Genomic DNA, 57671 nt, shown 5'->3' on the forward strand with positions numbered 1-57671 from the left:
CCTGCTGATCGTCGACGACATCCAGGCGGGCTGCGGCCGTACCGGCACCTTCTTCAGCTTCGAGGACGCCGGCATCGTGCCCGACCTGGTCTGCCTGTCCAAGTCGGTCAGCGGCTACGGGATGCCGATGGCGCTCACCCTGATCCGCCCCGACCTGGACCGGCTCGGCCCCGGCGAGCACAGCGGCACCTTCCGCGGCAACAACCTGGCCTTCGTCACCGCCGCCGCCTGCCTGGAGCACTGGGCCGACCCGGAGTTCACGGCCCGGCTCCGCGCACACGCCACGGTCCTGGACGGCCTCCTCACCGAACTGGCCGCCCGGCACCCGGAACTGGGCTGTGCGCCGCGCGGCCGGGGCCTGATCCGCGGGCTCGCCTTCACCGACGACACCACAGCCGACCGGGTGTCCCGGGCCGCGTTCGAGCGGGGGCTGCTGGTGGAGACCTCCGGCGCCCGCGGCCAGGTCCTGAAACTCATGCCGCCCCTCGTCACCGGTGAGGAGGATCTGCGCCACGGCGTCCGCATCCTCGCCGGCGCCCTCGAATCGGTCTCGGCACAGTCCCCCCAGGAGGAACGACAGTGACCGTTCTGCACGAGCACACCGGCGACCGCGTCGACGCCGGGCAGGAGTACGGCCACATCGATGAGGCCGTGCTGCGCCGGATCGCGGACTCCTGGCCGCGCCGCGCGACCATCCGCACCGACCTCGACCGCATCTCCGAGCCCGAGGAGTACGACGAGGCGCTCCCCGACTACCCGGTACGGCTGCTGCCGTTCGCCGAGCACCCGCTGTTCCTCGCGGCCGGCCCGGAGCAGCGGCAGCGGGTGCTGACGATGGCCTGGCTCGTCTACAACGAGCGGGTCATCGCCGCCGAGGAGCACGTCGCCAACCCCACCTTCGCCATGATCATGCACGGCACGTTCCCGGGCGCCGACGGCGTCCACCTGAAACGGGCCGTGCAGCAGACCCATGTCGACGAGGTCTGGCACACGTACATGCACATGGTCGCCATGCAGCGCACCCGCGAGGTCCGGGCGGTGACCTCCGAGCCGTCGTACCCGCACACGGTCACCTACCGCCGGCTGCTGGAGGCCGACGCGCGCGCGACCGAGCGGTGGGAGCGCGACCTGCTCAAACTCGTGTGGACGACCGTCTCCGAGATCAGCGTCAACGCCTACCTGGAGCTGCTCTCCCGCGACGAGACCGTCCAGCCGCTGCACGCCCTCGTCCCCCGGCTGCACGCCCGCGACGAGTCCGCGCACTCCTCGGTCATGGTGGAGGTCGCCAAGGCGCTGTACCTCCACCTCAACGAGGAGCAGCGCCGGGCGTTCACCGCGTACCTGCCGAAGGCGCTGCTCGCCTTCGTGGAGCAGGACTTCGAGGTGTGGCCCGGTGTCCTGCGGCACGCGGGCATCGAGCGGGCGGACGAGATCGTCGCCGACTGCCGCGCCCGGAGCGGCAACGGCCTGCTGGTCCGCGACTTCTCCGGCATCCGGCGGATCGTCCGCGAGATGGAGCTGGAGGACCTCGTGGACTTCGACTTCGGATCGGACTGACATGCGGCTCAGCGGTCTTCCCGCGGGCGGCGGCCGCCTCGCCGCGGCCGCCCTGGTCCAGTCCCTCGGCATCGGCCTCTTCATGGCGTCCTCCATGGCGTTCTTCACCCGCCAGGTCGGACTGTCCGCGAACCAGGTCGGCGCGGGCCTGGCCGGCGCGGGGGCCGTGGCGCTCGCCGTGTCCCTGTACGGCGGTGAACTCGCCGACCGGTACGGGGCGCGGCGCGTGCTGGCCGAGCTGTACGCGGCCCGCGCGGTGTGCTGCGTGGTCTACGCGTTCGTCACGTCGTTCTGGCAGTTCCTGGCCGTCACCCTGTTCGCGGTGTGCGTGGACCGGGCCGCCCCTCCGGTGCTGCAGGCGCTGGTCGCCGGGTCGGTCCCCGACCAGCGGGACCGGACCCGGGTGCTGGCGGTGGTCAACGTGGTGCGCAACGTCGGGCTCGGCGCCGGTGCCATGGCCGCGGGGGCCGCGCTGGTCAGCGACACGCTGCTGGCCTACCAGCTCACCCTGTCGGCCATCGGCCTCGCCTTCCTCGGCGGTGCCGCGCTGGTGCTGCGGGTGACGGAGGCGGAGCGTCCCGCGGTGCGCGCGAAGCCCGCCTGGGCGCTGCCCGACCGGGGCTATCTCGCGCTGACCGGGCTGAACTTCCTGCTGATGTTCTTCGACACCCTGCTGCTCGTGGCCATGCCGGTGTGGGTGCTGGAGCACACGAACGCGCCCCGCATCACGGTGTCCGTGCTGTTCACGCTGAACACCGCGCTCGTCGTCGTCCTGCAGATCCCGGTCAGCCGGTTCGCCGACGGACTGCGCCGCACCAGCCGGCTGATGGCCGGCGCCGGGGCGGTGCTCGCCGTGGCGGGCCTGTGCTTCGCGGCGGCGGGCGGCGCGGGCGGCTGGGTCGCGGTGGGCTGGCTGGGCGCGGCCGTCGTCGCGCTGTCGCTGGGTGAGGTCATGGCCAACTCGGCGGGCTGGGAGCTGTCCATCGCCCTCGCGCCGGCCGAGGTGCGCGGCCGCTACCTGGCGGTGTTCAACCTCGGCCTGTCCGCCGAGCGGGTCCTCGGCCCGATCGTGGTCACCGGGCTGCTGCTGAGCGCGGGCACGGCCGGCTGGATCGGCGCCGCGGCGGTCTTCCTGCTGGCGGGCGTGACCGGCGAACGGGTCGCACTCGGCACGGGCACACGGGAGGCGGCGGAACCGGTGGAGGCATGAGGGGTGCCTGCGGCGGCTCGGGCGGGTGGACAACCCGACGGGCATACGGCCCACAGGCGGGTGGACAACGCGACGGGCATACGGCCCACGGGCGGGTGGACAGCCCGACGGGCATACGGCCCACGGGCGGGTGGCCCGGCGGACGGGTGGCCCACGGGCGGGTGGCCCGGCGGACGGGTGGCCCACAGGCGGGTGGCCCGGCGGACGGGTGGCCCACAGGCGGGTGGCCCGGCGGACGGGTGGCCCACAGGCGGGTGGCCCGGCGGACGGGTGGCCGACGAGCGGGTGGCTCACGGACAGGTGGCCCGACGCAGGCAGGTGGTCCGGCAGGCCGGTGACCGACGACCGGGTGCCCCAGGGAAAGTGGCCGCCGGGCAGACGAACGGCCCGACGGACGGGTGGCCGGGCACGACCGCGATCGTGCCCGGGGTGTACTGACGAGAGGAAAGGGTTCCAACCATGCGGGTGGGTTTCGCCGGACTCGGGGCCATGGGCGGCGGGATGTGCCGCCGGCTGGCCGACCGCGGATTCGAGGTGACCGTCTACGACATCGACGCCGACGTCCTGCGCCGGGCGGCGGAGCATCCCGGCGTCACCGCGGCGGCGGACGTGCCGGGGCTGGCCGCACCGGTCGTCGTCACGATGCTGCCGGACGGCGCCGCCGTACGACGGGTGGCCGACGCCCTGCTGCCCGCCCTGGAGCCCGGCGCGCTGATCCTGGACACCGGTTCCTCGGCCCCGGCCGACACCCTCGAACTCGCGCGCGTCGCCGCGAAGTCGGGCACGGCGGTGGTGGACGCCCCGGTCTCCGGGAGCCCCGCCGCCGCCCGCTCCGGCGAGCTGACGCTGATGGCCGCCGGGGACGAGGAGGCCCTCGACCGCGCCGAACCCGTGCTGTCCGCCCTCGGCCGGATCCACCGGGTCGGCCCCTCGGGCGCCGGGCACGCGCTGAAGGCGCTGAACAACCTGCTGTCGGCGGTGAACCTGGCCGCCGTAGCCGAAGTCATGCTCGCGGGACGGGCGTTCGGCCTGGAGCCCGCGGTCATGCTGGAGGTGATCAACGCCTCCACCGGCCGCAACCACGCCTCCCGGACCAAGCTGCCCGACCACGTGCTGCCGGGCACCTTCGACTCGGGGTTCGCGCTGCGCCTGATGCTGAAGGACATCCGCATCGCCGCCGGACTGCAGGCGGAGGCGGGCGGTCCCGCCCCCTTCGGCACCGCCTGCCGGGAGCTGTGGGAGCGGGCGGAGGCGGACCTTCCGCAGGGGGCCGACAACGTCGAGGTCGTGCGCTGGCTGGAACAGGCCGCGGGACGGGAGCTGCGGGGATGACCGGCACCAGGCGCATCGCGATCATCGGCGGCACTCCGGCCGCCCTGCGCAAGGCCCGCGCGGCGGGCTTCGAGGTGGTCTGGGTCCACCATCCCCGGGAACTGCCCGTCGGCGGCCTCGCCGAGGTGTCCGAGGCGCTGCTGACGGACTACAGGGAGCCGGCCGCCGTAGCCGAACTCCTGCGCGCGGTCCACGCCCGGCGCCCCGTCGAGCGGGTCGTGTCGATGATCGAGGACGGTCTGGAGACGGCCGCCACGGCGACCGACGCGCTCGGCCTGCCCGGCACCGGCACCGCCGTCGTCGGGCTCCTCCAGGACAAGCTCGCCTTCCGGTCCCTGCTGAACGCACGGTCCGTGGACCCGACGGCCGCCCGGATCGGCCACGGCGAGGAGGACCTGCGCACGTTCGTGGAGACGTACGGCCCCACGGTAGTCAAGCCGCGCTACGGCTCCGGAAGCATCGGCGTCCGCGTGGTGCACGGACCGGACGAAGTACCCGAAGTGGCCTCCTGGGCGGCCGGGTTCGGGCTGCACACCTTCCTGATGGAGGAGTACCTGCGGGGCCCGGAGATCAGCGTGGAGGCGTTCTCCTACGCCGGGCGCCACGTCGTCCTCGCGCACACCGCCAAGGAGACGCTCGACTCGCTGGTCGAGATCGCGCACGTCCAGCCCGCCGCCCTGACCCCGGAACTCACCGCGGCCGTAGACGATCTCGTCGTCCGCATGCTCGACGCGGTCGGCCTGCGGGACGGCCCGTCCCACACGGAGGTCAAGCTGACCCCGGACGGCCCCCGGCTCGTGGAGTCGCACAACCGGCGCGGCGGAGACCGCATCGCCGACCTCGCGGGCGAGGTGTACGGCATCGACATCGACGCGCTGGCCTGGCTCTGGTACGCGGGCCGGACCGAGCCGGTGGCCCCCGGTGAACCCCGGTGCGGTGCCGCGGTGCGCTTCCTGACCGCCGAGCCGGGCGTCGTCGAGGCCGTGACCGGGGCCGACGCCGTGCGCGCCGACCCGCACGTGGTCGACCTGCAGATCTCGGTGGGCCCCGGCGACACGGTGCACCCCATCGCCTGGTCCTACGACCGCTCGGGCCTCGTCATCGTGCGGGGTGCGGACGCCGACGACGCCCGGGAGCGGGCCGCCAAGCTGGCCGACGCGGTCGTGATCCGCACCACCCCGCACGAGGGGCCGCCGCCCGCCCGGTCCATCGCGGCGGTGGCGCCGCGCCCGGACCGGCTGCTCGGGCCGTCGGAGGTGAGCGGCTGATGGGCAAGCTGTACGAGGTGCTGACACCCGCGCTGCGGGCCTTCCTCGCCGAGGCGCCGGTGTTCTTCGTGGCCACGGCACCGCTCGCCGCCGACGGCAGGGTCAACGTCTCACCCAAGGGCGGCATGGACACCCTGACCGTGCTCGACGACACCACGGTCGCCTACCTCGACCTCATCGGCTCGGGCGCGGAGACCATCGCCCACCTGAGGGAGAACCGGCGCATCACCCTGATGTTCTGCTCCTTCACCGCCCGCCCCAAGACGCTCCGGCTCTACGGCGAGGGCCGCTGCGTCTTCCCCGGCGCCCCCGAATGGGACGCGCTCATCGGCCGCTTCGGCCCGCACCCCATCCCCCGCTCGATCGTCGTGGTCTCCCTCGACCGCATCACCGACTCCTGCGGCTTCACGGTCCCGGAGATGACCCTGGTCCGCGAACGCGACCTCCAGGACAAGTGGGGTGAGCGCAAGACCCCGCCCCAACTGGAGTCGTACATGCGCGAGAAGAACTCCCACAGCATCGACGGCCTGCCGGCCCGCCCGCACCAGGAGTCGGCCCCGATCACCTGACGCGCGCCGTCTCCGTCAGCTTGTCCTCGCGGCTCCCGCCGAACGCCGGGTGCGCCACCGGGTGACCAGCCACAGGACGTTGACGCCGCCCAGGACGAGCAGGACGGCCGCCGAGTCGGCGTTGCGGGCCAGGCTGTGCCCGGGGCCCAGCCCCCGGGCCGCGCGGATCAGCAGGGTGAGGTCGGCGGGCAGGGTGACGGCGGCCATGAACGCCAGGCAGGCGGCCGTACCGGCGACGAGGACGACGCTGTAGAGGCGTACGGCGCGCCGCTCGTGCGGGGGGAGGCGGGTGCTGGGATCGGGGGTGCCGGGGTGGCGGAGCCGGACCGGTGGGGGGAACAGGCGCCGGAAGCGGTGGCGGGCGTAGGCGAGGCCGTCGCCGTACAGGTTGCGGCAGCCGGTGAGGTCCTGGAGGACGAAGTAGAGGTCGGTACGGGTGAACACCATGAGCTGGAACGGCAACGGCATCAGGGCCACCAGCAGGGCGGCGGCCAGCAGCCGGTGGACCGTCCTCCCCGGACCTGCGGTGGCGAGGAGCAGGAGGATGCAGGAGGCGACGGACAGGTTCAGGGCGATTCCGGCGAGGTAGGCCGTCAGGCGGTGGCGGCGGGGCGCCAGTTCGATGCCGCTGATGTCGGTCTGCATGACCAGGAACTGCAGCCGGGTGCCGAGCCGCATCCGCCCCGGCACTCCGGCGGCGCGCGCGGTGGCCAGGTGCGCCAGCTCGTGCGCCAGCAGCAGCGTCCACCCGGCGGCCGCTCCGGTCAGCAGGACCAGGCTGCCGTGCCGGCTCCACAGCAGGTCGCGGTAGCCGGGAAGCAGGTCGGGGTGGCGGACCAGGGCCACGAGGGCGGCAGCCAGCAGCAGGCCGACGAGCACGGCAAGCGCCGGGTGGAGGGTGAACCGCACATGGCGTGGCCGCAGCCACGGCAGTGACGCGGGTGGCGGGTCGCCGTCCGGTACCGGGTGGTCCCCGATCCGCGCAACGAAGCCCAGGGCGGCCAGGTCCCTGACGAAGTCCGGGATCTCGAAGTCCTCACCGGTCTCCGCGCGCAGCGTCTCCGCCGTGCGTTCCACGCTGAGTCCCTCGCCGAGCAGCGCGACCGCGCGCGCTCCGGCCGCCGGCAGGGCGACGAAGGTCCGGCTGGCCATGCGGCCCACGATCCACTCGTCGTCCCGGTCCCGCCGTACCGCCAGGTCGTGCAGCAGGACACGGGTCGACGGCCCGATCGGGGGCTCGTCCCGGGCGGCGGCATCCGTCACGGCGGGTCCCCCGGTCCTGCGCGGAGGCTCCTCACGGGCGGCGGCATCCGTCACGGGCAGTCCCCCGGTCCGACCCGGAGGCTCATCACGGGCGGCAGCATCCGTCACGGCGGGTCCCCCGGTCCGGCGCGGAGGCTCCTCACGGGCGGCGGCGTCCGTCACGGCGGGTCCTCCGGTCCTGCGCGGAGGCTCGTCCCGGGCGGCGGCATCCGTCACGGGCAGTCCCCCGGTCCGACCCGGAGGCTCCTCACAGGCGGCGGCATCCGTCACGGCGGGTCCCCCGGTCCTGCGCTCACCGCCGGTCGCGGTCCGCAGGCGGGGCAGTCGGGGCGCCGGGGCGAGCGCTGCAGGACCGGGTCGCCGGGCACCATGAGGTTGAGCCCGGACCGGTAGCCGGGCTCGACCGGCGGGATGCCGCACAGCAGGGTGAGCGCGGCGTGGGCCAGCAGGCTGCCGGACAGGCCCGCGGTGACGGCGTTGACCGGGTTCCACGGCATGCGGGGCGAGGCGGCGTCCTCGTCCTGGCCGGGGGCGAGCCGCAGGTCGCGGCGCTCGATCTCGGCGCTGCGCAGACACTCCCAGCACGCGCCCCGGCCGGGCGCGAACACCCCGACGCTCACGAGCGGGCCGCGGTAGCCGGCCTCGGCCCACGGCGTGCCGGAGACGAGGCAGACCTGGTTGGCCCATCTGCGGATAGCGGGGGGCCGGTCGGCGGCCAGCAGCAGCACGTCGTACGACGCTCCGCCGCCGGACCCGGCGGTCGTACCGCCCGCCAGCAGGTGTTCGAGGTCTTCCGGCCGGCGCACCTCGCGCCGCTCGCCGGTGACGGTGGTGTCCGAGTTGAGTGCGCGCAACGCGGCCAGCGCGGCGTCGACCTTGGGCGTACCCAGGTCGTCCTCGCGGAAGAGAGTCTGCCGGTTGAGGTTGGACAGTTCGACGACGTCCGGTTCGACGCAGTGCACCAGCCCCACTCCGGAGGCCACCAGGTCGCGTGCGGCGGCCCCGCCGGTGCCGCCGACGCCGACCAGCAGCACCCGGGCCCGGCGCAGCCGCAGTTGCGGCTCCCAGGGGCTCTCCCGCGGCCGGAGATCCATCCAGCGCAGCAGGGTCATGCCCCTGCTGTACCGCTCGCGTTCCCGCTCGGTCAGTTCCGCCGGCGGCTCGGCACCGGCGTCCTCCACGTATCCGGCGAGGGTCAGGTCGGTCATCGCCTGGACGATGTCGGGGGCGGGCAGCCGCAGTTCGGGGTGGCGGCGGGACACCTCGGCGACGACGTCCTCGGTGCCGCGGGTGCCGTCCATGGCCTCGACCAGCGTCCACACCCAGCCGTCGGGGTCGGTGACCTCGGCGCCGATGCCGTAGACGACGCTGCCGATCCTGAGGTGGCCGTCGACCGTCCGGTAGGCCCGGTGTTCCGGTTTGATCCGGGGCCGCCGCATCGCGTGCACCGTCATCCGCGCGTCAATCCCGTCAGTCCCAACTCCCCCGGAACACCACCGACATTGACAACACTGACCGGAGGCGCGAACTCTGGCAAGAGCACGTCGGCCGACGCACGTCACCATCCGCCACCGGAAGGACACGGCATGCCGAACAAGATCGAGATCCGCCCGCTGGACAAGAAGGAGACCACCGGCGACAGCGGTGGCAACGGCGGTTCCTGACCGGCCGCGACCGGTGGACCGCTATCCCACGGTCGCGGAGGTCACCGACGCGGCGCGGCGGCTGGTCTCCCGGTTCCCCGGAACCGGCCGCCTGCGCCGCATCGGAACGTCCCGCGCCGGCCGTCCGCTCCTGATGCTGTCCGTGGGACACGGGCCCCGCCACATCCTGGTGGTCGCCCGGCCGCACTCCGACGAGCCGGTGGGCGGCGCGACGGCACTCGCCCTGGCGTCATTCCTGGCACAAGGCGCCACAGGGCCTCGGCCCTCCCCTGGTTCCCTCCGGCGTCATCCCTCCTCCGCGACCGACCTGACCCGAGTCACCTGGGACATCGTCCTGTGCCTGGACCCGGACGGCGCCGCACTGAGCGAGGGGATAGAGGAGGCGACGGCCCTCCCCACCCTGGAGCGCTACTACGGCACCGCGTTCCGCCCGGTCGCGGCGGAGCAGCCGGAGTGGGCGCCGATCGAGGGGCGTCAACTTCCGGAAACCCAGGCCCTGTTCGACATCATCGAGGAATTCCACCCGATCCTCCAGTGCTCGCTGCACAGCGTCGACGCGGGCGGCACCTGGATCCAGTCGACCCGCCACCTCCCCGGACTCGCCGCCCCCTTCGAGACCTCCGCCGACCGCCTGGGCATCCCGGTCCAGCACGGCACCTACGACGCCCTGTACTGGGAGAACCCCAGCCCCGGCATCCACGTCCTGCCCCCACCGGCCGGCATCGCCCGGCTGGCGGCCGGCTCCGAGAACATCGCCCGGTCCACCTGGTGCGCGCCGCAGAGGTACGGCGGCAGCACCGTGATCGTCGAAGTACCCCTGTGGGCGACGGACCGGGCCGCCGACCCGTCCCCCCACCCTGACCCGGCCCCCGCGCTGCGCGGCCTGTCGGCCCGGGTCAGGGACACCGGAGCACAGGTGACGGCCGTCTTCGACAAGGCACGCGACTTCCTGCCACCGGCCCGGGACGACGCACGCGTCCGGGTACTGGAGTGGATGGCCGACGACCTCTACGACCTCGTCGCCGACTCCTGGCACCCCCTGACCCACCAACCCCCCGCCCCGCACAACGTGACAACGGCCCAGATCTCCGCCCTGGACGTCGTGGCCCGCCGCCAGCCCCTCCGCGCGGCAGGCCTCCTCCTACGACTCCTGCGCACAGCGACCGACCCCGCGGCCCCCACCCTCCACCACACCCTGAACGCCCTCTTCACCACCTGGTGCACCGACTTCCACGACTCCCTCCACCTCCACTGGGTCCCGGTGTCCCACCAGGTCCGGCACCAGACCCGTACGGTGCTGGCGGCGGCGGAGAGCGCACTGGCCGGGCACGAAACCGGGACGTCAACCACAACGCTCCCACCTGCGAGGAAGAGCGATCGCCCTTGACGATGCGATGGCCCGGGCCTGGCCCAGTCGCTACGGTTGGTCCATGACCGCACTGCCCGACTGGATGCGCCCGCCGCGCGAGGAAGGCTGGTTCGCGGAGGACCTGGACCGCCTCCCCGAGGCACCCCGCCACACCGAGCTGATCGACGGAGCGCTTGTCTTCATGATGTCGCCGCAGAGGTGGTGGCACGGCCACGTCGTCACCATGCTCACCGTAGCCCTGATGGAGCAGGCGCCCGGCGATGTCCGGGTCGGCCGCGAGATGACCGTGAAGCTCGACGAACGAAACCGGCCCGAACCGGATCTGCTGTTGACGACGGCCGACTACGACGGCGACCGCACGTGGTTCACACCGGACGAGGTGCGGCTCGTGATCGAGGTCGTCTCCCCGGAGTCCGCGCACCGGGACCGCACGATCAAGCTCCGCAAGTACGCGGAGGCAGGCATCCCGCATTACTGGTGCGTCGAGGACGAGAGCGGCGCCCCCGTCGTCCACGTCTACGAACTCGACGAACCGACCCGCGCCTACGCGCCCGCCGGCATCTTCCGAGACACCCTGAAGCGCCCTGTGCCGTTCGAGATCAACCTCGACCTCGACAAGCTCGTCCCACAGCGGAACGACTAGAACCAGCTGCCCGCGTGAGACGTGCGAACCGTAAAGGCCGCCAGACCCGCTTCGCCGCGGGGCAGGCGGCCTTTTGCCGGGCGGGTCAGACGTTGAAGCGGAACTCCACCACAAGGCTGTGACCTGCGGAAATGCGGGCGCATCCCAGCACCATCCCAGCACGGGATGCGCGACAACGTACAAGAAGACCGAAGATCGCCAACGCTACCCGGAAGCGCCCGCCCATGCCTGAAGTCTGCGGAACTTCTACGAGCGCCGCATCAGGCTCGTGCCACCGCACCGAACCCCGCAGAGCAGCACAGCGCTCGCGCTCACTCGCGGTCTCCCTGGACGCCAGCGGCCAGCTCCGACGCCTGGCCGCCGCCCAGAATGCACGTCCAGACCTCGGGGCCGGCGCGAGCATCCACAGCTCCCGCATACGCCCGGTTTGGCGGGGCATAGTCAAAAGCTTCCGCGCTGTCGCAGGTCAGCCTGCATTGCTCAGCGAGTGGAGCAGGCGCCTCCTAAGCGCTTGGCCGCAGGTTCGAGTCCTGCCGGGGGCGCCCCAGACATAGCTAGTCAGGGCGCTCTCGGATCGCTAGCGGAGAAACGGTGCGCGCGGTACTGCGCCGTTCGTTCAGAGCGTTGGATTCCGTGCTCCAGAGAGGGGCAACGTGGACCAGCTCGGCATTCAGCTGGCCGAAGTGAGACGCGCCAGGCCCCCCCTTCTCCAGCTCGTGCACCACCAGCTCCTCCATCACCTGTCGCTCCCTGGCGGAGGCGTACGCGAGGTCGTGCAGGGCAGCAGCACGCCTGGCGAAGTCCCGCCTCACCGCATCGGTCGGCCAGGGGATCTTGTAACGGGAAAAGTCCTTGCGCCTCATCGCGCGGGCCTGCTCGCCCTGCGTAACGGCCGTCAACTCCCGCCTCCGGTAACGCAGGGAGTGCAACAACCACATCCGATCAACCTCTGACTCCGTGTAAATCGCGAGCGTCCGCCGACCTGGCACTACCGGGGTAGTGGTGAGCACGGTCCGCACCTCCCCGGGACGGGGCGCGATCAAGAGGCTGCCGGACGGGCATACAACCTCCGCTTGCGCCACGGTGCGTGAAGTCACTGCACCCAGATGTACTGTCTTGCAGTTCAGTACTTCGCGGGGAGACACCCACGGCATAGCCGACTGCTCGCTGTCCGGCAGAGACTGTGCCGCACCAGCCGTAACCTGACACACTTCGCCCACTGCACGCTCGGTAGCGGGACCTTGCCCGCACGTCTGCAGCGCCTCCATGAAAAGCGCATCCGCTAGTTCCGTCGCACAAGACACAATCCGGGTGTTCAACGCATTCTTGCGCTCAGCAAGCGAGATCAGCGAAAGCAGCCTCTCCCGCACCGGCGCTGGAGGCACTGGCACGGGAAGTCGGTTGAGTGCTTGCAGAGGCAAGGTCATGTGCTCGGCGTTCGACGAGGACAGCGTGAGATAGCTCTGGCTCTGCGAGGTCTTCAGCCACCATCGAAGCCACAGATCCCATTGTTGGGCGCGGCCCTCTGGTGTCCAGCGGACGACCGCGAGCGACCTGGCGACATTCCATCCTGCGTGCTCCTCCCCTGCAACTGCTGCCTCCCCCACACGCCCCACGAGCACGACAAGGAGGTCCCCAGACCTCAGCGTGCTGCGTGGGTGGCGTCTGGCCACATCGGGAGGCACAAATGTGAACTCCTGGACGTGCACACCTCCCTCGACGATCTCTGTGGCGCGGATCATCGGGATTCCGCCGGATGCCTTCTGCTGTCGCGCAATTCCGTAGGCGGCGTACTCGACCCCAGGGAACTCACGCAACTCAACGACGGGCCACGGAGTGGGGACATCATCCGATTCTTTAGTCATGCCTGCTCTCCAGGGCATCACGGACTCGGTTCCTGGCTGCGGCACTACGATCCATGCACTCATACAGCTCGGCCTTACGGCTCCGGTCTCCGTCGCTTGTATGCAACTGCGCGGTGCCCCCGTTCCGTACATAGCGCGCGGGAGTCAGGTCGAAGCCCGCCTCAGCGATTTCCTCGTACCTCGCCGCACGGCACCATGGGACGGATTCAGGGTCCCCCTCGCCCTCACGGCGTCGAAGTCCCTGCCATTCGCCGAAGATCTGCAGCAGGCGTTCGGCCGAGTCCTTTGCGAAGTGGCGCCGCTGCCCCTCCTTCGCTGCTGGCAGTTTCCCTGCATCCGCGAACAAGACCTGATCGGAGTGCGGCCGCTCCCCTTTGGCCAGCAGCCACAGCGCCGTGCTCGCGCTGGCGTGCGGAAAGAGCCACGTCGGCAAGGCCACGACGCCCACGACCAGACCGTTCTCCAGCAGCCCACGGCGGATCAGTCCGTCGGTGCTGTTGCTGCTGTGCGCCGCGCCGGAAGACAGCAGAACGACGGCCCGTCCTTGTGGCGTGAGATCGGCAAGGATGTGCTGGACCCAGGCGAAGTTCGCGTTACCCGGACGTGGCACGCCCAGGATCCACCGCCAGTCTTCCTTCAGTTCACCGTGCCCCCAGTCCCGCTGGTTCACAGGAGGGTTGGCGACGATCACGTCGGCCGGTATCGGTGAAGTGCCGGCCCTGAGGGTGTCAGCTCCTTCCTTGCCGAGGTCGGCAAGGAATCCGTGCAGGGCGAGGTTGACGGCTGCGGCATAACGCGCCGTCCGGTTGATATCCGCACCGGACAAGCGCACTTCACCCCCCTGTGCCCGAGCCCGGTGTGCGGCGGCGCGCAGCAGTCGCCCGCTGCCGCACACCGGGTCCCGAACAATCTCGCCTCCTCGGGGAGCGGCCAGCCCCGCGAAGAGGTACGCCAGGTCGTTTGACGTGAAGTAGTCATCGCCACGCGCATAGCGTGTCGAGTACGTGTCGAGGAGCACGTCAAGGAGCCTCGGGTCCGGATCCAGCTGCCGCACCTCCGCGATCAGCTCACGGAGGGCCGGGTCGATGAGCTCGAAGGGACGGCTCACACCTTCGTCGCGATACGCAGGAAGACTGTGGGCGCGAGCAACGGGCGTACGCGGCCACACTGCGCCGAGCCTGGCCCCCGCTGACTCCGAACCCGGCCCCCACAACCGGTCCACCTCCGCCAGTGATCCATGGCGGGACCAGCAGTGAAGGTAGACCACTTGAAAGGCAAGCCGGTACGTCGTCGCAGCATCGGCGACGCTGCGTAGCTTCTCGACGGCCCGCAGCACTCGCCGGTACTTCAGCCGCCCCTCTTCGTTCGCCCATTCCTCCTGGGTCACGACGACCTCAGCCAGGAGACGACCGCCAGCCCGATAAGAACAGCGGCTCCGCAGGCGGCACCACCGTTCTGGATGGCCGTGACGACCTCTCCCGCGCCCACGAAATCGAGGATGCCGGCCACGAGCCCCACCACCACGGACGCCAGGACGACCACCACCAACAGCAGCGCTCGCTGCGACATGCCACAACTCCCTCGGTTCCACCAGCAGTTAGCAGTTCTGCGGTTCGTTCCGCGGACTTGAAAGTAGTGGCCTGACGCACCTCACGTCTCGCAGCACGGGAATTTGCTTTTGCCATAAGGCGGTCGGGCGCAGCCCCTGCCGACCCCACGAAGGACATCCGGTCGGGCAGACGACCGCCCCGGCAAGCAGACGCTTGCCGGGGCCGGAAGCAAGATGAGCGAGGGCTATGCGTCGGCGGCCGAGCCGTCCTGGGACCACTTGTCGGCAAAGTGTTCCATCTGGCGGATCACCAGGTCGATCGCTTCCTTGGACTGCTCCGGCGGGTAGCCGTGGCGGGCCAGGAGGCGCCTGATCGTGGCGCGGAGCCTGGCCCGGACCGGTTCGCGGGCGATCCAGTCCTTCTTGAGGTTCTTGCGGACCTGGACCACGAGGTCCCGGGCGATACCGGAGAGGACCTCGTCGCCCATGAGGTCGCGAGCGCTGCCGAGGTCGGCGACCGCGTCGTAGAAGGCGAGTTCGTCGTTCCCCAGCGGCGGGATGAACTTCTCACCTCGCCGGGCGTCTTCCGCGACCGTCTTGGCCAATTCCACCAGCTGGGCGATGATCTCGGCGCTGGTGAGCTGCTGACGCATGTAGCGGGTCATCAGGTCCTGGAGGCGGACCGAGAACGCGGTCTGGCGGACGATGTTGTGCCGGGTCTGCTCGCGCATCTTCTGCTCGACGAGACGGCGCAGGGCTTCGGCTGCCAGGTGCGGGGTTTCGCTGTTCTGCAGGCGGCCGACGAGGGCGTCGTTGAGGTGGGTGAGGTCGGCCTTGTCCAGTCCGGCCTCGGAGAAGAGGTCGGTGACGCCGCCGGTCTCGACGACGGAGGAGGTGAGCTGGGAGAGGTAGAGGGCGACGTCGCGGGCGACGGGCAGGCCCTGGGCCTCACGGTCCATGGCGTCGAGCTTCGCCATGTACGTACGGACCTCGACGAGGAACTGGATGTCGCGCTTCCAGTACGGCTGGTCGCCGAACCGGGAGGAGATGTCGGCGGAGGAGCCGGCCAAGGCGAAGAAGCGCTCCAGGCGGTAGCCGTGCTCGCGGAAGCGGCGACTGAGGGTCTGGTTCGGGTCGTCGAGCTGGTCGGGGTTGTTGCCCGGGGTAGCGGGGCTGCGGAGGTACTCGGCCGTGGTGTAGGCCGCCTTGATGAAAGCCTTCGGGTCGGGGCGGGAGAGGCGTTCGCGCCAGTTCCAGCCGAGGAGCATCTGATCGAGGATGTCGTACTCGTTGCGGAGTTCGTCCAGGGCGCGGTCGATGTCCTGGCCGAGGGTCCGGTCGGCCTGGTCGTCGGCGGAGTACTCGGCGATGGCCTTCTGGAGGTTCTCGGTGAGGGGGGCGTAGCCGACGAGGAGGCCGTCCTCCTTCTTGCGGAAGCGGCGGTTGACGCGGGCGAGGGCCTGCATCAGGCCGGCGCCGCGCAGCGGCCGGTCCAGGTACATGGTGTGGATGGACGGTGCGTCGAAGCCGGTCAGGAGCATGTTGTTGACGATGAGGAGCTGGAGTTCGTCCTCGGGGTCCTTGGCACGGTTGATGACGGCCTTGCGCTGGGAGTCGCGCAGGGCGTGAACGCGCAGTTCCTTGGAGTCCTTGCGGGAGTCCGAGGAGTAGACGATCTTCATGGCGCCGGTGGTCGCGTCGTCCGTGTGCCAGTCGGGGCGCAGGATCTTCAGGGCGTCGTAGACGCGGACGCAGATCTCGCGGGTGGCGCAGACGAGCATCGCCTTGCCGGGGGCTCCGCCGGGTGCGTCGTCGGCGTCCGCTACGAAGGGCAGCATCGCCGTGCGCCGCGCCTCCCAGTGTTCGACCAGGTCCTGGGTCAGGTCCCGTATCCGGGCCGGGGCGCCGTACATGGCGTTCATGGTGGCGACGGCCTGCTCCACGCGTGTGCGCTCGGTGTCGTCCAGGCCGTCGGTGATGCGGTCGGCCTCGGTGTCGATCGTGGTGGGGTCGACGTCGTGGTCGAGGACGAGCTGGACGACTCGGCTCTCGTGGTAGACCTTCACGGTCGCGCCGTCGTCGGCGGCCCGCTTGAGGTCATAGGTGTCGATGTAGTCGCCGAAGACCTCGCGGGTGTTGCGGTCGGCCTCGGAGATCGGGGTGCCGGTGAAGGCGAGGAGCGTGGCGTGCGGGAGCGCGTCGCGCAGATGGCGGGCGTAGCCGTCGAGGTGGTCGTAGTGACTGCGGTGGGCCTCGTCGACCACGACGACGATATTGCGCCGCTCGGAGAGGAGCGGGTGGTCGGTCCCGGATTCCTTCTCCTGCTTGGTCTTGCCGAACTTCTGCAGGGTGGTGAAGAGGATACCGCCGGTGCGCTTGGCAGCGAGCTCTTCGCGGAGTGCGGCGCGGTTGAGGAACTGGTGGGGCTGTTCCGGGAGGACCTCGCTCTCCTTGAACGTGTCGAAGAGCTGGTCGTCGAGGTCAGTGCGGTCGGTGACAACCACCACGGTGGGGTTGTGCAGGGCGGGGTCGCACATGACGAGGTTGGTGGTCAGCACCATCTCCTCGGACTTGCCCGAGCCCTGGGTGTGCCAGACCACGCCGGCCTTGCCGTCGGTCGCGGCGGCGCGGCGGACAGCGTCCGCGGCGCGGGTGACCGCGAAGTACTGGTGCGGCTTCGCGATCCGCTTCATGCGCTTGGCCGGCACGAAGTTGATGAAGGACCGGACGAGGGCGAGGAAGCGCGGCTGGGTGAACAGGCCGTGCAGGGCGAGGTCCTGGCCGGTCGGAATGTCGACGTCGGCGTGGACGGCGGCAGCGTCCACGGTGTCCACTCGGGCGCCGAATTCGTCGGTGTTCCACGGGGCGAAGTGCTCGTACGGGGTGAACGGGGTGCCGTACTTGGCGGTGATCCCGTCGGAGAGCAGCACGACCGCGTTGTAACGGAAGGCGGTCGGGAACTCCTCGACGTAGTGTCGGATCTGGGTATGCGCGGCGGCCAGAGTGGCGTTCGGGTCGCCGGCCCGCTTGAGCTCGATGACGGCGAGCGGAAGCCCATTGACGTACAGAACGAGGTCGAAGCGGCGGTTGCGCTCACCATTGATCACGGTCAGCTGGCGGACGGCGCGGTACGTGTTCGCGTCCGCGTGCTCCAGGTCGACGATCCGGACGGTCGGCGTGTGCTCGGCGCCGAGCGCGTCGGTGTACGTGACGGAGTGGACGCCGTCGGTCAGGTAGCCGTGCGCGGTCCGGTTCTCCTCGTACGTGTCCTGGGAGGTCGGGGTCGCGGCGGTCGCGAGGGCCTCACGGACGGCCTCCGGGGGGAGGGCGGGGTTGAGCCGCTCGATGGCCTCGCGGAGATCGGAGTACAGGATCAGGTCGTCCCACGAACGGCGGTGACCGGAACCGGGCGCGAGCTCATTGCCCTCGGCATTTGGCCAGTCGAGCTCCAGGAGCTCTTCGAGGGCGAGGAACTCCCAGTCGATTTCGAGGGGGCGGAAGTTGTCGGGGGCGGGGGTGTCGCCAATGTCGTCGTCGTTCCCGTGCGTGGTCATACGTGATCCTCGACAATCTTTTCGGCGTCCTTGACACGGATGCGGCCGGACATGAGTTGGGGGAGGAGAGTGCCGCGGAGGGTGGCGAGGCTCAGAGACTCTTGTTCAGCTACCAGCGCGCGCTCCCAGAGAGGGCTAATTACTCGATCCAGAGCCCCCAACGTCTTGGGGCCTGGAACCGGTACAGGCTCATCCAAGTGCCTGCGCTGAATGTGCCCCATCGTGGTTGCCTTGTCGGCAGCGATTGAACGGAACTCATCCAACTTCCGATGCACTAGCTGACTCACCAGCCAAATCGGATACCCATCCCTCGGAATACATTTGAAGATGTGCTGATTGATAATCGCTTCGGGTCGAAACCATCGCGCAGCAGTCAATGAACCAGACCACGCGAACAGCAAGTCGCCAGGGCGAGCCAAGTGCCGATCTGGAACGTCGATTTCGTTGTAAACCGTAGAGACCCCCGGACCGCTGTTGATTTCAGCAATCCGCACAACCATTCGCCCCGTCCCGGTGGCACCCTTCGTGAAAGCCCGTCCGTTGATGAACTCCGCCACAGCCGACAGGGGCTGATCACTAAATCCATCGACCGACTTCAGCAAAACCTCACCGAAGAGCGCCCGGGAGAGATCATCAGCAGTTGTGGCGATGCGCTCATTGACGGCGATCTTGTCGTCCAGCGCCCCCAGGACAGCAACCACACTCCGCTGCTCATCCAGGCTCGGAACTGGCACCTTGAATGATTTAACCGTTGCAACTGGCTGAACAAGCCCCGGAACTCCGACCGTGGAAACGTGTTGCAGGATTTCCTTCTGCCCCACCGGCGAAAGCAGCCAATAGTAATAGAACTCAGGAACGGCTTTAGCATGATCAAGCCGAGCCTTCACCTGGCTCGTAGACAACACATAGCGGTCATGTCGCGGATTTCGAGGGATCATCGAAACTTGACCGATCGTCCCACGGTGAGTAATCACCAGATCACCCGGCTTCAGATTTGCACCAGGAAGCGTGTCGGCTTTCTCCGAAGAGATGAACACGAAATCGTCGTCATGAAACGGACCTGCACCCAAGTTCACGCCGCGCACCAGCGGAATCCCGCTCGGTACGTAATCATTCCTTGTGTACGCAGAACCGTAGGGCTTTGAGAATGCGCTCTTTTCGGGGGCCGCGATTTCCTCGAACCTCACCGTGGGCCACTCAGCCATCGATCTTCTCCAGCTGCTCGCGCACGGACTTCGCCAGCTCGTCCGACTTGTCGAACAGCTCGTACAGCTCCCCGGTCAGCCGCGCGATCTTCTCCCCGACCGCCTCGACGTCTTCTTCCTCCGCCTCGACCGCCCCGACGTACCGCCCCGGCGTCAGCGCATACCCGCGCTCCTGGACCGTCTTCAAGTCCGCGCTCGCGCAGAACCCAGGCACGTCTGCATACGACTCCCCCGCATCCTTGGCGCTCGTCGTCCCACGCCACGCGTGGTAAGTTCCCGCGATCTTCGCAAGGTCAGTGTCCGTCAAAACGCGCTCAGTGCGGTCGACCATCTCGCCCATGTCCCGGGCATCGATGAACAGGATCTCGCCCCGGCGATCCGTAGCCGCAGCCTTCTGCCCCTTCACACCCCCCGGCGACTTGTCCTTCGCCAGGAACCACAAACAAGCCGGAATCGCCGTCGTCCGGAACAGCTGTGCCGGCAGCGCGACCATGCACGCCACCATGTCCCCATCCACCAGCGCCTGCCGGATCTCCCCTTCCCCGCTCTGCTGGCTGCTCATCGAGCCGTTAGCGAGGACGACACCGGCCGTTCCCCGCTCCCCCAGCTTGCTGATCATGTGCTGGAGCCAGGCGTAGTTGGCGTTGGACTTCGGTGGGACGCCGTACTTCCACCGCGCATCCGACTCGTTGCGCGCCCAGTCCTTGATGTTGAAGGGCGGGTTGGCCATGACGTAGTCGGCCTTGAGGTCCGGGTGCTTGTCGTCGGCGAAGGTGTCCCCCCAGCGGGCGGCAAGGTTGCCGTCGATGCCGTGGATGGCGAGGTTCATCTTGGCCAGGCGCCAGGTGCGTTCATTGAGTTCCTGGCCGTAGACGGAGATGTCGGCCTTGTGGCCGCGGCCACGGTGGGCCTCGATGAACTTGGCGGCCTGGACGAACATGCCGCCGGAGCCGCAGGCCGGGTCGTACACGCGGCCCTCGTACGGTTCCAGGACCTCCACCAGGAGGCGGACGACGCTGCTCGGGGTGTAGAACTCGCCGCCCCGCTTGCCTTCCGCGCGGGCGAAGTTGCCGAGGAAGTACTCGTAGACCTCGCCGAGGACGTCCTGGGCGGGCTTGTCGTCGTTGCCGCCGAAGCGGGCGTCGGTGATGAGGTCGACGAGTTCGGCCAGGCGCTTCTTGTCGACGTTGTCCTTGTTGAAGATCTTGGGGAGGACGCCGGTCAGCGACGGGTTGGCCTTCATGATGGCGTCCATCGCCTGGTCAAGGACCTCGCCGACGTTGCCGCTCTTGGCGTTGGCAGAGATCGAGGACCAGCGGGCGCTCTCGGGGACCCAGAAGACGTGGTGCCCGGTGTACTCGTCCTGGTCCTCCAGGAACTCATCCAGGCGGTCCTCGGCGATGCCTTCCTCCGCGAGTTCCTTGGCGAGCTGTTCGCGGCGCTCCTCGAAAGCGTCGGAGACGTACTTGAGGAAGATCAGGCCGAGGACGAACTCCTTGTACTGGTTGGCGTCCATGGAGCCGCGCAGCTTGTCGGCGGCCTTCCAAAGGATGGCCTGGATCTCCTTGGGCGTGGAGGCAGTGAACAGCTCCGCCTGGTCGGCGGGCTTCTTCTTCCGGGGCGGCATGGGCGCTCAGGTCTCCTTCAAGAGTCGGACGAGAGATCAGACGAGAGGGGGTTCGGTGAGGGTCAGGGTGCCGTCGACGAGGCCGGCGGCGGTCAGGGAGGTCAGGTCGTCGAGGGCCGCCGCGTGCTGTCGCAGCAGGGCCGTGCGGCGGGCGATGTCGGACAGGAGGGCGTCATAACGCTCGGCCTCGTCGTCGGGGAGGTCTGGGATGAGGAGGTCTTCTATACGGCGGGCGGAGCGGACCGCGCCGCTCACCCGCCGGTGTTCGGTGGCCGCCGAGCGCAGGAGCGCCGCCAGGACGCGAGGCCGTACGGGATGCTCAGCGTCGGACCGTGCGCGCAGGAGGCGGGCGGGGAAGGCCACCACCGACAGGCCCTCGTCGTCGACGTACGCGCCGAAGCTCGGGGTGGCGGTGACGACGATGTCGCCGGGTTCGGTGAAGTAGGCGTGCTCGTAGGTGTTGAGGAGTATGGCGCGGTCGATGCGGTGACTGTCGACCGGCGCACTGCCGGTGATCTCGGCCGGGGTAAGGACCGTGTAGTGGCCCGCGCCGCCGGTGAGGAGGTGTTCGGCGGCGATGCGGTGGCCGGGCAGTCGGCGCAGGCGGCGGTCCTTGAGCAGGCGGGCCACGGTGGTGCGGCGGGCCGGCTGGTCGTCGGGGCGCAGGACGGCGTTGGCGCGGATCATGGGCGCGCGGTCGAGTGCGCTACGGGTGGCGTCGATCAGCTGCTGGAGCCGGAGTTCGGTCTCGGAGATGCGGGCCGGGCGTTCGACGACGGTGCGGGTGTAGCGGTCGGCGGGCGGGCGGTGCTGCGGGGTGAACGCGGCACCGGGTGCACTGGTCAGCGCGGTGGCCCGGACGACGGCGGCGTTGCGCGGTTCGTGGCGGCTGTCCGCCCGCCAGCCGGCGTCGCGGAAGATGTCGATGTCCTCGGCCAGCGCGTCCAGGGTCTGCGGGGTGAGGTTGCGTGAGGAGAGGTCGGCGAGGAGGACTTGGCCGGTGCGCTTGTCTTCGGGGGTGCGGTGCAGGATCCAGATCGCGGTGCGGTGGGCCGGGCGGAAGGGGAGTACGCCTTCGGGGAGGCTGATCGCGGCCTTGAGGAGGTGCTGTTCCAGGAAGTCCCGGCGCAGACGGTCCGCTTCCCCGCGTACGGGCAGGGGCCGGACGAGCGCGTCGGCGGGTCCCAGGACGACGGCTGTGCGGTCCTCGGCGAGGAGGTCGGTGAGGTCCTGCAGGCTCTGCAGGACGGCGAGCGGGCTTCGGGTCTCGGCCGCCTCATAAGGGAGGTAGCAGGCGATGACGTGCGGGTTTCCCCAGTCTTCCGTGGCCAGTTCCTCGCCGTCGGCAAGGTCCATCTCGAATTCCTGGACGCCCTGTGCCATGAGGCGGCGGCGGGCGAGCCGGGCCAGGTCCGGCATCGGGTCCGCGGAGAGGAAGAAGGGTGAGTCCTCGGCATCGGACACGGATTCGCGCAGGGCGACCAGTAGATCGCCGCTGCGGGGATGCAGGACGGCGGCCGTTGCCCCTTCTTCGCGCTCGTTCAGTCGCGCGAGGCCGGTCAGGCGGGCCATCGTGCGGCTCACCAGCGGAATCGGTTCATCGGCGACGAGGTCGTCGCAGCCCAGGCGGCGGCGTGCGTCCATGACTCGTTCGAGCGCTTCGGCCGGGGTGTAGGCGGCCTCGGTGAGCTGGTCGGCGAGCACGGCGAGCAGGGGGCCCTGCCGTTCGGCGTCCGGCAGTTCGCGCAGCTCTCTTCGGAGGAAGGTGTCGTCGAAGTCGATCTCGGCGGCACGCTCCAGGATCGTCTGCCAGGGCAGGTTGGCGAGCGGTTCGTCGAGGAGCTGACGCAGGCAGAGCAGCGCCGTCACCGTGTCGACCAGCGCGCGAGCGGGCATCGCGCGCCGCCAGGCGGACAGGGTGTGCAGCACCAGCTCCGCCCGGATCTGGCCGGCGTCGGCCTTGCCGCGGCCGGTGGACAGAAGCCATTCGGCGACTTCACGGCCGTCGAACAGCGGGCTGGCCCCCTCGTAAGCGACGGGCTCGGGGAAATCCGCGTGCCGGCGGGCCCAGGTAGTGACGACGGGACGTTGGACCTGGGCCAAGGTCCCGATTTCGGCGTAACTGATCCGCCAGGAGATCTCCTCGGGCAGGATGGGAGCGGTCGCTTCACGTGTGCCAGCCATGCGGTCCCGCTCCCTTCGTGACGACTGCCTCGTGCTCTCGGTCGAGAACGTTTCTCCCAGGGCACCTCACACGCTACAGCCGGTCGAGCTCTCAGCTTCGCTAGCGGTTGATAACCAGGGTTATCAGATTCTCGATCAATTTCACCTCCAATCTTCTGGCACCTTCGTCACCATCACCCGGCACCACCCGCCGGGACGCCAGCCCCATACGAGTCCGACCGCACCGGCGTCCTCATCGCCGCACCTCTGCTCCCTTGCCGGGCACTCACCCCTGTCCACCTCGACACCACCCGGCCCGTAAGGCCGCTCGTGTTACCGAACGCACCGCAACCTCGCCCCAGGAGACCTCTGTGTCCAGCACCGCGTCGAAGCGCACCCTGTACCGCCTGACCCACGTCAAGGCGACCCCTGAGTCGATGCTCGAAGCCCTCGACGTCGGCGCCCTCGACACCCTGGACGCGGTCGTGCGCGACGTCAGCGATCACATGGGAGTTCCCGCCCTCGCGGTGTCCTTCGCCGTAGCGAAGGAGGAAGCCGCCTGGGGCAAGGATGTCCTCCGGCTCGCCGCCGAATCGGACCTGCTGCAGAGCGAGCAGCGCACCGGCGCACTGCTCGTGCTCGCCGTCGACGACGTGGTGTACGCGATCGGCTTCGACCAGGGCTACCGGCTTCTCCCCGCCCAGCTCAAGGACGCGCACTTCGGTCTGTCCTTCGGTATCCGCGCCATCAACCCGCGTCAGGTGCGGGACTTCACCGCCAGCGTCCTCGGCCAGGCGCGCATCGACAGTTCCCTGATCCATGCCGGCGCCTCCGTACCGGCACTCGGACTCCGGGACCACGGGCGGATCATCCGCCACCTCGGCGGCTACCTCGACGAAGTCGACCTCACCGCAGGGAGCGGCACCAGGAACGGGGCCATGACCGCGGAGGGCGGCATCGGTCTCCGTATCAAACTCGGCACCACCCCCGCCACACTGATCAAGGACATCCGCGCCATCGCCGCGATCTGCGAGCACGTCGTTCCCCACCCCGACCTGGCCTTCGTCGAGCACATCACCGCGGTCAAGGACCCTTCCCTCATCGACGCGCTCGACGCGGAACTGGACGCCACGCTCGGCCGTCCCGCAGACGGCCGGATCATCACCGCCGTCCCCTTCTCCCAGAGCACCGACCTGCCCCGGTCCACCGCCTGCACCATCAAGATCGGGTCCTGCCCGCCCCACCTCCGGGACGAGTTCAGTCTCGACTACGTCCTGGAGCGGGCCCGTGTGATCAAGGCAGGCGCCCGCGTCACGGCGCTCCGGCAGGGCACCGTCGAACTGTTTCGTGACACGCTCTCCGCACGGACCGCGCTCGCCCCGCGCACCGCCTCCCTGGAAGCCCTGTCCAAGGAAACCGCCATGAAGTGGATCGAGGCCACTTTCTCCCTCCGCTCCCGCACGTTCTGTCTGCTCGACGGTGAGTGGTACGAGCTCGGGGCGGGCTACCTGCGCAACGTCAACGAGACCGTGGCTCCCTTGTTCCCCGACGCGCCCTCCGTCGATCTCCCCCGCTGGCCGCTCGTCGAGAAGCTCAACAAGAAGGGTATGCGCGTGATGCGTCCCGTAGACGAAGGCGACTACAACAAGCTGGCCGCCCAGGCCCGTCGCGGCTGGGTCTGCCTGGACAAGAAGAATGTCCACAACCCTTTTCGGGCAAGCAACTCCGTCGAGATCTGCGACCTGTTCACCGAGGACGCCACTCTTGTCCTCGTGAAGCCCGCGCACTCCTCTAGCCCGCTGAGTCACCTGTTCAGCCAGGCGCGCGTCTCCGTTGAGCTCCTCTTCGAGAACGCGGCCGTACGCGCGGAGTTCGCCCGGTCCGTACACGTCAACAGCGATCCGGCCCGCAGCATCCCCGAGGACTTCACCCCGCGCCGCGTCGTCTTCGCGATCCTTCTGAAGGACGGAGCCAAGCTCACGCCGGACTCCCTCTTCCCGTTCTCCGCCATCACCCTGGCCCAGACCGCGAAGGCCCTCGCCGCTCGCGGCGTGACCGTCGAAGTCATCGGCGTCGAAAGCGAGTCGGCCCAGTCCGCCATGCGCGACGAGGCTGCGTAGCCGCCCGGGACTCTCGCCGTAAACACGCCCTCTATATCTCTCATCCGAACGAGGAGTCCTTTCAACAACCCAGAATTCCCGCAAGGGCAGCGGGCATCGTCTCCGGGGGCAGGGCACCCAGGGGACGGCGGGAGGCTACATGGAACAGGACCTCAACAAGCGGCAGCGGGCAGTGCTCGGCTGGGTGGGCCAGGGGTGTCCCGACGGAGTCTGGCCAGACAGCACGTACAAGACCAGCGGACAAGCCCTGCAGAACCGAGGCCTCATCAAAGTCACCAAACGCCGCGGGCATTGGAGCGCCCACCTCACCGAGAAGGGGCGGCAGCATCTCATCGAACGCGGCATCCGCCCCGTGGAGCAGAGCACCCGACCGCCGGAGCGCCCCACCCGAAAGGCGGCACCGCCGCGCCCCCGAGCCGTGCCGAAGGCCCTTGCGAACTACGCGGACCAGCTACTCGATGAACTGGCCGTTGCGAACGACAGCTGTCTCATCAAGCCCATCGAATCCGGCCCGCACGCGGTGAATTGGGCGTCACGGGTCAACGCCGCCCGCAAGTCCGGCAAGATCCCCCACACGCAGGAAATCCACGGATACCGCACCCACCGCGGCTACGAGATCAAGCTGGTCGACATCCCTGCCTGGCGCCTCACGGAACTCACCCCGCTCCCTGTGCCGGCCAGACTCACCAAACCCCATGCCGTCGTGGCCGCCCTCCAAAAGCAACCGCAGCCCACGGGCCTGACCAAACCCCTCCAGGGCCGAGCCCTGCGCATCGTCCAAACCCTCATCGCCGCCACCACAGCCCAAGGCCACAAGGCATCGCTCGGAACCACACAAGGCGCGCCCCCGCCCCATCGGCGCCGCAAGGCACCACCGCACTTCTCCATCACCGCCCACGGCGAAAGTGTCGGATTCCTCGTCCTCCAAGAACAGGACCGCAACAAACACGTCCCCACAGACAAGGAACTCGCCGACGCCAAGAAGCACTCATGGATGCGCATCCCCCGCTTCGACTACACCCCCTCCAGCCGCCTACGCTTCATACTCCGCGGCGGCAGCCCGCACCGTGCAAGCGAATGGGCAGATCTCCCCGACCGGCCTCTGGAAGAACAACTCGCCGAGATCGTGCAGGAGGTCGGACTCCGCGGCGAGGCCGCAGAACGCAAACGCCTTGCAGACCAGCAAGCCAGAGAGGTACAGCAAAAGCGCTGGGAAGCCGCCATGCAGGAAGCCCACGCCGCCTACGCCCATGCCTCCCGCGTCAAACAGCTCGGAGAACAGGCGGACACCTGGTACCAGGCCAGCCGCCTGACTGAATACGTCGCAGCAGTAGGCGTCCATGCCACATCACTTCCGCCCGGGCAGGAGCGGACCGAGGTCGAGGCGTGGCTCGCGTTCGCGGACGCGCACCTCCAAAACCTCACCGAATCGGTCTCAGCGCCGAAACTGCCCACGCCGCCGAAACCCAGCGGCGACGACCTCAAGCCCTTCCTCGGTCACTGGAGCCCCTACGGACCCCGCTCCTACTGAGCCGGACCAAGGGAAATCACACCACCACGAGCCGGACCCGCTCGCCGCACAGCTTGGCCATGTCGTCAATATCGGAAGTCAGCATGACCACGGGGCGGTGCTGTCGCAGCGCGGCCTCGGCGACGGCCGCATCGATCGCGTACTTGTGTCCGTGCAACCCGGCATTCATCAGCAACTTCGAGGCAGCCCTCGCCTCCTCGTCACCGACCGGGACGACCCGCAGCCCGGAAAGCACCCAGTTCAGGCGTGACTTGTTCGTACGGGCGTGGACGGCCTCGATGATGGTGAGCGCACTGATCACGACCTCCATGCCACGCGAGCGCGCCTCAGCGATCAGAGCCACCACCTGTTCTTCGTCAGCGAGCAGCTTCGAGAGTCCCTCGCTGTCGAGGACGAGCGTCCCCTCGTGACTCAGCCTGCGGCGGGCCACTCGGCCTCCTCGGCGAACACCTCGTCGAAGACCTGCCGCGCCCGCTGACGAGCTGGCTCGGAGACCGGCCCCTTGCGGCTCTCGTAGTCCGCCAGGTACTCGTCCAGGACCTGCCCGCGCAGCTCACGCTCGACCGCCTCGGCGATGAACGCGGAGAACTCCCGCTTGCCCACCCGAGCCCGGATCGCCCTCGCGGTCCCCTCCGGCAGCGACAAGCTCACCCGCGTCGCTGGCCCTTCCCCGATGCTGTACGTCGCCTCAGCCATGCCCCCGATTGTGTCAAACGAGTAGGAAAAGCGCCACGTCCGCACTACCTTCACTAGCTCGGTCAGCGCCCCGCTCACACAAATCCCAGCACGGGCACCCCCATCCCATCCCATCCCAACACGATCCCAGCACGGTACGGATGACCAGGGATGACGACAGGTGACGAGGGATCAGCTATCCCAGCACCATCCCAGCACGGGAAAGAACAAAGGGCCCGACTCCGAAGAGTCGGACCCCATCTGACCTGCACGTTTGCCAGATCAGCGACGTGGTGTTATGTCACCCGTCACACATTGAACCGGAACTCCACCACGTCCCCGTCCTGCATGACGTAGTCCTTGCCTTCCATGCGGGCCTTGCCCTTGGCTCGGGCTTCGGCGACCGAGCCGGTTTCGACGAGGTCGGGGAAGGAGATGACCTCGGCCTTGATGAAGCCCTTCTGGAAGTCGGTGTGGATGACACCGGCCGCCTCGGGGGCCGTGGCGCCCTTCTTGATGGTCCAGGCGCGGGATTCCTTGGGGCCGGCCGTGAGGTAGGTCTGCAGGCCGAGGGTGTTGAAGCCGACGCGGGCCAGGGTGGCGAGGCCCGGCTCGTGCTGGCCTACGGACTCCAGGAGTTCCAGGGCCTCCTCCTCGTCCAGCTCGGCGAGGTCGGCCTCCAGCTTGGCGTTGAGGAAGATCGCCTCGGCGGGGGCGACCAGGGCGCGCTGCTCGTTCTTGAAGTCCTCGTCGACCAGTTCGTCCTCGTCGACGTTGAAGACGTAGAGGAAGGGCTTGGTCGTCAGGAGGTGGAGGTCGTGGAGCAGCTCGTTGCGGTCGGTGCCCTGGACAATGCCGTGCGCGAAGAGCGTGTCGCCCTTCTCCAGGATCTCCTTGGCCTCCTCGACCGCCTTGACCTTGGGGGCGATGTCCTTCTTGATGCGCGACTCCTTCTGGAGGCGCGGGAGGACCTTCTCGATCGTCTGGAGGTCGGCGAGGATCAGCTCGGTGTTGATCGTCTCGATGTCGTCCTTCGGGGACACCTTGCCGTCGACGTGGACGACGTTCTCGTCCTTGAAGGCGCGGATGACCTGGCAGATCGCGTCGGACTCGCGGATGTTCGCCAGGAACTTGTTGCCCAGGCCCTCGCCCTCGGAGGCGCCGCGCACGATGCCGGCGATGTCCACAAAGTCGACCGTGGCCGGGAGGATGCGCTCCGACTTGAAGATCGACGCCAGCTTGGCGAGCCGGCCGTCGGGGACGCCGACCACGCCGACGTTCGGCTCGATCGTGGCGAACGGGTAGTTGGCCGCCAGCACGTCGTTCTTGGTCAGGGCGTTGAACAGGGTCGACTTGCCGACATTCGGCAGGCCGACGATTCCGATCGTGAGCGACACGTTGCGACTTCCCGTGGATGAGAGGGATGAGGGGGAGGGGAGGGGTGGAAGGGGATGAGACGGAGGGCCAGGAGCTGCGAGAGGCCAGGAGGTACTGGCCGATCCACCAGTTTACGGCGTCCGCCCGGGCTGCCTCCCGTCAGCGTCGAACCCTTGGCCGGGCTCCGGCCCCCGGCGTGTCTGATGGGCCATTCGGCGCATAAACAGACCTAAGTTGGTCCAGTGGAGCAACACGGAACGCGACCCCCGAACGACGGACGGCGACGCGGTGTACCGCCCGCGTCGCTGCCGCCCCAGGCCCGCCGGAGGCCGCCCGGCGAGCGCGCGCCCGCGCAGGCGGCCGCGGGCCCGGCGGCGCCCGACGGGTGGGGGCGTCCCCGGCTCACCGGGCTCGGCGGGGGGCTGTTCTGCGGCCTGGCGATGTTCCTCCTCGGCTGCCTGGACGAGCTGCTGTTCGGCGCCTCTCTGACGGTGTACGGCGTGCTGTTCCTGCCGGTGTGCGCGCTGACCGCGCTGTGGGTGCGCGCGGGTGACGTGCTGACCGCGCCCGTCGTCGTGCCGATCGCGTTCGTCGTCGGGCTGCTGCCGGTCACGGACGGCGGTGGAGGGGTGCTGGGCCGGGTGATGGGTCTGGTCACGGGGCTCGCCACCCAGGCCGGCTGGCTGTACGGGGGAACGCTCGCCGCCGGGGTGATCGTGCTGGTGCGCCGGGTGCGGTGGGTACGGCGGCGCCGGCGGCGCACCTGACGGGCCACCCCCCGGTCAGCGGTGCTGGTCCTGGGCCGCTCTCATCGCCGCCCCGACGATCCCCGCGTTGTTCTGCAACTGCGCCGGTACGACCTCGGCCCTGATGCCCTCGATGTAGTGCAGGAACTTGGCCGCCTTGCGGCTGACCCCGCCGCCGATGACGAACAGCTCGGGCGAGAACAGCATCTCCACATGGGCCAGGTACTTCTGGACGCGCCGCGCCCAGCGCTCCCAGCTGAGGTCGTGGTCCTCCTTGGCCTTGCTGGAGGCCCGCTTCTCCGCGTCGTGGCCGTGCAGCTGAAGGTGGCCCAGCTCGGTGTTGGGGACCAGCAGGCCGTCGGTGAAGACGGCGCTGCCGATGCCGGTGCCGAAGGTGAGCAGGACGACCGTGCCCCCTCTGTCCCGGCCGGCGCCGAACTGCATCTCGGCGACGCCCGCCGCGTCCGCGTCGTTGACGACCGTCACCGGCAGGCCGCCCAGCCGGCCCGAGAACAACGCGCGCGCGTCCGTGTCGATCCAGCTCTTGTCGACGTTGGCCGCCGTACGCACCGTGGCACCGCCGGTCACCACCCCGGGGAAGGTCAGTCCGACCGGGCCGGTCCAGCCGAAGTGGTCGACGACCTGCCGCACCCCGTCGGCCACACCGTCGGGCGTCGCCGGATGCGGGGTGAGCACCTTGTGGCGCTCCTGGGCCAGGTCGCCCTTGTCCAGGTCCACGGGGGCGCCCTTGATCCCGGATCCGCCGATGTCCACGCCGAAGATCTGCATGGCCCTACGTTACGACGGGCGACTGACAGTCACGCCCCGATCGGCGCGAGGGCCGGGTTCACGCCTCGGGGGTGCCCGAACCGCCGCGCTCGGCCGTCAGGGCCGCCGCCTCCTCGCGCAGGTCGCGGCGCAGCTCCTTGGGCAGCGAGAAGGTGATGGATTCCTCCGCCGCCTTCACGATCTCCACGTCCGCGTAGCCGCGCGCGGCGAGCCACTCCAGCACCTGTTCGACGAGGACGTCCGGGACGGAGGCGCCGGAGGTGACGCCGACCGTGCCGACGCCGTCCAGCCAGGCCTCGTCGATCTCGTCGGCGAAGTCGACCAGGTGGGCGGCGCGGGCGCCCGCGAGCTTGGCGACCTCCACCAGCCGCTTGGAGTTGGAGGAGTTGCGGGAGCCGACCACGATGACCAGGTCGGACTCGGTGCCCATCTGCTTCACGGCGAGCTGGCGGTTCTGCGTGGCGTAGCAGATGTCGTCGCTGGGCGGGGAGACGAGGCCGGGGAACTTCGTCTTCAGGGCGTCGACGGTCTCCATCGTCTCGTCCACGGAGAGGGTGGTCTGGGACAGCCAGACCACTTTGGAGGGGTCGCGGACCTCGACCTTGGCGACGTCCTCGGGGCCGTCGACGAGCTGGATGTGGTCGGGGGCCTCGCCGGAGGTGCCGATGACCTCCTCGTGGCCCTCGTGGCCGATGAGGAGGATGTCGTAGTCCTCCTTGGCGTACCGGACGGCTTCCTTGTGGACCTTGGTGACCAGCGGGCAGGTCGCGTCGATGGTGGCGAGCCGGCCGCGCTCGGCCTCCTCGTGGACGACGGGGGCGACACCGTGCGCGGAGAACATCACGATGTTGCCCGGCGGCACCTCCTCCGTCCGCTCGACGAAGATCGCGCCCTTCTTCTCCAGGGTCTGCACGACGTACTTGTTGTGGACGATCTCGTGCCGGACGTAGATCGGGGCCCCGTACTGTTCGAGGGCCTTCTCGACGGCGATCACGGCGCGGTCCACACCGGCGCAGTAGCCCCGGGGGGCGGCGAGCAGGACACGGCGGCCAGACGAAGCGGTCATGGGTCCCATCGTAACGACCTGGGGAGCGACAGGGGGCGGCGTCGCGACGCCGCCCCCTGTCGCTCCCCAGGTCGTAAGGGTGCGGGCCCCGGACCCCGGCCGGGTCGCGGCGGTGCGGCCGCGTTGTCACAGGCGGCCGTTACGCTCGGGCGCATGGCTGTGAACACCTCTCCGGAATCCCCGTTGCCCGTCGGTGACGTGTCGCGGCTGATCGGGGGCTGGATCGACCGGCTCGGCGCGGTGTGGGTCGAGGGGCAGATCACGCAGTTGTCGCGGCGGCCCGGCGCCGGGGTCGTCTTCCTGACGCTGCGCGATCCGTCGTACGACATCTCGGTCAGCGTGACCTGTTTCCGGCAGGTGTTCGACGAGGTGGCCGATGTCGTCGGCGAGGGCGCCCGGGTCGTCGTCCTGGCGAAGCCCGAGTGGTACGCCCCGCGCGGGCAGCTGTCGCTGCGGGCCGCCGAGATAAGGCCGGTCGGCGTGGGCGAGCTGCTGGCCAGGCTGGAGCAGCTGAAGAAGAAGCTCGGGGCGGAGGGCCTGTTCGCGGCGGACCGCAAGAAGCCGCTGCCGTTCCTGCCGCAGCTGATCGGGCTGGTCTGCGGGCGCGCCTCGGCCGCGGAGCGGGACGTGCTGGAGAACGCCCGGCACCGCTGGCCGGCGGTCCGCTTCGAGGTGCGCAACGTCGCGGTGCAGGGGGTGCACGCGGTGCCGCAGGTCGTGCAGGCCGTGAAGGAGCTCGACGCGGTCGACGACATCGACGTGATCATCGTGGCCCGGGGCGGCGGCAGCGTGGAGGACCTGCTGCCGTTCTCCGACGAGCAGCTGGTGCGCGCGGTGGCCCAGTGCCGTACGCCCGTGGTGTCGGCCATCGGGCACGAGCCGGACACCCCGCTGCTGGACTACGTGGCGGACCTGCGGGCCTCCACGCCGACGGACGCGGCGAAGAAGGTCGTGCCGGACGTGGGTGAGGAGTTCGAGCGGGTCCGGATGCTGCGAGACCGGGCGCGGCGCTGCGCCACGGCGCTGGTGGAGCGGGAGGAGCGCGGTCTGGCGCACGCGCTGGGGCGGCCCTGCATGGAGGACCCGCACCGGATGCTGGACGAGCGCGCGGACCACGTGGCCGCGGTGCTGGAGCGCGGCCGGCGCACCCTCGGCCACCTCCTGGACCGCGCGGACAGCGAGCTGACGCACACGCACGCGCGCGTGGTGGCCCTCTCCCCCGCGGCGACGCTCCGGCGGGGCTACGCGGTGCTGCAGAAACCGGACGGGCACGTGGTGCGCGGCCCGGACGAGGTGACGGCGGGCGAGGCGCTGCGGGCGCGGGTCGCCGACGGTGAATTCACGGTGAAGGTGGGCGAATGACCGGCAGGACCGAAGAGGCGCTCTCGTACGAGCAGGCGCGCGACGAGCTGATCGAGGTCGTACGGCGCCTGGAGGCGGGCGGTACGTCGCTGGAGGAGTCCCTCGCCCTGTGGGAGCGAGGGGAGGAGCTGGCCAAGGTGTGCCGGCGGTGGCTGGAGGGGGCGCGGGCCCGCTTGGACGCCGCGCTCGCGGAGGAGGAGGGGGAAGAGGGCGCCGATTGAGGGGGGTGCGGGTGACGCGCCCCAAAGGGGCGCGGGGAACTGCGCGACCAGCCCCCACCGCCCGAGGACGTACGACTGCCCGCTCCGGTCACTTCATCTGCAGGGCCGCCGCCATCGCCGTCAGCTGCGTGAAGGGGCCCGTGCCGGCGACGACCGTCGTGGAGCCCGGGGTGTTCTGGAGGACCAGCGCGTCGTATCGGCCGCCGGTGTAGCGGGTCCACGTGTGGTCGCCGATCTTCTCCGTCTTCTTCGTCGCGGAGGCGCCCTGGCTGGCCTCGTCGATGAAGTCGGCGGTCCTCTGGGTGGACTGCTCGATCTGGACGTAGTGTCCGCCGGGCGCCTGGAAGCCGAGGTGCCAGTGGTCGCCGTTCTCCCCCTGGTAGCGCACCGAGGTGGCCTTCCAGGTCTGCGGCAGACCCTCTGGCGCGGCCACCGGGTAGCTCGCGGCCCGGCGCACGGTGGCCAGCTCCACCTGGTAGTCGACCCGCTTCAGGTCGGGAGCGTGATCGTCGTACCGGATCCCGAAGTAGTACGCGACCATGGCCGCGACACCGATCAACGCCAGGGAGATGATCATGTCCCGGGCCTTCTTCTGCCTACCGTTCGAACCTGCCACGCCCCCTATCGTCGCAGGTGCCCGGAGCGCTCATCCGTGGGGCCCCCTGCTCATTTTGTCTGCCTGACGATAGAGTCTGGTCCACACCCTCATCCGGCCGTCGTCGTATCAGAAAGGTGCGCTCCGATGACCGAAAATCATCACTTGCCGTCCGAGCTCGATGTTCCGTCCGAGGCCCCCGACCGCAACCTCGCCCTGGAACTCGTCCGGGTCACCGAGGCCGCCGCCATGGCCGCGGGCCGCTGGGTCGGCCGCGGCGACAAGAACGGTGCCGACGGCGCCGCGGTGCGTGCCATGCGGACCCTCGTCTCCACCGTCTCGATGAACGGTGTCGTCGTCATCGGCGAGGGCGAGAAGGACGAGGCGCCGATGCTCTTCAACGGAGAGCGGGTGGGCGACGGCACCGGCCCCGAGGTCGACATCGCCGTCGACCCGATCGACGGCACCACCCTGACGGCCAAGGGCATGCCCAACGCCATCGCCGTCCTCGCCGCCGCCGAGCGCGGCGCCATGTTCGACCCGTCCGCCGTGTTCTACATGGACAAGCTGGTCACGGGCCCCGAGGCGGCAGACTTCGTCGACATCGACGCGCCGGTGGCCGTCAACATCAAGCGGATCGCGAAGGCCAAGAAGTCCGCGCCCGAGGACGTCACCGTCGTCATCCTCGACCGGCCGCGGCACCAGGGCCTGATCAAGGAGGTCCGGGAGGCCGGCGCGCGCATCAAGCTGATCTCGGACGGCGATGTCGCCGGGTCGATCTACGCGCTGCGCGAGGGCACCGGCGTCGACCTGCTGCTCGGCGTCGGCGGCACCCCCGAGGGCATCATCTCCGCCTGCGCGGTGAAGTGCCTCGGCGGCACCATCCAGGGCAAGCTGTGGCCCAAGGACGACGAGGAGCGGGCCCGGGCGATCGACGCGGGGCACGATCTGGACCGGGTGCTGACGACGGAGGACTTGGTGACCGGGGAGAACGTGTTCTTCGTGGCGACCGGGATCACCGACGGTGAGCTGCTGCGGGGTGTGCGGTATCGGTCGGAGACCGCGCTGACCGAGTCGATCGTGATGCGGTCGAAGTCGGGGACGGTGCGGCGGATCGATTCCGAGCATCGGCTGCGCAAGCTTCGGGCGTACAGTGCGATCGACTTTGACCGGGCCAAGTAGGTTCGCTGCGTTGCAGTGAGGGCGCCTGGTTCGGGGGCTGCGGGTTGTCTTGCGCGTGACGGTGCGTTGTGGTTGTTCGCGCAGTTCCCCGCGCCCCTTTGGGGCGCAGACGCCGGCCCGGCATGCAGAAAGGCGCCCTCCGTGCGGGGAGGGCGCCTCTTTGCTGGTGTGGTCAGCCGGCCATGCGGGTTGTCGTGGGCCTGTTCTGGAGTTCCAGTTCGCGGCGGCGGCGGCGGGCGAGGACCACGCGGCGTTCTGCTGCGGTGAGGCCGCCCCAGACGCCGTAGGGCTCGGGCTGGAGGAGGGCGTGTTCGCGGCACTCGACCATGACGGGGCAGCGGGCGCAGACCCGCTTGGCCGCTTCCTCGCGGGACAGCCGGGCCGCGGTGGGCTCCTTCGACGGGGCGAAGAAGAGGCCGGCCTCGTCGCGCCGGCACACCGCCTCGGTGTGCCAGGGGTCGTCTTGGTCCCGGTCGCGCGCGGGCACCCGCTGGGCCGGAACGGCAGCTACCTGCAGGGACGAATGCGGCGGTTGCAGCACGGTCTACTCCTGACGACGGCTTCGCGAGTGAGCGACGATGCAGCAAGGTCTACCCGCTGTGCGCGGGCCCATGCACTGCGTTTCCAACGGCGGTTGCGCGGCGGCTTGTTCACGCCCCTCGGCTGGTGGTGTGGGAGGAGGCGATCGTTCCGCCCGGGGCCTGATTCGCCGGAGTCAACGGTCGAGGTGTTTGCGCAGCTTTCTCTCGACGGTGCGCTGCGCCCGGTCGAGGATGTCCGAAACGACCTTGCCCCGCTTGGGCCGGGCCTCGATGTTCCCGAGTACGGCCCACCCCTCGACGTAGATGACGGGCGCGTCGGACTCGACCGAGTCGAGCGTGTCCACCTCGAAGTTGCCGAGGACGCCGCCGCCGGTGCCGCGCAGCGACACGTTCTCCGGGACCCGGATCTGGATGTCGCCGAAGACGGAGACGGCCTTGATGACGACCTGCTGGTACTCGAAGATCGCCTCGCTGAGGTCGATCTCGACGGAGCCGAAGACCGAGTACGCGTGCAGCCGGCGTCCGGCGCGCCAGCGGCCGCGGCGCATGGCGCTGCTGAAGACGGCCACCACATTGGCGTCGGCCTCGGCCGGGATCGCGCCGGGGGTCGGGCGGGAGGGCACCGGCGTGTAGGCGGGGGCGGGCGGGACCTGGTGGGCGGCGGGCAGGTCCCGGATGAAGACCTCCAGCTCACCGACCGTCTTCGCGTGCAGCACCCCCTCCACGCGCTCGGCGTGCTCGTCGGCGGTCAGCCGGCCCTCGGCCAGGGCTTCGCGCAGGATGTCGGCGATGCGGTCACGGTCGGCGTCCGAGGCGCGCAGTTCGGCGACGCGGGGCGCGGTGGGCGCCGCGGGCACGGTGTCCTCGGGGCGGGCGTGCTTCTGAAGGTCCACGACAGCAGCGTACCCAAACGCGATAGATCGCGACTAGGGGTGTGGACAAGCCGCGCGTGTCGGGGGTCCCGGCGCTGGAAGGGCCTCACACCGGCACTGAGCCTCACCTCACAGGTTCCCTGTCGGTGGCAGGTTCTACGCTGGTGGGGCCCGCCAATGACGGCGGGCCGCCGTCCGTAGAGTGAGGAATGGGCTGAGATGCCTGAGTTCGCGTACACCGATCTGCTCCCCCAGGGAGAGGACACCACCCCCTACCGGCTGGTGACGTCCGAGGGCGTCTCGACCGTCGAGGGGCCGGACGGGCGGACGTTCCTCAAGGTGGAGCCGGAGGCGCTGCGCAAGCTGGCCGAGGAGGCCGTCCACGACATCCAGCACTATCTGCGCCCGGCCCACCTCGCCCAGCTCCGCCGCATCGTCGACGACCCGGAGGCGAGCGCGAACGACAAGTTCGTCGCCCTGGACCTGCTGAAGAACGCGAACATCGCGGCGGCGGGCGTGCTGCCGATGTGCCAGGACACGGGCACCGCGATCGTCATGGGCAAGCGCGGCCAGAACGTCCTCACCGAGGGCGAGGACGCGGCGCACCTGTCGCACGGCATCTACGACGCGTACAAGAACCTGAACCTGCGCTACTCGCAGATGGCCCCTCTCACCATGTGGGAGGAGAAGAACACCGGCTCCAACCTGCCGGCCCAGATCGAGCTGTACGCGACGGACGGCGGCGCCTACAAGTTCCTGTTCATGGCCAAGGGCGGCGGCTCGGCCAACAAGAGCTTCCTCTACCAGGAGACGAAGGCCGTCCTGAACGAGGCCTCCATGATGAAGTTCCTGGAGGAGAAGATCCGTTCGCTGGGTACGGCCGCCTGCCCGCCGTACCACCTGGCGATCGTCGTCGGCGGCACGAGCGCGGAGTACGCGCTGAAGACCGCGAAGTACGCCTCCGCGCACTACCTGGACAACGCGCCCACCGAGGGCTCCGCGCTCGGCCACGGCTTCCGGGACACGGAGCTGGAGGAGAAGGTCTTCGAGCTGACGCAGAAGATCGGCATCGGCGCGCAGTTCGGCGGCAAGTACTTCTGCCACGACGTCCGGGTGATCCGGCTGCCGCGGCACGGCGCGTCCTGCCCGGTCGCCATCGCCGTCTCCTGCTCGGCGGACCGCCAGGCGGTCGCCAAGATCACGGCGGAGGGCGTGTTCCTGGAGCAGCTGGAGACCGACCCGGCGCGTTTCCTGCCGGAGACGACCGACGAGCAGCTTCAGGAGTCCGGCTCGGTGGTCAAGGTCGACCTCAACCAGCCGATGGACGAGATCCTCGCCGAGCTGAGCAAGTACCCGGTGAAGACGCGTCTGTCGCTGACCGGTCCGCTGGTCGTGGCCCGCGACATCGCGCACGCCAAGATCAAGGAGCGGCTGGACGCGGGTGAGGAGATGCCGCAGTACCTGAAGGACCACCCGGTGTACTACGCGGGTCCGGCGAAGACGCCCGAGGGGTACGCGTCGGGTTCCTTCGGGCCGACCACGGCCGGCCGGATGGACTCCTACGTCGAGCAGTTCCAGGCCGCCGGCGGGTCCAAGGTGATGCTGGCCAAGGGCAATCGCAGCCAGCAGGTCACCGACGCGTGCGGCACGCACGGCGGGTTCTACCTCGGCTCCATCGGTGGGCCGGCCGCCCGCCTCGCCCAGGACTGCATCAAGAAGGTCGAGGTCGTCGAGTACGAGGAGCTGGGGATGGAGGCCGTCTGGAAGATCGAGGTGGAGGACTTCCCGGCGTTCATCGTGGTCGACGACAAGGGCAACGACTTCTTCCAGAACCCGGCCCCCGAGCCCACGTTCACCCACATCCCGGTGCGGGGGCCCGGGCTGGCGTAGCGCGCCGGGTGCGGCGGGGAGGATTCCGCCCCCGCCGCCCCTACCCGTCCCGTCCTTCGGGGGCTCCGCCCCCGGCCCCCCGCTCCTCAAACGCCGGAGGGGCTGTATGGCAGCACGTCCGGCGTTTGAGGACGAGGCCGTTCAGGCCGAAGCGGGGGTCTGGGAGCGGCAGCCCCCAGGGACGGGGCGAGATCATCGGGCCGGAACATCCCGGCCACCCCGGGTGCTGTATCCGGTATGACCGAATACCGCATCGAGCACGATTCCATGGGTGAAGTCCGGGTTCCGGCGGGCGCCAAGTGGCGGGCGCAGACGCAGCGGGCCGTGGAGAACTTCCCCGTCTCCGGGCAGCGGATCGAGCGCGCGCACATCGAGGCGCTCGCCCGGATCAAGGGGGCCGCCGCCAAGGTCAACGCGGAACTCGGCGTGCTCGACAAGGACGTCGCGGAGGCGATCCAGCAGGCGGCCGGGGAGGTCGCCGAGGGCCGGTGGGACGAGCACTTCCCGGTGGACGTGTTCCAGACCGGCTCGGGGACGTCGTCCAACATGAACACCAACGAGGTGCTCGCCACCCTCGCGAGCGAGCGGCTCGGCCGGGACGTGCACCCGAACGACCACGTCAACGCGTCGCAGTCGTCCAACGACGTCTTCCCGTCCTCGATCCACATCGCCGCCACCGCCGCCGTCACACACGATCTGATCCCGGCGCTGGAGCACCTCGCCGGCTCGCTGGAGCGCAAGGCCAAGGAATTCGCCGACGTCGTGAAGTCGGGGCGGACGCATCTGATGGACGCGACGCCGGTGACGCTCGGCCAGGAGTTCGGCGGGTACGCCGCCCAGGTGCGCTACGGCGTGGAGCGGCTGCGCGCCTCGCTGCCCCGGCTGGCCGAGCTGCCGCTGGGCGGGACGGCGGTCGGCACCGGCATCAACACGCCGCCGGGGTTCGCCGCGGCGGTCATCGAGGAGGTCGCCCGGAGCACCGGGCTGCCGCTCACCGAGGCCCGAGACCACTTCGAGGCCCAGGGCGCGCGGGACGGCGTCGTCGAGACCAGCGGGCAGCTCAGGACCATCGCGGTCGGGCTGACGAAGATTGCCAACGATCTGCGGTGGATGTCCTCCGGGCCGCGCACCGGCCTCGCCGAGATCCGGCTGCCCGATCTGCAGCCCGGCTCGTCGATCATGCCGGGGAAGGTCAACCCGGTCGTCCCCGAGGCCGTGCTGATGGTCGCAGCGCAGGTCGTCGGCAACGACGCGACGATCGCCACGGCCGGGGCCGCCGGGAACTTCGAGCTGAACGTGATGCTGCCGGTCATCGCCAAGAACGTGCTGGAGTCGGTCCGGCTGCTCGCGAACGTCTCCCGGCTGCTGGCCGACCGCACGATCGACGGCATCACCGCCGACCGCGAACGCACCCGCGAGTACGCCGAGTCGTCCCCGTCCGTGGTGACCCCGCTGAACAAGTACATCGGCTACGAGGAGGCGGCGAAGGTCGCCAAGAGGTCGCTGGCCGAGCGGAAGACCATCCGGGAGGTCGTCCTGGAGGGCGGGTACGTGGAGCGCGGCGACCTCACCGTGGAGCAGCTGGACGAGGCGCTGGACGTCCTGCGGATGACCCGGCCGTGAGGCCCGGCCGTGAGGCCCGGCCGTGAGGCCCGGCCGTGAGGCCCGGCCGTGAGGCCCGGCCGTGAGGCCCGGCCGTGAGGGACGCCGGACCGGCGGGCCGAAGCGGCGGGGCAGGGCAGCGGGGCGGAGCGACGGGCCGAAGCGGCGGGGCGGAGCGATCATTTCCGGCCAGCCTCGGGGCCGTGACCCGGACCGCAGCGTCGTATGCCCACGGCACCTAATATCTGTCCATGGCAGACGACGGAGCGATGAGACGAGTGGACGCGCGCCCTGCGACCCGCTGGGCGCCCGGGAGCAGCATCCTGTGGCGGTACCGGGAGAACGCCGGGCCCCGCTTCCACATCGCGCGCCCCGTCACGGTCGTCCGGGACGACGAGAAGCTGCTCGCGGTGTGGCTGGCGCCCGGCACCGAGTGCGTCAAGCCCGTGCTCGCGGACGGCACACCCGTGCACGTCGAGCCGCTGCGGTCCCGCTACACCAAGCCGCGCACGGTGCAGCGGGACCGCTGGTTCGGCACCGGCGTGCTGAAGCTCGCCCGGCCCGGTCTGCCCTGGTCGGTGTGGCTGTTCTGGGATCCGGGCTGGCGGTTCAAGAACTGGTACGTCAACCTGGAGCAGCCGCTGGCCCGTTGGGCGGACGGCGTCGACTCCGAGGACTACTTCCTGGACATCTCCGTACACCCGGACCGCAGTTGGCACTGGCGGGACGAGGACGAGTTCGCGCAGGCGCAGCGGGACGGCCTGATGGACGCGGCGACCGCCGAGCGGGTGCGGGCGGCCGGGCAGGACGCCGTGGAGGTGATCCGCGCCTGGGGCCCGCCGTTCTCGGACGGCTGGCAGCACTGGCGCCCGGACCCGTCCTGGACGGTACCGTCACTGCCGGAGGACTGGGACCGTACGCCCGCGCATGTGTCCTCATGAGACCCTTGATGCGCCCCCGGTCCACAACCGTAGGATCGTCCTCCGCAAGAGCAGTCGGCCACAACTCCCGGAACAAGGGCCGGGACTGACCAGACGTCACCGAGGGGCGGCAAGACGTGAGCGAGGGGTACGAGGGCAACACCGCGGCGGACCGGGGACGGTCCGCCGGGGGCACAGGAACAACCTCTGACCACGCGGGAATTCCGTTCCTGGGGCACGTATTCCGGGTATCGGGATTCCTGCGGGACCAACTGCGCGCGCGGCGCGCAGCCCCGGACGGATGGATTCGACACGCGTGACGGAGCACTCCACCTCCTCCTACGAGCGCCCGCAGCCGGGCGTCGACCCCGCGGAGGCCCGCGGGGCGCTCCTGCGTTCCCCGAAGCCGCTCGGCGCGACCGCACTGCCGGCCCAGGCCAGGGCGGGTGAGACGCCCCCCGGGCCGCACCAGACCACGCCCTGCCGCCAGGGGAAGGAGCCCGAAGTCAACGGCCCCGAGCACGCCCAGCCCGACACCGCCGAGCCCGACACCCCCCGGCCGCGTCCGGCGCCGGAGGGCATACCGCCGCAGCCGGGCGCCGAGCAGGACCGGGCGCCGGGCGGGCCGGAGCGCCGTACCGGGCGGGGGCTGCCGCGCGGGCGGCCGATGCCGATGCGGCGGGACGGGGACCGGCTCAGGTTCGTGGGCGCCGCGACCCGGCGGATCGCCCGCGGGATCGACCTGGACGAGATCGTGATGGGTCTGTGCCGGGCGACCGTGCCGACCTTCTCGGACGCGATCCTGGTGTATCTGCGCGACCCGCTGCCCGTCGGCGACGAGCGGCCCACCGGTCCGGTGGTGCTGCGGCTGCGCCGCACCGACCGGATCCCGGAGGACCGGGACACCGAGGGCGGCTTCCTGCCGCCCCCGGCGCCCGAGTCGGAGTCCTCGGAGCTGGCGGCGCTGGCGGAGCTGTCGGCGGTGACCGCCGAGCTGTGCGAGGTACGGCCGGGCGGCGCCCTCAACGAGGTGCTGCGCGGGGTGCGGCCGGTGTTCGCGGACGTGCCCGCCGCCCGGGACGCGCTCCCCGAGCTGCTCGGCGAGGGCGGCGAGGCGGTCGTACCGGACGGGCAGCACGCCATCCTCGCGCCGCTGCGCGGCCGGCGCCGGGTGATCGGCGCGGCGCTGTTCCTGCGCCGCCCGGAGCGGCCCGCGTTCGAGGCGGACGACCTGCTGGTCGCCGCCCAGCTCGCCACGCACAGCGCGCTCGGCATCGACAAGGCGGTGCTGTACGGCCGCGAGGCGTACATCGCCGACGAGCTGCAGCGCACGATGCTGCCGGAGACCCTGCCCCGGCCGACCGGTGTGCGGCTCGCCTCGCGGTACCTGCCGGCGGCGGAGACGGCGCGGGTGGGCGGCGACTGGTACGACGCGATCCCGCTGCCCGGCAGCAGGGTCGCCCTGGTCGTCGGCGACGTCATGGGCCACTCCATGACCTCGGCGGCGATCATGGGCCAGCTGCGCACCACCGCGCAGACGCTGGCCGGGCTCGACCTGCCCCCGCAGGAGGTGCTGCACCACCTCGACGAGCAGGCGCAGCGCCTGGGCACCGACCGCATGGCGACCTGCTTGTACGCCGTCTACGACCCGGTCACGCACCGCATCACCATCGCCAACGCCGGCCATCCGCCGCCCGTGCTGCTGCACCTGGGCGGCCGGGCCGAGGTGCTGCGGGTGCCGCCGGGCGCGCCGATCGGCGTCGGCGGGGTCGATTTCGAGGCGGTCGAGCTGGACGCGCCCGCCGGCGCCACCCTGCTCCTCTACACCGACGGCCTGGTGGAGTCCCGCCTGCGGGACGTGTGGACCGGCATAGAGCAACTGCGGGAGAAGCTGGCCGCGACCGCGCAGCTGACCGGCCCGGACCATCCGCCGCCGCTGGAAGCCCTGTGCGACGAGGTGCTGGACATGCTCGGGCCGGGCGACCGGGACGACGACATCGCGCTGCTCGCCGCCCGCTTCGACGGGATCGCGCCGAGCGATGTGGCGTACTGGACGCTGGAACCGGAGGACGCGGCCCCCGGCCGGGCCCGCCGGCTGGCCCGGCGCGCCCTGGACCGCTGGGGCATGGAGGAGCTGTCGGACTCGGTGGAGCTACTGGTCAGCGAGGTCGTGACGAACGCCGTCCGCTACGCCTCCCGGCCGGTCACGCTCCGCCTGCTGCGCACCGATGTGCTGCGCTGCGAGGTCGGCGACGACGTGCCCCAGCTGCCCCGGCTGCGCCAGGCCCGCGCCACCGACGAGGGCGGGCGCGGCCTGTACCTGGTCAACAAGATGACCCGCCGCTGGGGCGCGACCCGGCTGAGCACCGGCAAGGTGGTGTGGTTCGAGCTGAACCGGGGCTGAGCGGCCTGGTTCCGCCTGTACGACGAAGAGGGGCGCCCGGTGTTCACCGGGCGCCCCTCACGCGTGTGCCGGACCGCTACTGCCCGCCGAGGCCGGGCGGTTCGGGGAGGCCCCCGGGGCCGCCGCCCGGATCACCGCCGCCGGTGTCGCCGCCGGGACCACTGGGGCCGCCGCCCGGGCTCTGGCTCGGCGACTGCGACGGCGACTGGCTCGGCGACTGCGACGGGGACTGGCTCGGCGACTGCGACGGCGACTGCGAGGGGGAATGGGACGCCGGCGGGTGGCTCGACGGCGTCTGCGACGGCGTGTGGGACGGGCTCTGGCTCATGCTCGGGCTGTTCGACGGCTCGACGGCCGCGCCCTGGTCGGTGTCCAGGTCGAACTTGGCCTTGTCGGTGACGCCGAAGGTGTAGGCGGCCCAGATCTTCGCGGGGTAGCCACCGCCGTTGATGCGGCCGCTGCCGGGGATGAGGCCGGTGGCGCCGGTCATGCTCACGTGCGCGAACGGCGATTTGTCCTGCTCGCCGAAGAGTCCCACCGAGGTGACCAGGTCGGGTGTGTAGCCGGTGAACCAGGCCGACTTGTTGCCGTCGGAGGTACCCGTCTTGCCCGCCACCTGCTGGCCCTTGCGCAGCGGGTTGTTCGCCACGGAGACCTTGGCCGTACCGTCGTCGACCACGCCGGTCAGCACGGAGGTCACCGTGTCGGCGGCCGTGGCGCTGATGACCTGGTTTCCGATCGGGTCGGGCATCTCGACCGAGTTGCCCTTCTTCTCCGCCGACTTGACGATGGTCGGGGTCACCTTCTTGCCGTGGTTGTCGAAGGTGGCGTAGATCCCGGCCATCTCCAGCGGGCTGGCGCCCATCGAGCCCAGCGTCTGGGCGGGCACGGGCTTCATGCCGGTGGTGTCCATGCCGAGTTGCTTGGCGGTGTCCATCACCTTCTGCATGCCCACGTCGGTGCCCATCTGGGCGAAGACGGAGTTCACCGAGTCGTCCATGCCCTTCTGGACGGTGATCGGCCCGTAGTCGACCTCGTCCTCGTTGGGCGGCGCGAAACCGACCTTCTGGCCGTGGTCGACGACCTGGTGGCGGCTGTCGCCGTCGTAGATCGTGTTCGCGTTGATGGGCTTGTCGTCCTGGGTGACGGCGTTCTGCTCCAGTGCGGCGGCGAGGATGACCGGCTTGAACGTCGAGGCGGGCTGGAAGTCCTTGCGCGTGGCGTTGCTCGTGTAGTGGTGGTAGTAGTCCTGACCGCCGTACAGGGCGACGATGTGCCCCGTCTTGGGATCCACCGACACGGCGCCGGGTTCGACGACACCGTCCACCTTGCGCTTCTTCTTGTCCAGCTTGCTGGTGAGCTGGCTCTTCATGGCCTTCTCCAGCGCGGCCTGCTTCTTCCGGTCGACGTTGAGGGTGATGGTCCAGCCGTTGTTCTCGACGGCGCTCTCGGCCTGCTGCTGGGTGAGCCCGTCCTGCTTCATCAGCTGCTGTTCGAGCTGCTGGTTGGCGAGCTTGACCAGGTAGCCCTTCTGCCCGCCGAGGCCCGGGGCGCCCTTGGGTTCCTTGGGTATGGGGAACTTCATGGCGTCGCGGTCGGCCTTGGGCAGCCAGCTCTCTTCCACCATGTTGTTCAGGACGTAGTTCCAGCGGGCTTTCACCAGCTTCTTACCGGCGGGCGAGGCGGCCTGCCAGTCGTACTCGCTGGGCGCCTGGAGCAGCGCGGCGAGGTAGGCGCCCTGTGCGACGGTGAGCTTGTCGGCGTCGACGCGGTAGTAGGCCTGGGCGGCGGCCTGGATGCCGTAGGCGCCGCGACCGTAGTAGCTGGTGTTGATGTAGCCGGCGAGGATGTCGTCCTTGGACGTCTCGCGGTCCACCTTCAACGAGATGACCAGTTCCTTCAGCTTGCGCGTGACGGTCTGGTCCTGGTTGAGGTAGTAGTTCTTGACGTACTGCTGGGTGATCGTGGAACCACCCTGCTTGCCCTTGCCGGAGAGGGTGTTGAGCAGGCCGCGCGCGGTGCCCCGCAGGTCGATTCCGTTGTCGTGGTAGAAGGTCTTGTTCTCGGCGGCGACGAAGGTCAGCTGGACCTTGCGCGGCACCTTGGACAGGTCCACGATCTCGCGGTTGGTGTCGCCCTGGCGGGCCAGGATCGTGCCGTCGCTGTACTTGTAGACGTTGCTCTGGCGCTGGGCGGCGGCGTTGCCCTTGGGCACGCTCACCATCATGTACAGGACGACGAAGGCGCCGATGCCGAGCAGGCAGAACCCGAGGAACGTGCCGAGGATCTTCTTCCAGGTGAAGAGCCGGCGTATTCGCCCCTTGGCCGGTTTCGCCCCTTTGCCGGCGGCCCTGCGGCCGGCCCGGGTGGGGGAGCCGGGAGGACCTGCCGGGGCGGAGGGGGTGCCCGCGGGGGCCGTGGATCCGGAGCGGTGGCGCTTCGGCGCCGCGCGGCGGCCACCGCGCTGTCGCGCTCGTCTGTCGTCCGCTCGTCCCATGAGTCCCTACGCTCCGCTTCCGTCTCAGTGGTCAGCTTCGGGTCAGCTCCGAAAACTAACACCCGTCTATATGACAAAGGACGCCCGATCCGCTCTTTTGCGGACGTGACAATCAGCACCCACTCCTAGGGAACCGACGGCTGACGGTGTTCGAGGGTTGCTCCGGCGGGGTAAAGTGTTATCACTTAGATAGATATTCGCTAAGGCCGGTCGACTCCGGCAGGCCCCTGGCGTCACGAGAACGGGGAGCCCCATGTCCGCACACGGCACCGACGCCGCAGCCACCGCCGACGTACCCGAGATGCCCGCCCCGCGGGTGCGGGAGTTCACCGCCCACAGCATCGGCGGCGGTCTCGCCCTGCTGCTCGGCCTGATCGGGATCGGCGCCGCCGTCGCCCTGCTCGCCGCGGCGGCGTCGACCGGCTCCGCCGGCGCGAAGGCCGGCCTGATCCCGGCCGGGATCCTGGTCTTCCTCGCGGCCGTCATCGCCATGCGCGGACTGAACACGGTCGCGCCGGGCGAGGCCCGGGTCGTCCAGCTCTTCGGCCGGTACCGGGGCACGATCCGGCAGGACGGCCTGCGCTGGGTGAACCCCTTCACCTCGCGCACCCGGATCTCCACCCGGGTCCGCAACCACGAGACGGCCGTCCTGAAGGTCAACGACGCCTACGGCAACCCGATCGAACTGGCCGCGGTCGTGGTCTGGAAGGTCCAGGACACCGCGCAGGCCGTGTTCGAGGTCGACGACTACGCCGAGTTCGTCGCCACGCAGACCGAGACCGCCGTGCGGCACATCGCCATCGAGTACCCCTACGACGCCCACGACGCGGAGGGCCTCTCGCTGCGCGGCAACGCCGAGGAGATCACCGAGAAGCTGGCCGTCGAACTGCAGGCCCGGGTCGAGGCGGCCGGGGTGCGGATCGTGGAGTCGCGCTTCACCCACCTCGCGTACGCTCCCGAGATCGCCTCGGCGATGCTCCAGCGGCAGCAGGCCGGCGCGGTCGTCGCCGCGCGGCGGGAGATCGTCGACGGTGCGGTCGGCATGGTGGAGGCGGCGCTCGCCCGGATCGCGGAGCAGGGGATCGTGGAGCTGGACGAGGAGCGGAAGGCGGCGATGGTGTCCAACCTGATGGTGGTGCTGTGCGGGGACCGGGCGCCGCAGCCGGTCCTCAACACCGGGAGCCTGTACCAGTGACGGATTCACCGGCCCCCTCCGAGGAGACCCCGAGGCGCCGGCCGCGGCAGCGCAAGCAGGTGCTGCTGCGGCTGGACCCGTCGGTGTACGACGCGCTCGCCCGCTGGGCCGGGGACGAGCTGCGGTCGGCCAACGCCCAGATCGAGTTCCTGCTGCGCCGGGCGCTGGCGGACGCGGGACGGCTGCCGAAGGACACCGGGCCCCTGCCCCGCCGCGGGCGCCCGCCTGTTTCGGAACCGTGACAATCGGCCCCCACCTGCGGGGCCGTACCCGCCGCCATGATCTAAGCACTGCGCGTATACATACCGCGTATACACCGTGTGTAGAGTGCTGTCATGTCCATCGGTCACACCCTCCTGGGGCTCCTGGAGTCCGGCCCGCGCCACGGCTACGACCTGAAGCGGGCCTTCGACGAGAAGTTCGGTCACGACCGGCCGCTGCACTACGGCCAGGTCTACTCGACCATGTCCCGCCTGCTGAAGAACGGCCTCGTCGAGGTCGACGGGATCGAGGCCGGCGGCGGCCCCGAGCGCAAGCGGTACGCCATCACCGACGCCGGGATCACCGACGTCGAGCGCTGGCTCGCGACACCCGAGAAGCCGGAGGAGTACCTCCAGTCGGCCCTCTACACCAAGGTCGTCCTCGCGCTCCTCACCCACCGCGACGCGGCCGACATCCTCGACTCCCAGCGGGCCGAACACCTGCGCAGCATGCGGATCCTGACCGACCGCAAGCGCCGGGGCGACCTCGCGGACCAGCTGATCTGCGACCACGCCCTGTTCCACCTGGAGGCCGACCTGCGCTGGCTGGAACTGACCGCCGCCCGGCTCGACAAGCTCCGTGAGGCGGTGGCCCGATGACTCCTCCTCCCGGCTCCCTGCTGGCCGCCGAGGACCTGCGCAAGGCCTACGGCCCGACGGTCGCCCTCGACGGCGCCGAGTTCTCGATCCACCCCGGCGAGGTCGTCGCCGTCATGGGCCCCTCCGGGTCCGGCAAGTCGACGCTGCTGCACTGCCTCGCCGGGATCGTGCCCCCCGACTCCGGCTCCATCACCTACGCCGGCCGCGAGCTGGCCACGATGGGCGACGCCGAGCGCAGTGCGCTGCGCCGCTCCGAGTTCGGGTTCGTGTTCCAGTTCGGGCAGCTCGTGCCGGAGCTGACCTGCGTGGAGAACGTGGCGCTGCCGCTCCGGCTGAACGGCACCTCCCGCAAGGAGGCCGAACGGACCGCGCTCGGCTGGATGGAGCGGCTGGAGGTCGACGACCTCGCGAAGAAGCGGCCCGGTGAGGTCTCCGGCGGCCAGGGGCAGCGGGTCGCCGTCGCCCGCGCGCTGGTCACCAGCCCGCGCGTGCTGTTCGCGGACGAGCCGACCGGCGCGCTGGACTCCCTCAACGGCGAGCGCGTGATGGAGCTGCTGACCGACGCGGCCCGCTCCACCAACGCCGCCGTCGTCCTCGTCACCCACGAGGCCCGGGTGGCCGCCTACTCCGACCGCGAGATCGTCGTACGGGACGGCAAGTCCCGGGACATGGAGCGGGCCGTATGAAGATCCGGCAGTGGTCCCGGGACCTGGGCATGGGGGCCAAGTTCGCCTTCACCGGCGGGCGCGAGGGCTGGGTACGGGTCCTGCTGACGGCCGTGGGCGTGGGTCTGGGCGTGGCTCTGCTGCTGCTGACGACCGCGATCCCCAACGCGCTGGCGGTACGGCACGATCGCGACCAGGCCCGGCTCGACTACACGTACGGCCGCAAGCACGTGGTGAAGTCCGACGACACCCTGGTGATCTCGGACGCGAACACCACGTACCACGGCAAGGACGTGCGGGGCCGGCTGGTGGAGCCCGAGGGGCCGCGCGCACCGCTCGCGCCGGGCCTGTCGGCGTATCCGGCGCCGGGCGAGATGGTGGTCTCCCCCGCGCTGAAGCGCCTGCTCGACTCCGGGGACGGCACGCTGCTGCGTGAGCGGCTGCCGTACCGCGTGGTCGGCACGATCGGGGAGCCGGGTCTCATCGGCTCGCACGAACTGGCGTACTACGCGGGCGCGAAGAACCTGGCGTCGCGCATCAACGGCTGGCAGACCGCCCGGATCACCGAGTTCGGCAACCCGCAGCCGTCCTCCGACCGGGCCGACCCGGTGCTGATCCTGCTCGTGCTGGTCGTGTTCGTGGTCCTCCTCATGCCGGTGGCCGTGTTCATCGCGGCGGCCGTACGGTTCGGCGGCGAGCGGCGCGACCGCAGGCTGGCCGCGCTGCGGCTGGTCGGCTCCGACAGCCGGATGACCCGGCGGATCGCGGCGGGCGAGGCGCTCGGCGGGTCGCTGGTCGGACTGGTCTTCGGGCTGGTCTTCTTCCTGCTCGGCCGGGAACTCGCGGGCTCCGTCGAGATCATGGACATCAGCGTGTTCCCCAGCTACCTCAACCCCACGCCCGCGCTGGCCGCGCTGGTCGCGGTCGCCGTGCCGGCGGCGGCGGTCCTGGTCACGCTGTTCGCGCTGCGCGGGGTCGTCATCGAGCCGCTGGGCGTGGTCCGTACGGCGAAGCAGGCGCGCCGCCGGCTGTGGTGGCGGCTGCTGCTGCCGCTGGGCGGCCTCGCGATGCTGTCCCCGATGATCGGCCAGGGCCGGGACAACGGGAACTTCAACGAGTACCTGGTGATCGGCGGCGTCCTGCTGCTGCTCATCGGGGTGACCGCGCTGCTGCCATGGATCGTGGAGGCGGTCGTCAACCGCCTGGGTCCGGGCGGGGTCGCCTGGCAACTCGCGGTACGGCGGCTGCAGTTGAGCAGTGGTACGGCCGCCCGCATGGTGAACGGGGTCGCGGTCGCGGTGGCCGGCGCGATCGCCCTCCAGATGGTGTTCGCGGGCGTCGAGAGCGATTACACCAAGGAGACCGGCAAGGACGTCACCCAGGCCCAGATGCAGGTCAACCTGGTGCGGGGTACGTCCATGGCCGCGGCGCAGGCGAAGCTGGCCGCCACCAAGGGCGTACGCAAGGCGACCGCTCTCGCGAGCTCGGACGCCGCCGCACTGAGCTGGCACAGCAAGAAGGGACCGGGCACCTCGGTGCCCCTGACCGTCGGCGACTGCACCGCGCTGCGCACCGTGGCCCACCTGCCCTCGTGCAAGGACGGGGACGTCTTCACGCTGAAGGGGGCCGACCAGTCGTACGTCTCGGACGCCGACGTGGCGAAGCTGGCCAAGCCGGGTCGCGCGCTCCACCTCTCCACGGACTACGGCGTCGGCGAGGGCCCGAACGTCGAGTGGACCGTGCCGCACGGGCTGAAGCAGGCCCGCGCGATCACCGCCCCGGACGGGATCGTGTTCGGCGGGTTCCTGCTGACCCCGTCCGCGCTGCCCCACAGCGCGGCGCCGTTCGTCAGCTCGACGGTGTACCTGTCGCTCGACACGTCCGTACCGGACGTGTACGAGTACGCCCGCAACACCGCGGCCGCGATCGACCCGTTGTCGGACGCCACGGTGTGGGCGGCCACCGAGCAGGCCCGCAAGTTCACCTCCATCCGTACCGGTCTGCTGGCCGGCGCCACCTGTGTGCTGGCACTGATCGGGGCGAGCCTGCTGGTCTCCCAGCTGGAGCAGTTGCGCGAGCGGAAGAAGCTGCTGTCGTCGCTGGTCGCCTTCGGCACCCGGCGCCGCACGCTGGGCCTGTCGGTGCTGTGGCAGACGGCGATCCCGATCGCGCTGGGCCTGCTGCTGGCCGGCGCCGTGGGTCTGACGCTGGGCCTGGTGCTGCTGAAGATGGTGGGGGCGACGGTGTCGGTGGACTGGCCGAGCGTGCTCACGATGAGCGGGATCGGCGCGGCCGTCGTCCTCACGGTCACCGCCCTCAGCCTGCCGCCCCTGTTCCGCCTGATGCGCCCGGACGGGCTGCGCACGGAGTAGCGGCACAAGGGGGCACGAGGGGTGGAGGGCTTTCCCGCGAGGGGACCACGCGAGAGTCGCGCGGGGACCGCTCGGGGGACCGCGCGGGGATCCGGCGGGAACCGCGCGGGCGCCCTTCACCCCTCCCGCTGTTCGACCACCCTCACCGGCATGGGCCGTAGTGCCTCCCGGAGGGCCGCCGCCAGTTCGTGGTACTCGGCGCCGCGGGCGGCGCCGGTGCGCATGGCGAGGGCGATGCGGCGGCTGGGCGCGGGATCGGCGAAGTAGCCGGTGAGCAGATGGCTGCTGCGGGTCGCCTCCACCTTCAGCGCGGTACGCGGCAGCAGGGTGCAGCCGAGGCCGCCGGCGACGAGCTGGATCAGCGTCGACAGCCCGGCGGCCGTGGTGGTGACCGGGACGTCCTTGCGACCGGCCTCGCGGCAGATGTCCAGGGCCTGGTCGCGCAGGCAGTGCCCTTCGTCCAGGAGCAGCAGGTTGAGTTCGCGCAGGGCCGCGCGCGGGATGCCCTCGCGGCCGCCGAGCCAGTGGTCGAGCGGGGTGACCAGCACGAAGTCCTCGTCGAACAGGGGGAGTTCGGTGACACCGGGCACGCCCAGCGGGACCGCCAGCAACAGCAGGTCCAGCCGGCCCGAGGACAGGCCGTCGACGAGATTCGCGGTCTGCTCCTCGTGCACCTGGAGGTCGAGGTCCGGGTACCGCTCGTGGACCAGCCGCAGCACGGTCGGCAGCAGGTAGGGCGCGACGGTCGGGATAACGCCGAGCCGGAGCACCCCGGTGAACGGGGCCCGCACCGCCTCGGCCTCCTCCATGAGCGCCCCGACCTCGTCCAGCACCGCCTTCGCCCGTACGGCCAGCCGCTCCCCGGCGGGCGAGAGCAGCACCTTGCGCGTCGTACGCTCGAGGAGGGTCACGCCCAGGGCGTCCTCCAGCGCCGAGACCGCCCCGGACAGCGCGGGCTGGCTCATCCCGATGGCGGCCGCCGCGTCCCGGAAGTGCAGGTACTCGGCGACGGCGGCGAAGGCGCGCAACTGAGAGAGGCTCGGCTGCCTCCGCCTTCCACTACCCGCAGTCACTGATAACTACCTCCGATCAACTCGACCGAGTGTAGCTATTTCACTAATCAATGCACCCTGTGCCAACATCGACTCCGTCCAACCCACAGGAAAAAGCCCCCAAAAGGGGCCATTCCTAGCTGCAAGGAGAGCGTGTGCTCACTGTCGGTGACAAGTTCCCCGAGTTCGAACTGACCGCCTGCGTCTCGCTGGAGAAGGGCAAGGAGTTCGAGGAGATCAACCACAAGACCTACGAGGGCAAGTGGAAGGTGATCTTCGCCTGGCCCAAGGACTTCACCTTCGTGTGCCCGACCGAGATCGCCGCCTTCGGCAAGCTGACCGAGGAGTTCGCGGACCGCGACGCCCAGGTCCTCGGCTTCTCCGGTGACTCCGAGTTCGTCCACCACGCCTGGCGCAAGGACCACGACGACCTGCGCGACCTGCCGTTCCCGATGATGGCGGACTCCAAGCACGAGCTGATGCGCGCCCTCGGCATCGAGGGCGAGGACGGCTTCGCCAAGCGTGCCGTCTTCGTCGTGGACCAGAACAACGAGATCCAGTTCTCCATGGTGACCGCCGGCTCCGTCGGCCGTAACCCCAAGGAGGTCCTGCGGGTCCTCGACGCACTGCAGACCGACGAGCTGTGCCCGTGCAACTGGAGCAAGGGCGACGAGACGCTCGACCCGGTCGCGCTGCTGGCCGGTGAGTGACCCATGTCGCTCGACTCGCTGAAGTCCCGCGTCCCCGACCACGCCAAGGACCTCAAGCTCAACCTCGGCTCGGTCATCGGCAACTCCGACCTGCCGGCCCAGCAGCTGTGGGGGACGGTGCTCGCCACCGCGATCGCCTCCCGCTCGGCCGACGTGCTGCGCGAACTGGCGCCGGAGGCGAAGGCGAACCTGACGCCCGAGGCGTACACGGCCGCCAAGTCCGCCGCCGCGGTGATGGCGATGAACAACGTCTTCTACCGCACCCGGCACCTGCTGTCCGACCACGAGTACGGCAACCTGCGGGCCGGCCTGCGGATGAACGTCATCGGCAACCCCGGTGTCGACAAGGTGGACTTCGAGCTGTGGTCGTTCGCCGTGTCCGCGATCAACGGCTGCGGGCTGTGCCTGGACTCGCACGAGCAGGTGCTGCGCAAGGCCGGCGTCGACCGTGAGGTGATCCAGGAGGCGTTCAAGATCGCGTCCGTGGTCCAGGCGGTCGGTGTCACCCTCGACGCGGAGGCGGTACTGGCCGACTGAGCCGCCGTAGCCGCCGCGGAGCCCCGCTCACCCCTGGTGGGCGGGGCTCTCGTCGTTCAAGGCGCCCTCGCCGGGATCCGCGTCGGCGGCGGTCCGCTCGCCCGGGACGGCCGCGCCCTCGGACCCCGCGGACGCCACGGCCGGTGGCGGCCCGTCAAGGCCCTGCGCCTCCGAGTACTTCTTCAGATAGCCGACCACCGTGTTCGTCACCGCCACCAGCGGTACGGCCACCACCGCGCCGCCGATGCCGGCCACCAGGCCGCCGGCGGCCACCGTGAGGACCACGGCCAGCGGGTGGACGCGGACCGCGCGGCCCAGGATGAACGGCTGCAGGATGTGGCCCTCGATCTGCTGCACGGCCAGCACCACCGCCAGGGTCATGACCGCCGTGAACACACCCTGCGTCACCAGCGCCACCACCACCGCCAGCGCCCCGGAGGCGACCGCGCCGACCAGCGGGATGAAGGAGAACAGGAAGATGAAGACGGCCAGCGGGACGGCCAGCGGCACGTCCAGGAAGTAGATGCCGAGGCCGATGAAGATCGCGTCGATCAGGGCGACGAGGACCGTGCCGCGGACGTACGCCGTCAGCGTGCGCCAGGCGCGCGGACCGGCACCGGCCATCGCCGGGCGGGCCGCCGCGGGCACCAGCTTCAGCGTCCACTGCCAGATGCGCCGGCCGTCGTAGAGCAGGAACACCGTCGAGAAGAACACCAGCAGGATGCCGGTCATCGTCTCGACGATGACCTGGACGCCCTCCAGGCCCGCGGAGGTGATCTGGTCGGTGTTGGCCCCGATCGCCTCGCGCAGGTTCTTCGCGATCTGGTTGATCTGCTTGTCGGTGACGTGGAACGGGCTCTTCAGCAGCCAGTTGCGCAGGTCGTCGATGCCGCTCTGGATCTGCGTGGAGAGCGTGTCGATGTTCTCCATCACCTGCCAGGTCACGAACCAGCCCATCAGGCCGATGACGACGAACCCGGAGATGGCGGTCAGCGCGGTCGCCAGGCCCTGCGGCACCCCGCGGCGCCTGAGCCGGGCCACCGTCGGCTGGAGCAGCGCGGTGACGAGCAGCGCGATGACGAAGGCGAAGACGACCAGCTGGACGGCGCTGATGATCCGCATCAGCACCCACACGGTCCCGGCGAGGACCAGCAGCCGCCAGCCGGCCTCGGCGGCGACCCGCACGCCCCAGGGGACGGCCTGCGCCGGGTCGGGCCGGGGCCCCACCGTCACCGTCGTCCGGTGGACGGGCGGGACCGGGTCGACGGCAGGATCCTCACCGACCGGTCCGGAGGTGGCCCGCTCCTCCTTCTCGGCCTGCGCGCGGCGCTCGTCCAGGCGCTCACTGATGTCGGTCAGCCCGGCACCGAGCCGGCCCAGCCACCCTGGCACTCGCGACATGGTCCGTCCTCTTCCCCCGCGCATCCTGGTCCGCCCCCGACCGTACAGTGCGAAAGCCCCTCCCACTTATGACGGGGAGGGGCTTCACAAGGTTGAGGCCCACTGCAGCGCCCCTGAAAGGGGCGCGGGGCGGTGTTCGATATGCGGCTCCGCCGCGTGGGCGCGCCAAGCCACGTACGACCTGCACGTGTCGAACGGCCGAAGCCAGCGGATGCTAATACCAGTGGTTGGCCTGCCAGAACGACCAAGCCTGGCAAGGGCTCCCGTACCGGCTGTTCATGTAGTTGAGGCCCCACTTGATCTGCGTGGCCGGATTCGTCTGCCAGTCGGCCCCCGCGGAGCTCATCTTGGAGCCGGGCAGCGCCTGGAACAGCCCGTACGCACCGGAAGACGCGTTCACCGCGTGGTAGTTCCAGCTGGACTCGTGGTCCACGATGTTGCTGAAGCACTGGAACTGGCCGCCCGCCACCATCTGACGGGCCATCGCCTGGATCTGCGCCACGGAGTAGCTGCTCTGGACCGGGAAGCTGGAGGAGTCGCGGCTGGCGCTGCGGCTGGCCGCCTTCTTCGCCTCGATGCGCTCCTTGGCTTCCTTCGCGGCCTTCTCGGCGGACGCCTTCTTGGCGACCGCGGTCTCGGCTGCCGCCTTGCGGGCCGCCTCCTCGGCGTCCTTCTTGGCGCTCGCGTCGGCCGCGATGGCCTGGGAGTCGGCCTGCTGCGTCAGGGACGCGGTCTGCACCTGCGCCTGCTGGCCGACGGGGATGTCTGCGAGGAGCGTGGCGTCGGTTGCCGTCGCCTCTGCGTCGTTGTTGTGCATGGTGCTGCCCGAGGCAACACCGACGACGCTTCCGACAGCGGTGACCGCGGTGGCCGAGGCCACTGCGAATCCCCGGACCGAGATCCGGCTCACACGGGTTCCTTCCAGCATCGCCCGCTTCGGTGACCCTGGCGGACGCAATCGTGCCCCTGACACTGGCCTCCCAACTGCGGGGTCACGGGAGGCGCGGGCCCGGTGGGCAACTCCCCTACGGGGAGCGCCGCGTGGTGCACGGGCGGCATACGGCGACGCTATGGAGTTGACGTGTTACCTCTGTGGTGCCGTACCGCTGGGGGTACAGGTGTGCCGTATGCGGGGCCTGACAGGAATGAGACTCTGCCGTAACCCGGCGCCGGGTGGCAATTCCGAGTTGCGTGTGAAAGGTCACACCCGGTTTGGCCCAGGAGGTTTTCGGAAACGGCCACACACGACAGCGCCGCCCGGCTAGGCTCTTCGCCTTCACCGGACGGCGCCAACTGGACGTATCACCCACGCCCTTGGATACGTCCTTAGATATGACCGTCTTCGAGCATTTCGGTCACAAGGGCCGCGATCTGGGACCTCTCGGACCGGGTCAGCGTGACATGCGCGAAGAGCGGGTGTCCCTTCAGTTTCTCGACGACGGCGACGACTCCGTCGTAGCGCCCGACGCGCAGGTTGTCCCGTTGTGCCACGTCATGGGTCAGAACGACCCGTGAGTTCGCCCCGATCCGGGACAGGACGGTCAGCAGCACGTTCCGCTCCAGCGACTGGGCCTCGTCGACGATGACGAACGCGTCGTGCAGGGAACGGCCGCGGATGTGGGTGAGCGGCAGGACCTCCAGCATGCCGCGCGACGTGACCTCCTCGATGACCTCGCGGGAGGTGACGGCCGACAGCGTGTCGAAGACGGCCTGCGCCCACGGGCTCATCTTCTCCGCCTCGCTGCCCGGCAGATAGCCCAGTTCCTGCCCGCCGACCGCGTACAGCGGCCGGAAGACCATCACCTTCTGGTGCTGACGGCGCTCCAGGACCGCCTCCAGGCCCGCGCACAGCGCCAGCGCCGACTTGCCGGTGCCGGCCCGGCCGCCCATCGACACGATCCCGACGTCCGGGTCGAGCAGCAGGTCGAGCGCGATGCGCTGCTCGGCGCTGCGGCCCTTGATGCCGAACGCCTCCCGGTCGCCGCGCACCAGACGGACGTTGCCGTCGGCGGTGACTCGGCCGAGCGCCTTGCCGCGCTCGGACTGGATGGTCAGGCCGGTGTGCACCGGGAGGCCGGCGGCCTCCGGCACATACACGTGCCCTTCCTCGAAGAGGACGTCCACCTGTTCGCCGGGCAGGGTCAGTTCGGACATCCCGGTCCAGCCGGAGGTGTCCGTGATGGCGAGTTCCGCGCGGTACTCCTCGGCGAGGAGGCCCACGGAGGACGCCTTGATCCTGAGCGGCAGGTCCTTCGAGACGACGGTGACGTCGTACCCCTCGGCCTGCAGGTTCCGGGCCACCGCGAGGATGCGGGAGTCGTTGTCCCCCAGGCGGTAGCCGGTGGGCAGCACGCTGGGGTCCGAGTGGTTGAGCTCGACACGGATGGTCCCGCCGAGTTCCCCGATGGGGATGGGGGCGTCGAGGCGACCGTGCTTCACCCGGTAGTCGTCCAGCAGGCGCAGGGCCTGGCGGGCGAAGTAGCCGAGTTCCGGATGGTGCCGCTTGGCCTCCAGCTCCGTGACCACCACGATGGGGAGCACGACCTCGTGCTCGTCGAAGCGGGTCAGGGCGTTCGGGTCGGCCAGCAGGACGCTGGTGTCGAGAACATAGGTGCGCCGGTCTGGCTTGTGGCGCTTTGTGCTGGTCACCACGGAAGGACGTACCCCCTCGGATGAGGTCGGGGAGCGACGAAGCGGAGCTGGACCGGTGAACGGCCTTCGCACGTGGCGGGCCGTGAACCGGCCCTCCCCGGCTGCTTCCGTGCAGTGACCGCACGGCAGGGCTCGTGCAAAGGGCCTCCCGGGCGGACGGCCCCGTGCCGCCCGCTGAGATACGACGCCCGTGGTTCGGGTGTCGACCTGACTGGCTTATGCCCTCGAACGCGCACGACCATGCAAATACGGCCAACAGCGAGCCGGTGAACTCCTCGTTACCGGGCGGGGAGGGTGCCTTGGGTGCCCGGGTGCCGGTCAGCCGCCGTAGCGGCGGTGGCGGGCGGCGTAGTCGCGCAGGGCGCGCAGGAAGTCGACCTTGCGGAAGGCCGGCCAGAAGACGTCGCAGAAGTAGTACTCGGAGTGGGCCGTCTGCCAGAGCATGAAACCGGACAGCCGCTGTTCACCGCTGGTGCGGATCACCAGGTCGGGGTCGGGCTGGGCACCGGTGTAGAGGTGACGGCCGATCATGTCGATGTCGACGGAGTCGGCGAGCTCCTCCATCGACACGCCCCGGTCGTGGGCGTCGGCGAGCATGGAGCGCACGGCGTCGGCGATCTCCTGGCGGCCGCCGTAGCCGATGGCCACGTTGACCACTATTCCGGCGACGTCGGCGGTGGCCTCCTCGGCCTCCTTCAGGGTGCGCTGCATCCCCGCGGGCAGCAGGTCCGGCGTGCCGACGTGGTGCACGCGCCAGCGCCCGTCGGCGGCGAGGGAGCGTACGACGTCCTCGATGATGCCGAGCAGCGGGACCAGCTCGTCTGCGGCGCGGTCGAAGTTGTCCGTGGACAGCAGCCAGAGGGTGACGACCTCGACGTCCGTCTCCGAGCACCAGCCGAGGAACTCCCCGATCTTGTCGGCGCCGGCCCGGTGTCCGTGCACGGTGCTGGACCCGGAGGCCTTGGCCCAGCGGCGGTTGCCGTCCATGATGACGCCGA

49 protein-coding genes and 1 tRNA gene (2 of these 50 cut by a window edge) are annotated in these 57671 nt (G+C 70.1%); 27 read left to right on the forward strand and 23 right to left on the reverse strand.

What is annotated here, in order from left to right; all coding sequences use genetic code 11:
• The 6 genes from ectB to DBP14_RS10865 all read left to right on the forward strand — a co-directional run.
• On the forward strand, positions 1 to 583 hold the end of the coding sequence (gene ectB / locus DBP14_RS10840) for a diaminobutyrate--2-oxoglutarate transaminase (protein WP_129306972.1). Its footprint begins 722 nt before the window's first position; the window shows 583 of its 1305 coding nt (coding positions 723–1305); the start codon falls outside the window, past its left edge; it ends in the stop codon at positions 581 to 583.
• Positions 580 to 1557 carry a diiron oxygenase gene (locus tag DBP14_RS10845; RefSeq protein ID WP_241740862.1) on the forward strand — a complete coding sequence of 326 codons (978 nt, stop codon included), beginning with the start codon at positions 580 to 582 and terminating at the stop codon, positions 1555 to 1557. The genes ectB and DBP14_RS10845 overlap by 4 nt, the downstream gene beginning before the upstream one ends.
• 1 nt (position 1558) lies before the next feature.
• Complete coding sequence (locus DBP14_RS10850) at positions 1559 to 2767, forward strand: MFS transporter (RefSeq protein WP_129306974.1); 1209 nt, start codon at positions 1559 to 1561, stop codon at positions 2765 to 2767.
• 459 nt (positions 2768 to 3226) lie between these two features.
• On the forward strand, positions 3227 to 4099 hold the full coding sequence (locus DBP14_RS10855) for an NAD(P)-dependent oxidoreductase (protein ID WP_129306976.1): 873 nt from the start codon (positions 3227 to 3229) through the stop codon (positions 4097 to 4099).
• Complete coding sequence (locus tag DBP14_RS10860) at positions 4096 to 5367, forward strand: ATP-grasp domain-containing protein (RefSeq protein WP_129306978.1); 1272 nt, start codon at positions 4096 to 4098, stop codon at positions 5365 to 5367. Before DBP14_RS10855 ends, DBP14_RS10860 begins: the two co-directional genes overlap by 4 nt.
• Positions 5367 to 5936: a pyridoxamine 5'-phosphate oxidase family protein gene (locus DBP14_RS10865; protein ID WP_129306980.1), complete on the forward strand. Its 570-nt coding sequence runs from the start codon at positions 5367 to 5369 to the stop codon at positions 5934 to 5936. Before DBP14_RS10860 ends, DBP14_RS10865 begins: the two co-directional genes overlap by 1 nt.
• A 15-nt stretch (positions 5937 to 5951) precedes the next feature.
• Here DBP14_RS10865 and DBP14_RS10870 read toward each other — a convergent pair whose 3' ends face one another.
• Positions 5952 to 7199, reverse strand: coding sequence for a hypothetical protein (locus tag DBP14_RS10870; protein WP_129306982.1), 1248 nt, complete (start codon positions 7197 to 7199; stop codon positions 5952 to 5954).
• 266 nt (positions 7200 to 7465) lie between these two features.
• On the reverse strand, positions 7466 to 8653 hold the full coding sequence (locus tag DBP14_RS10875; protein WP_129306984.1) for a ThiF family adenylyltransferase: 1188 nt from the start codon (positions 8651 to 8653) through the stop codon (positions 7466 to 7468).
• A gap of 48 nt (positions 8654 to 8701) precedes the next feature.
• Between DBP14_RS10875 and DBP14_RS35990 the strand changes: the two genes are divergently transcribed.
• From DBP14_RS35990 to DBP14_RS10890, 4 genes are all read left to right on the forward strand, one after another.
• Positions 8702 to 8863 carry a hypothetical protein gene (locus tag DBP14_RS35990; protein WP_164992205.1) on the forward strand — a complete coding sequence of 54 codons (162 nt, stop codon included), beginning with the start codon at positions 8702 to 8704 and terminating at the stop codon, positions 8861 to 8863.
• Positions 8864 to 8876: 13 nt separating this feature from the next.
• Complete coding sequence (locus DBP14_RS10880; protein ID WP_129306986.1) at positions 8877 to 10250, forward strand: M14 family zinc carboxypeptidase; 1374 nt, start codon at positions 8877 to 8879, stop codon at positions 10248 to 10250.
• Between the two features lie 43 nt (positions 10251 to 10293).
• Positions 10294 to 10875, forward strand: a complete 582-nt coding sequence (locus DBP14_RS10885) for a Uma2 family endonuclease (protein ID WP_129306988.1) — start codon at positions 10294 to 10296, stop codon at positions 10873 to 10875.
• A 469-nt stretch (positions 10876 to 11344) separates the two neighbouring features.
• Positions 11345 to 11417 (forward strand) — tRNA-Arg (locus tag DBP14_RS10890).
• Between the two features lie 12 nt (positions 11418 to 11429).
• Here DBP14_RS10890 and DBP14_RS36785 read toward each other — a convergent pair.
• From DBP14_RS36785 to DBP14_RS10925, 7 genes are all read right to left on the reverse strand, one after another.
• Positions 11430 to 12740 carry a hypothetical protein gene (locus DBP14_RS36785; RefSeq protein ID WP_241740863.1) on the reverse strand — a complete coding sequence of 437 codons (1311 nt, stop codon included), beginning with the start codon at positions 12738 to 12740 and terminating at the stop codon, positions 11430 to 11432.
• Positions 12733 to 14127, reverse strand: a complete 1395-nt coding sequence (locus DBP14_RS10900; protein ID WP_241740864.1) for an N-6 DNA methylase — start codon at positions 14125 to 14127, stop codon at positions 12733 to 12735. Before DBP14_RS10900 ends, DBP14_RS36785 begins: the two co-directional genes overlap by 8 nt.
• The gene (locus tag DBP14_RS10905; RefSeq protein WP_018100890.1) at positions 14124 to 14309 is read right to left on the reverse strand and encodes a hypothetical protein; all 186 of its coding nucleotides are present in this window, start codon (positions 14307 to 14309) and stop codon (positions 14124 to 14126) included. Before DBP14_RS10905 ends, DBP14_RS10900 begins: the two co-directional genes overlap by 4 nt.
• A gap of 225 nt (positions 14310 to 14534) precedes the next feature.
• Positions 14535 to 17843, reverse strand: coding sequence for a type I restriction endonuclease subunit R (locus tag DBP14_RS10910; protein ID WP_129306990.1), 3309 nt, complete (start codon positions 17841 to 17843; stop codon positions 14535 to 14537).
• The gene (locus tag DBP14_RS10915; protein ID WP_129306992.1) at positions 17840 to 19048 is read right to left on the reverse strand and encodes a restriction endonuclease subunit S; all 1209 of its coding nucleotides are present in this window, start codon (positions 19046 to 19048) and stop codon (positions 17840 to 17842) included. Before DBP14_RS10915 ends, DBP14_RS10910 begins: the two co-directional genes overlap by 4 nt.
• Complete coding sequence (locus DBP14_RS10920) at positions 19041 to 20675, reverse strand: class I SAM-dependent DNA methyltransferase (RefSeq protein ID WP_129306994.1); 1635 nt, start codon at positions 20673 to 20675, stop codon at positions 19041 to 19043. Before DBP14_RS10920 ends, DBP14_RS10915 begins: the two co-directional genes overlap by 8 nt.
• Before the next feature lie 36 nt (positions 20676 to 20711).
• Entirely contained in the window at positions 20712 to 22859 is a 2148-nt protein-coding gene (locus DBP14_RS10925; RefSeq protein WP_129306996.1) for a hypothetical protein, read from the reverse strand.
• A 350-nt stretch (positions 22860 to 23209) separates the two neighbouring features.
• Here DBP14_RS10925 and DBP14_RS10930 point away from each other — a divergent pair, with 350 nt between their 5' ends.
• Entirely contained in the window at positions 23210 to 24958 is a 1749-nt protein-coding gene (locus DBP14_RS10930; RefSeq protein WP_129306998.1) for a DUF6119 family protein, read from the forward strand.
• A gap of 139 nt (positions 24959 to 25097) precedes the next feature.
• Positions 25098 to 26489 carry a hypothetical protein gene (locus DBP14_RS36375; protein ID WP_206739250.1) on the forward strand — a complete coding sequence of 464 codons (1392 nt, stop codon included), beginning with the start codon at positions 25098 to 25100 and terminating at the stop codon, positions 26487 to 26489.
• Positions 26490 to 26505: 16 nt separating this feature from the next.
• Here DBP14_RS36375 and DBP14_RS10950 read toward each other — a convergent pair whose 3' ends face one another.
• The 3 genes from DBP14_RS10950 to ychF form a co-directional block, all read right to left on the reverse strand.
• Complete coding sequence (locus DBP14_RS10950) at positions 26506 to 26919, reverse strand: PIN domain-containing protein (protein ID WP_129307005.1); 414 nt, start codon at positions 26917 to 26919, stop codon at positions 26506 to 26508.
• On the reverse strand, positions 26901 to 27185 hold the full coding sequence (locus tag DBP14_RS10955) for a hypothetical protein (protein WP_129307007.1): 285 nt from the start codon (positions 27183 to 27185) through the stop codon (positions 26901 to 26903). Before DBP14_RS10955 ends, DBP14_RS10950 begins: the two co-directional genes overlap by 19 nt.
• 287 nt (positions 27186 to 27472) lie before the next feature.
• Positions 27473 to 28561, reverse strand: a complete 1089-nt coding sequence (ychF, locus tag DBP14_RS10960) for a redox-regulated ATPase YchF (protein ID WP_129307009.1) — start codon at positions 28559 to 28561, stop codon at positions 27473 to 27475.
• A 222-nt stretch (positions 28562 to 28783) separates the two neighbouring features.
• On the opposite strand from ychF, the gene DBP14_RS10965 reads away from it, so the two are divergent.
• Positions 28784 to 29308, forward strand: a complete 525-nt coding sequence (locus DBP14_RS10965) for a DUF6542 domain-containing protein (RefSeq protein WP_129307011.1) — start codon at positions 28784 to 28786, stop codon at positions 29306 to 29308.
• Positions 29309 to 29323: 15 nt separating this feature from the next.
• Here DBP14_RS10965 and ppgK read toward each other — a convergent pair whose 3' ends face one another.
• Both ppgK and DBP14_RS10975 read right to left on the reverse strand, forming a co-directional pair.
• A complete protein-coding gene (gene ppgK, locus DBP14_RS10970) occupies positions 29324 to 30076 on the reverse strand; it encodes a polyphosphate--glucose phosphotransferase (protein WP_129307013.1) in 753 nt (250 codons plus the stop codon).
• Between the two features lie 58 nt (positions 30077 to 30134).
• Positions 30135 to 31151, reverse strand: coding sequence for a 4-hydroxy-3-methylbut-2-enyl diphosphate reductase (locus DBP14_RS10975; RefSeq protein ID WP_129307015.1), 1017 nt, complete (start codon positions 31149 to 31151; stop codon positions 30135 to 30137).
• Between the two features lie 144 nt (positions 31152 to 31295).
• Here DBP14_RS10975 and xseA point away from each other — a divergent pair, with 144 nt between their 5' ends.
• Both xseA and DBP14_RS10985 read left to right on the forward strand, forming a co-directional pair.
• Positions 31296 to 32504: an exodeoxyribonuclease VII large subunit gene (gene xseA / locus DBP14_RS10980; protein WP_129307016.1), complete on the forward strand. Its 1209-nt coding sequence runs from the start codon at positions 31296 to 31298 to the stop codon at positions 32502 to 32504.
• Positions 32501 to 32725 carry an exodeoxyribonuclease VII small subunit gene (locus DBP14_RS10985; RefSeq protein WP_129307018.1) on the forward strand — a complete coding sequence of 75 codons (225 nt, stop codon included), beginning with the start codon at positions 32501 to 32503 and terminating at the stop codon, positions 32723 to 32725. The genes xseA and DBP14_RS10985 overlap by 4 nt, the downstream gene beginning before the upstream one ends.
• 88 nt (positions 32726 to 32813) lie before the next feature.
• Here the strand turns inward: DBP14_RS10985 and DBP14_RS10990 are convergent, their stop codons facing one another.
• Complete coding sequence (locus tag DBP14_RS10990; protein WP_129307020.1) at positions 32814 to 33341, reverse strand: DUF4245 domain-containing protein; 528 nt, start codon at positions 33339 to 33341, stop codon at positions 32814 to 32816.
• 126 nt (positions 33342 to 33467) lie between these two features.
• Here DBP14_RS10990 and glpX point away from each other — a divergent pair, with 126 nt between their 5' ends.
• Entirely contained in the window at positions 33468 to 34502 is a 1035-nt protein-coding gene (gene glpX, locus DBP14_RS10995; RefSeq protein ID WP_129307022.1) for a class II fructose-bisphosphatase, read from the forward strand.
• A 172-nt stretch (positions 34503 to 34674) separates the two neighbouring features.
• Here glpX and DBP14_RS11000 read toward each other — a convergent pair whose 3' ends face one another.
• Together DBP14_RS11000 and DBP14_RS11005 are read right to left on the reverse strand one after the other, a co-directional pair.
• Positions 34675 to 35043 (reverse strand): WhiB family transcriptional regulator, encoded by a 369-nt coding sequence (locus tag DBP14_RS11000; RefSeq protein WP_129307024.1) that lies wholly within the window; start codon positions 35041 to 35043, stop codon positions 34675 to 34677.
• A gap of 174 nt (positions 35044 to 35217) precedes the next feature.
• Complete coding sequence (locus DBP14_RS11005; protein ID WP_241741213.1) at positions 35218 to 35901, reverse strand: DUF1707 domain-containing protein; 684 nt, start codon at positions 35899 to 35901, stop codon at positions 35218 to 35220.
• A 234-nt stretch (positions 35902 to 36135) separates the two neighbouring features.
• On the opposite strand from DBP14_RS11005, the gene DBP14_RS11010 reads away from it, so the two are divergent.
• The 4 genes from DBP14_RS11010 to DBP14_RS11025 all read left to right on the forward strand — a co-directional run bounded on the left by DBP14_RS11010 (position 36136) and on the right by DBP14_RS11025 (position 42732).
• Positions 36136 to 37806 carry a fumarate hydratase gene (locus DBP14_RS11010; protein ID WP_129307027.1) on the forward strand — a complete coding sequence of 557 codons (1671 nt, stop codon included), beginning with the start codon at positions 36136 to 36138 and terminating at the stop codon, positions 37804 to 37806.
• 237 nt (positions 37807 to 38043) lie between these two features.
• A complete protein-coding gene (locus tag DBP14_RS11015; RefSeq protein WP_129307029.1) occupies positions 38044 to 39429 on the forward strand; it encodes a class II fumarate hydratase in 1386 nt (461 codons plus the stop codon).
• Between the two features lie 230 nt (positions 39430 to 39659).
• The gene (locus DBP14_RS11020) at positions 39660 to 40349 is read left to right on the forward strand and encodes a DUF402 domain-containing protein (RefSeq protein WP_206739251.1); all 690 of its coding nucleotides are present in this window, start codon (positions 39660 to 39662) and stop codon (positions 40347 to 40349) included.
• Between the two features lie 280 nt (positions 40350 to 40629).
• Positions 40630 to 42732, forward strand: coding sequence for a SpoIIE family protein phosphatase (locus DBP14_RS11025; protein ID WP_206739252.1), 2103 nt, complete (start codon positions 40630 to 40632; stop codon positions 42730 to 42732).
• A gap of 76 nt (positions 42733 to 42808) precedes the next feature.
• Here the strand turns inward: DBP14_RS11025 and DBP14_RS11030 are convergent, their stop codons facing one another.
• Positions 42809 to 45229: a transglycosylase domain-containing protein gene (locus DBP14_RS11030; protein WP_129307033.1), complete on the reverse strand. Its 2421-nt coding sequence runs from the start codon at positions 45227 to 45229 to the stop codon at positions 42809 to 42811.
• 253 nt (positions 45230 to 45482) lie between these two features.
• Between DBP14_RS11030 and DBP14_RS11035 the strand changes: the two genes are divergently transcribed.
• The 5 genes from DBP14_RS11035 to DBP14_RS11055 all read left to right on the forward strand — a co-directional run bounded on the left by DBP14_RS11035 (position 45483) and on the right by DBP14_RS11055 (position 50321).
• Positions 45483 to 46424: an SPFH domain-containing protein gene (locus tag DBP14_RS11035; RefSeq protein WP_129307035.1), complete on the forward strand. Its 942-nt coding sequence runs from the start codon at positions 45483 to 45485 to the stop codon at positions 46422 to 46424.
• Entirely contained in the window at positions 46421 to 46666 is a 246-nt protein-coding gene (locus DBP14_RS11040; protein WP_129307037.1) for a hypothetical protein, read from the forward strand. Before DBP14_RS11035 ends, DBP14_RS11040 begins: the two co-directional genes overlap by 4 nt.
• Positions 46667 to 46759: 93 nt before the next feature.
• A complete protein-coding gene (locus DBP14_RS11045; RefSeq protein ID WP_129307039.1) occupies positions 46760 to 47284 on the forward strand; it encodes a PadR family transcriptional regulator in 525 nt (174 codons plus the stop codon).
• A complete protein-coding gene (locus DBP14_RS11050; protein WP_129307041.1) occupies positions 47281 to 47970 on the forward strand; it encodes an ABC transporter ATP-binding protein in 690 nt (229 codons plus the stop codon). Before DBP14_RS11045 ends, DBP14_RS11050 begins: the two co-directional genes overlap by 4 nt.
• Positions 47967 to 50321 (forward strand): FtsX-like permease family protein, encoded by a 2355-nt coding sequence (locus DBP14_RS11055; protein WP_129307043.1) that lies wholly within the window; start codon positions 47967 to 47969, stop codon positions 50319 to 50321. Before DBP14_RS11050 ends, DBP14_RS11055 begins: the two co-directional genes overlap by 4 nt.
• 116 nt (positions 50322 to 50437) lie before the next feature.
• On the opposite strand, the gene DBP14_RS11060 is transcribed toward DBP14_RS11055, so the two are convergent.
• On the reverse strand, positions 50438 to 51394 hold the full coding sequence (locus tag DBP14_RS11060; RefSeq protein ID WP_129307044.1) for a LysR substrate-binding domain-containing protein: 957 nt from the start codon (positions 51392 to 51394) through the stop codon (positions 50438 to 50440).
• A gap of 134 nt (positions 51395 to 51528) precedes the next feature.
• Between DBP14_RS11060 and DBP14_RS11065 the strand changes: the two genes are divergently transcribed.
• Positions 51529 to 52083: a peroxiredoxin gene (locus DBP14_RS11065; protein WP_129307046.1), complete on the forward strand. Its 555-nt coding sequence runs from the start codon at positions 51529 to 51531 to the stop codon at positions 52081 to 52083.
• Between the two features lie 3 nt (positions 52084 to 52086).
• On the forward strand, positions 52087 to 52620 hold the full coding sequence (locus DBP14_RS11070) for an alkyl hydroperoxide reductase (protein ID WP_129307048.1): 534 nt from the start codon (positions 52087 to 52089) through the stop codon (positions 52618 to 52620).
• Positions 52621 to 52647: 27 nt separating this feature from the next.
• Here DBP14_RS11070 and DBP14_RS11075 read toward each other — a convergent pair whose 3' ends face one another.
• The 4 genes from DBP14_RS11075 to DBP14_RS11090 all read right to left on the reverse strand — a co-directional run.
• Positions 52648 to 54021, reverse strand: a complete 1374-nt coding sequence (locus DBP14_RS11075) for an AI-2E family transporter (protein WP_129307050.1) — start codon at positions 54019 to 54021, stop codon at positions 52648 to 52650.
• A 214-nt stretch (positions 54022 to 54235) separates the two neighbouring features.
• Positions 54236 to 54931, reverse strand: a complete 696-nt coding sequence (locus DBP14_RS11080) for a transglycosylase SLT domain-containing protein (RefSeq protein WP_206739253.1) — start codon at positions 54929 to 54931, stop codon at positions 54236 to 54238.
• A 416-nt stretch (positions 54932 to 55347) separates the two neighbouring features.
• Positions 55348 to 56673 (reverse strand): PhoH family protein, encoded by a 1326-nt coding sequence (locus tag DBP14_RS11085; protein WP_129307052.1) that lies wholly within the window; start codon positions 56671 to 56673, stop codon positions 55348 to 55350.
• A 318-nt stretch (positions 56674 to 56991) separates the two neighbouring features.
• On the reverse strand, positions 56992 to 57671 hold the 3' portion of the coding sequence (locus tag DBP14_RS11090) for an isoprenyl transferase (protein WP_129307055.1). 94 nt of this gene lie beyond the right edge of the window; 680 of the gene's 774 nt are visible here — the last part of the coding sequence; the start codon falls outside the window, past its right edge — the gene reads right to left on this strand; it ends in the stop codon at positions 56992 to 56994.

The sequence above is a fragment of the Streptomyces sp. L2 genome (genome assembly GCF_004124325.1).
Taxonomy (GTDB): domain Bacteria; phylum Actinomycetota; class Actinomycetes; order Streptomycetales; family Streptomycetaceae; genus Streptomyces.

Coding starts and splice junctions, on each gene's coding strand:
- DBP14_RS10850 (WP_129306974.1), top strand. CDS start 1,559: ATGCGGCTCAGCGGTCTTCCCGCGGGCGGCGGCCGCCTCGCCGCGGCC.
- DBP14_RS10855 (WP_129306976.1), top strand. CDS start 3,227: ATGCGGGTGGGTTTCGCCGGACTCGGGGCCATGGGCGGCGGGATGTGC.
- DBP14_RS10860 (WP_129306978.1), top strand. CDS start 4,096: ATGACCGGCACCAGGCGCATCGCGATCATCGGCGGCACTCCGGCCGCC.
- DBP14_RS10865 (WP_129306980.1), top strand. CDS start 5,367: ATGGGCAAGCTGTACGAGGTGCTGACACCCGCGCTGCGGGCCTTCCTC.
- DBP14_RS10875 (WP_129306984.1), bottom strand. CDS start 8,653: ATGACGGTGCACGCGATGCGGCGGCCCCGGATCAAACCGGAACACCGG.
- DBP14_RS10885 (WP_129306988.1), top strand. CDS start 10,294: ATGACCGCACTGCCCGACTGGATGCGCCCGCCGCGCGAGGAAGGCTGG.
- DBP14_RS36785 (WP_241740863.1), bottom strand. CDS start 12,740: ATGACTAAAGAATCGGATGATGTCCCCACTCCGTGGCCCGTCGTTGAG.
- DBP14_RS10905 (WP_018100890.1), bottom strand. CDS start 14,309: ATGTCGCAGCGAGCGCTGCTGTTGGTGGTGGTCGTCCTGGCGTCCGTG.
- DBP14_RS10910 (WP_129306990.1), bottom strand. CDS start 17,843: ATGACCACGCACGGGAACGACGACGACATTGGCGACACCCCCGCCCCC.
- DBP14_RS10915 (WP_129306992.1), bottom strand. CDS start 19,048: ATGGCTGAGTGGCCCACGGTGAGGTTCGAGGAAATCGCGGCCCCCGAA.
- DBP14_RS10920 (WP_129306994.1), bottom strand. CDS start 20,675: ATGCCGCCCCGGAAGAAGAAGCCCGCCGACCAGGCGGAGCTGTTCACT.
- DBP14_RS10925 (WP_129306996.1), bottom strand. CDS start 22,859: ATGGCTGGCACACGTGAAGCGACCGCTCCCATCCTGCCCGAGGAGATC.
- DBP14_RS36375 (WP_206739250.1), top strand. CDS start 25,098: ATGGAACAGGACCTCAACAAGCGGCAGCGGGCAGTGCTCGGCTGGGTG.
- DBP14_RS10955 (WP_129307007.1), bottom strand. CDS start 27,185: ATGGCTGAGGCGACGTACAGCATCGGGGAAGGGCCAGCGACGCGGGTG.
- ppgK (WP_129307013.1), bottom strand. CDS start 30,076: ATGCAGATCTTCGGCGTGGACATCGGCGGATCCGGGATCAAGGGCGCC.
- DBP14_RS10975 (WP_129307015.1), bottom strand. CDS start 31,151: ATGGGACCCATGACCGCTTCGTCTGGCCGCCGTGTCCTGCTCGCCGCC.
- xseA (WP_129307016.1), top strand. CDS start 31,296: ATGGCTGTGAACACCTCTCCGGAATCCCCGTTGCCCGTCGGTGACGTG.
- DBP14_RS10985 (WP_129307018.1), top strand. CDS start 32,501: ATGACCGGCAGGACCGAAGAGGCGCTCTCGTACGAGCAGGCGCGCGAC.
- glpX (WP_129307022.1), top strand. CDS start 33,468: ATGACCGAAAATCATCACTTGCCGTCCGAGCTCGATGTTCCGTCCGAG.
- DBP14_RS11010 (WP_129307027.1), top strand. CDS start 36,136: ATGCCTGAGTTCGCGTACACCGATCTGCTCCCCCAGGGAGAGGACACC.
- DBP14_RS11015 (WP_129307029.1), top strand. CDS start 38,044: ATGACCGAATACCGCATCGAGCACGATTCCATGGGTGAAGTCCGGGTT.
- DBP14_RS11020 (WP_206739251.1), top strand. CDS start 39,660: ATGGCAGACGACGGAGCGATGAGACGAGTGGACGCGCGCCCTGCGACC.
- DBP14_RS11025 (WP_206739252.1), top strand. CDS start 40,630: ATGGATTCGACACGCGTGACGGAGCACTCCACCTCCTCCTACGAGCGC.
- DBP14_RS11030 (WP_129307033.1), bottom strand. CDS start 45,229: ATGGGACGAGCGGACGACAGACGAGCGCGACAGCGCGGTGGCCGCCGC.
- DBP14_RS11035 (WP_129307035.1), top strand. CDS start 45,483: ATGTCCGCACACGGCACCGACGCCGCAGCCACCGCCGACGTACCCGAG.
- DBP14_RS11045 (WP_129307039.1), top strand. CDS start 46,760: ATGTCCATCGGTCACACCCTCCTGGGGCTCCTGGAGTCCGGCCCGCGC.
- DBP14_RS11050 (WP_129307041.1), top strand. CDS start 47,281: ATGACTCCTCCTCCCGGCTCCCTGCTGGCCGCCGAGGACCTGCGCAAG.
- DBP14_RS11055 (WP_129307043.1), top strand. CDS start 47,967: ATGAAGATCCGGCAGTGGTCCCGGGACCTGGGCATGGGGGCCAAGTTC.
- DBP14_RS11070 (WP_129307048.1), top strand. CDS start 52,087: ATGTCGCTCGACTCGCTGAAGTCCCGCGTCCCCGACCACGCCAAGGAC.
- DBP14_RS11075 (WP_129307050.1), bottom strand. CDS start 54,021: ATGTCGCGAGTGCCAGGGTGGCTGGGCCGGCTCGGTGCCGGGCTGACC.